The 57,671-nt window shown below is 70.5% G+C and carries 45 protein-coding genes and 1 pseudogene (1 of these 46 running past the window's edge); 30 read left to right on the top strand and 16 right to left on the bottom strand.

Annotated features, from left to right (window positions below):
* The 6 genes from CQ393_RS12375 to CQ393_RS12350 form a co-directional block, all read left to right on the top strand.
* A protein-coding gene (locus CQ393_RS12375; RefSeq protein WP_153191860.1) for a VWA domain-containing protein crosses the window boundary here: on the top strand, positions 1–1,226 show its 3' portion. It extends 547 nt beyond the left edge of the window; the window shows 1,226 of its 1,773 coding nt (coding positions 548–1,773); its start codon lies beyond the left edge, outside the window; it ends in the stop codon at positions 1,224–1,226.
* Positions 1,227–1,243: 17 nt separating this feature from the next.
* On the top strand, positions 1,244–2,923 hold the full coding sequence (locus tag CQ393_RS12370) for a BatD family protein (protein WP_153191859.1): 1,680 nt from the start codon (positions 1,244–1,246) through the stop codon (positions 2,921–2,923).
* A gap of 523 nt (positions 2,924–3,446) precedes the next feature.
* Positions 3,447–4,769, top strand: a complete 1,323-nt coding sequence (locus tag CQ393_RS12365; protein ID WP_153191858.1) for a dicarboxylate/amino acid:cation symporter — start codon at positions 3,447–3,449, stop codon at positions 4,767–4,769.
* Positions 4,770–4,941: 172 nt separating this feature from the next.
* Entirely contained in the window at positions 4,942–6,948 is a 2,007-nt protein-coding gene (gene tkt / locus CQ393_RS12360; RefSeq protein WP_153191857.1) for a transketolase, read from the top strand.
* 494 nt (positions 6,949–7,442) lie between these two features.
* The gene (locus tag CQ393_RS12355; RefSeq protein ID WP_153191856.1) at positions 7,443–7,823 is read left to right on the top strand and encodes a VOC family protein; all 381 of its coding nucleotides are present in this window, start codon (positions 7,443–7,445) and stop codon (positions 7,821–7,823) included.
* A gap of 20 nt (positions 7,824–7,843) precedes the next feature.
* Positions 7,844–8,212, top strand: coding sequence for a VOC family protein (locus CQ393_RS12350; protein WP_343199952.1), 369 nt, complete (start codon positions 7,844–7,846; stop codon positions 8,210–8,212).
* Positions 8,213–8,231: 19 nt separating this feature from the next.
* On the opposite strand, the gene CQ393_RS12345 is transcribed toward CQ393_RS12350, so the two are convergent.
* Positions 8,232–10,187, bottom strand: coding sequence for an acetyl-CoA hydrolase/transferase C-terminal domain-containing protein (locus CQ393_RS12345; RefSeq protein WP_153191908.1), 1,956 nt, complete (start codon positions 10,185–10,187; stop codon positions 8,232–8,234).
* 119 nt (positions 10,188–10,306) lie between these two features.
* Between CQ393_RS12345 and CQ393_RS12340 the strand changes: the two genes are divergently transcribed.
* Genes CQ393_RS12340 through CQ393_RS12330 form a run of 3 tightly spaced genes read left to right on the top strand, consistent with a single transcriptional unit; the run spans position 10,307 to position 12,440 of the window.
* Positions 10,307–10,681 (top strand): BlaI/MecI/CopY family transcriptional regulator, encoded by a 375-nt coding sequence (locus CQ393_RS12340; RefSeq protein ID WP_153191854.1) that lies wholly within the window; start codon positions 10,307–10,309, stop codon positions 10,679–10,681.
* A gap of 13 nt (positions 10,682–10,694) precedes the next feature.
* On the top strand, positions 10,695–12,005 hold the full coding sequence (locus CQ393_RS12335; protein WP_194269666.1) for a TonB family protein: 1,311 nt from the start codon (positions 10,695–10,697) through the stop codon (positions 12,003–12,005).
* Between the two features lie 51 nt (positions 12,006–12,056).
* Positions 12,057–12,440 carry a hypothetical protein gene (locus CQ393_RS12330; RefSeq protein ID WP_153191852.1) on the top strand — a complete coding sequence of 128 codons (384 nt, stop codon included), beginning with the start codon at positions 12,057–12,059 and terminating at the stop codon, positions 12,438–12,440.
* 28 nt (positions 12,441–12,468) lie between these two features.
* On the opposite strand, the gene CQ393_RS12325 is transcribed toward CQ393_RS12330, so the two are convergent.
* Together CQ393_RS12325 and CQ393_RS12320 are read right to left on the bottom strand one after the other, a co-directional pair.
* Positions 12,469–13,293, bottom strand: a complete 825-nt coding sequence (locus CQ393_RS12325; protein WP_153191851.1) for a S1/P1 nuclease — start codon at positions 13,291–13,293, stop codon at positions 12,469–12,471.
* 143 nt (positions 13,294–13,436) lie between these two features.
* Positions 13,437–14,081 carry an OmpW family outer membrane protein gene (locus CQ393_RS12320; RefSeq protein WP_153191850.1) on the bottom strand — a complete coding sequence of 215 codons (645 nt, stop codon included), beginning with the start codon at positions 14,079–14,081 and terminating at the stop codon, positions 13,437–13,439.
* Positions 14,082–14,324: 243 nt separating this feature from the next.
* Between CQ393_RS12320 and gap the strand changes: the two genes are divergently transcribed.
* From gap to CQ393_RS12305, 3 genes are all read left to right on the top strand, one after another.
* Positions 14,325–15,326, top strand: a complete 1,002-nt coding sequence (gap, locus tag CQ393_RS12315; RefSeq protein WP_153191849.1) for a type I glyceraldehyde-3-phosphate dehydrogenase — start codon at positions 14,325–14,327, stop codon at positions 15,324–15,326.
* 303 nt (positions 15,327–15,629) lie between these two features.
* Complete coding sequence (locus CQ393_RS12310) at positions 15,630–18,347, top strand: DUF2339 domain-containing protein (protein ID WP_153191848.1); 2,718 nt, start codon at positions 15,630–15,632, stop codon at positions 18,345–18,347.
* On the top strand, positions 18,344–19,729 hold the full coding sequence (locus CQ393_RS12305; protein ID WP_153191847.1) for a DUF3999 domain-containing protein: 1,386 nt from the start codon (positions 18,344–18,346) through the stop codon (positions 19,727–19,729). Before CQ393_RS12310 ends, CQ393_RS12305 begins: the two co-directional genes overlap by 4 nt.
* 71 nt (positions 19,730–19,800) lie before the next feature.
* Here the strand turns inward: CQ393_RS12305 and CQ393_RS12300 are convergent, their stop codons facing one another.
* Entirely contained in the window at positions 19,801–20,400 is a 600-nt protein-coding gene (locus tag CQ393_RS12300) for a GNAT family N-acetyltransferase (protein WP_194269665.1), read from the bottom strand.
* 82 nt (positions 20,401–20,482) lie between these two features.
* Between CQ393_RS12300 and CQ393_RS12295 the strand changes: the two genes are divergently transcribed.
* From CQ393_RS12295 to CQ393_RS12275, 5 genes and pseudogenes are all read left to right on the top strand, one after another.
* Positions 20,483–21,661, top strand: a complete 1,179-nt coding sequence (locus CQ393_RS12295; RefSeq protein WP_153191845.1) for a phosphoglycerate kinase — start codon at positions 20,483–20,485, stop codon at positions 21,659–21,661.
* A complete protein-coding gene (locus tag CQ393_RS12290) occupies positions 21,658–22,302 on the top strand; it encodes an HAD hydrolase-like protein (RefSeq protein WP_343199951.1) in 645 nt (214 codons plus the stop codon). Before CQ393_RS12295 ends, CQ393_RS12290 begins: the two co-directional genes overlap by 4 nt.
* 233 nt (positions 22,303–22,535) lie before the next feature.
* Positions 22,536–22,682: pseudogene (locus CQ393_RS12285) on the top strand (HAD family hydrolase); the annotation flags it as partial.
* Positions 22,683–23,148: 466 nt separating this feature from the next.
* Entirely contained in the window at positions 23,149–24,615 is a 1,467-nt protein-coding gene (pyk, locus tag CQ393_RS12280) for a pyruvate kinase (RefSeq protein WP_153191844.1), read from the top strand.
* A 164-nt stretch (positions 24,616–24,779) separates the two neighbouring features.
* Entirely contained in the window at positions 24,780–25,784 is a 1,005-nt protein-coding gene (locus tag CQ393_RS12275) for a class I fructose-bisphosphate aldolase (RefSeq protein ID WP_153191843.1), read from the top strand.
* 332 nt (positions 25,785–26,116) lie between these two features.
* Here CQ393_RS12275 and CQ393_RS12270 read toward each other — a convergent pair whose 3' ends face one another.
* From CQ393_RS12270 to cysG, 3 genes are all read right to left on the bottom strand, one after another.
* Positions 26,117–26,698: an O-acetyl-ADP-ribose deacetylase gene (locus tag CQ393_RS12270; protein WP_153191842.1), complete on the bottom strand. Its 582-nt coding sequence runs from the start codon at positions 26,696–26,698 to the stop codon at positions 26,117–26,119.
* A 257-nt stretch (positions 26,699–26,955) separates the two neighbouring features.
* The gene (cysK, locus tag CQ393_RS12265) at positions 26,956–27,915 is read right to left on the bottom strand and encodes a cysteine synthase A (RefSeq protein ID WP_153191841.1); all 960 of its coding nucleotides are present in this window, start codon (positions 27,913–27,915) and stop codon (positions 26,956–26,958) included.
* Positions 27,916–27,936: 21 nt separating this feature from the next.
* Positions 27,937–29,400 (bottom strand): siroheme synthase CysG, encoded by a 1,464-nt coding sequence (gene cysG, locus CQ393_RS12260; RefSeq protein WP_153191840.1) that lies wholly within the window; start codon positions 29,398–29,400, stop codon positions 27,937–27,939.
* 160 nt (positions 29,401–29,560) lie between these two features.
* Here cysG and CQ393_RS12255 point away from each other — a divergent pair, with 160 nt between their 5' ends.
* The 4 genes from CQ393_RS12255 to CQ393_RS12240 all read left to right on the top strand — a co-directional run bounded on the left by CQ393_RS12255 (position 29,561) and on the right by CQ393_RS12240 (position 33,820).
* Entirely contained in the window at positions 29,561–30,544 is a 984-nt protein-coding gene (locus CQ393_RS12255; RefSeq protein ID WP_153191839.1) for a LysR family transcriptional regulator, read from the top strand.
* Between the two features lie 184 nt (positions 30,545–30,728).
* Positions 30,729–31,166 (top strand): DUF2946 family protein, encoded by a 438-nt coding sequence (locus CQ393_RS12250; protein ID WP_343199950.1) that lies wholly within the window; start codon positions 30,729–30,731, stop codon positions 31,164–31,166.
* Positions 31,167–31,236: 70 nt separating this feature from the next.
* Positions 31,237–33,297 (top strand): TonB-dependent copper receptor, encoded by a 2,061-nt coding sequence (locus tag CQ393_RS12245; protein WP_153191838.1) that lies wholly within the window; start codon positions 31,237–31,239, stop codon positions 33,295–33,297.
* A 76-nt stretch (positions 33,298–33,373) separates the two neighbouring features.
* Positions 33,374–33,820, top strand: a complete 447-nt coding sequence (locus tag CQ393_RS12240; protein ID WP_153191837.1) for a BLUF domain-containing protein — start codon at positions 33,374–33,376, stop codon at positions 33,818–33,820.
* A 224-nt stretch (positions 33,821–34,044) separates the two neighbouring features.
* Here CQ393_RS12240 and CQ393_RS12235 read toward each other — a convergent pair whose 3' ends face one another.
* From CQ393_RS12235 to CQ393_RS12225, 3 genes are all read right to left on the bottom strand, one after another.
* The gene (locus tag CQ393_RS12235) at positions 34,045–34,779 is read right to left on the bottom strand and encodes a phosphoadenylyl-sulfate reductase (protein WP_153191836.1); all 735 of its coding nucleotides are present in this window, start codon (positions 34,777–34,779) and stop codon (positions 34,045–34,047) included.
* Entirely contained in the window at positions 34,776–36,482 is a 1,707-nt protein-coding gene (gene cysI, locus CQ393_RS12230; protein ID WP_153191835.1) for an assimilatory sulfite reductase (NADPH) hemoprotein subunit, read from the bottom strand. Before cysI ends, CQ393_RS12235 begins: the two co-directional genes overlap by 4 nt.
* 94 nt (positions 36,483–36,576) lie before the next feature.
* A complete protein-coding gene (locus tag CQ393_RS12225) occupies positions 36,577–38,421 on the bottom strand; it encodes an assimilatory sulfite reductase (NADPH) flavoprotein subunit (protein ID WP_153191834.1) in 1,845 nt (614 codons plus the stop codon).
* 177 nt (positions 38,422–38,598) lie between these two features.
* On the opposite strand from CQ393_RS12225, the gene cysD reads away from it, so the two are divergent.
* From cysD to CQ393_RS12185, 8 genes are all read left to right on the top strand, one after another.
* Positions 38,599–39,537 (top strand): sulfate adenylyltransferase subunit CysD, encoded by a 939-nt coding sequence (gene cysD, locus CQ393_RS12220; RefSeq protein WP_343199956.1) that lies wholly within the window; start codon positions 38,599–38,601, stop codon positions 39,535–39,537.
* Positions 39,537–41,417, top strand: coding sequence for a sulfate adenylyltransferase subunit CysN (gene cysN, locus CQ393_RS12215; RefSeq protein ID WP_153191832.1), 1,881 nt, complete (start codon positions 39,537–39,539; stop codon positions 41,415–41,417). Before cysD ends, cysN begins: the two co-directional genes overlap by 1 nt.
* Positions 41,418–41,907: 490 nt before the next feature.
* Entirely contained in the window at positions 41,908–42,984 is a 1,077-nt protein-coding gene (locus CQ393_RS12210) for an efflux RND transporter periplasmic adaptor subunit (protein WP_153191831.1), read from the top strand.
* On the top strand, positions 42,981–46,106 hold the full coding sequence (locus CQ393_RS12205) for an efflux RND transporter permease subunit (protein ID WP_153191830.1): 3,126 nt from the start codon (positions 42,981–42,983) through the stop codon (positions 46,104–46,106). The genes CQ393_RS12210 and CQ393_RS12205 overlap by 4 nt, the downstream gene beginning before the upstream one ends.
* Positions 46,099–46,635 carry a GNAT family protein gene (locus tag CQ393_RS12200; protein ID WP_153191829.1) on the top strand — a complete coding sequence of 179 codons (537 nt, stop codon included), beginning with the start codon at positions 46,099–46,101 and terminating at the stop codon, positions 46,633–46,635. The genes CQ393_RS12205 and CQ393_RS12200 overlap by 8 nt, the downstream gene beginning before the upstream one ends.
* 88 nt (positions 46,636–46,723) lie before the next feature.
* On the top strand, positions 46,724–48,223 hold the full coding sequence (locus CQ393_RS12195; protein WP_343199949.1) for an alanine/glycine:cation symporter family protein: 1,500 nt from the start codon (positions 46,724–46,726) through the stop codon (positions 48,221–48,223).
* A 72-nt stretch (positions 48,224–48,295) separates the two neighbouring features.
* Positions 48,296–49,078: a TrmH family RNA methyltransferase gene (locus CQ393_RS12190; RefSeq protein WP_153191904.1), complete on the top strand. Its 783-nt coding sequence runs from the start codon at positions 48,296–48,298 to the stop codon at positions 49,076–49,078.
* Between the two features lie 180 nt (positions 49,079–49,258).
* A complete protein-coding gene (locus CQ393_RS12185; RefSeq protein WP_153191828.1) occupies positions 49,259–49,453 on the top strand; it encodes a hypothetical protein in 195 nt (64 codons plus the stop codon).
* A 72-nt stretch (positions 49,454–49,525) separates the two neighbouring features.
* On the opposite strand, the gene CQ393_RS12180 is transcribed toward CQ393_RS12185, so the two are convergent.
* The 5 genes from CQ393_RS12180 to CQ393_RS12160 all read right to left on the bottom strand — a co-directional run bounded on the left by CQ393_RS12180 (position 49,526) and on the right by CQ393_RS12160 (position 55,192).
* The gene (locus tag CQ393_RS12180) at positions 49,526–51,166 is read right to left on the bottom strand and encodes an NAD+ synthase (protein ID WP_153191827.1); all 1,641 of its coding nucleotides are present in this window, start codon (positions 51,164–51,166) and stop codon (positions 49,526–49,528) included.
* 395 nt (positions 51,167–51,561) lie between these two features.
* Positions 51,562–52,977: a M28 family peptidase gene (locus CQ393_RS12175; protein WP_153191826.1), complete on the bottom strand. Its 1,416-nt coding sequence runs from the start codon at positions 52,975–52,977 to the stop codon at positions 51,562–51,564.
* Between the two features lie 350 nt (positions 52,978–53,327).
* Positions 53,328–53,741, bottom strand: a complete 414-nt coding sequence (mscL, locus tag CQ393_RS12170) for a large-conductance mechanosensitive channel protein MscL (protein WP_153191825.1) — start codon at positions 53,739–53,741, stop codon at positions 53,328–53,330.
* Positions 53,742–53,795: 54 nt separating this feature from the next.
* On the bottom strand, positions 53,796–54,503 hold the full coding sequence (locus CQ393_RS12165) for a fumarylacetoacetate hydrolase family protein (RefSeq protein WP_153191824.1): 708 nt from the start codon (positions 54,501–54,503) through the stop codon (positions 53,796–53,798).
* A gap of 407 nt (positions 54,504–54,910) precedes the next feature.
* The gene (locus CQ393_RS12160) at positions 54,911–55,192 is read right to left on the bottom strand and encodes a hypothetical protein (RefSeq protein ID WP_153191823.1); all 282 of its coding nucleotides are present in this window, start codon (positions 55,190–55,192) and stop codon (positions 54,911–54,913) included.
* Positions 55,193–55,360: 168 nt separating this feature from the next.
* Here CQ393_RS12160 and CQ393_RS12155 point away from each other — a divergent pair, with 168 nt between their 5' ends.
* Positions 55,361–55,705: a Rieske (2Fe-2S) protein gene (locus tag CQ393_RS12155; RefSeq protein ID WP_153191822.1), complete on the top strand. Its 345-nt coding sequence runs from the start codon at positions 55,361–55,363 to the stop codon at positions 55,703–55,705.
* A gap of 84 nt (positions 55,706–55,789) precedes the next feature.
* Here the strand turns inward: CQ393_RS12155 and CQ393_RS12150 are convergent, their stop codons facing one another.
* Positions 55,790–57,637, bottom strand: a complete 1,848-nt coding sequence (locus CQ393_RS12150; RefSeq protein WP_153191821.1) for an SLC13 family permease — start codon at positions 57,635–57,637, stop codon at positions 55,790–55,792.
* Positions 57,638–57,671: the final 34 nt, after the last annotated feature.

The following is a 57,671-nucleotide window of genomic DNA, read 5'->3' as shown; positions in this document are numbered from 1 at the left end:
CCGGCGACCTGCTGCACCAGGCCAGCGCGCGCGATGGCGTGATCCTGCTGCTCAGCGACCACGCCGACGCCGCGGCGAGCGCCCAGGCCATGCGCCTGCGCGCGGCCGGCTACCGCGTATCGGCGCTGGGACTGGGCACGCCGGTCGGCGCCGCCTACCGCGACCGCGAAGGGCAGATCGGCCAGGCGCGGCTGGACGAAGGCACGCTGCGCGCGCTGGCCGTCGCCGGCGGCGGCCGCTACGCGCGGCTGTCGGCCACCGATGCGGACCTGCACGCGCTGGGCGTACTGCAACCGCAGGCGGCCGACGGCGATCGTCCCGGCCGCGGCGTCGACAGGACCTGGCAGGACGAGGGCTACTGGCTGCTACCGCCGCTGCTGCTGGTCGCGCTGCTGGCATTCCGGCGGTGCCGGCAGGCATTGGCGGCCGTCGTGCTGTGCCTGTGGCTGCCGCTGGCGGTGCCGGCGCATGCGGCGGAAAGCGGCGGCTGGTGGCAACGCGCCGACCAGCGCGACCACCAGCGCATGGCTGAAGGCGTCGAGGCCTACCGCAAGGGCGACTTCGCCGGCGCGCAGCGCCGCTTCGAGGGCATCGACAACGAACAGGGCTGGTACAACCTGGGCAACGCGCTGGCGCGGCAGGGCCGCTACGACGAGGCGATCGATGCCTACGACCGCGCCTTGAAGCAGCGGCCGGACATGGCCGACGCGAAGGCCAACCGCGCCGCGGTCGACGCCGCGCGCAAGCGCCGGCCGCCGCCCGGGCAGCAGAGCGGCGGGCAGCAGAACAAGCCCGATGCGCAGCAGCGGAAGGATTCGCCCGGCGAACAGCCGCAAGGCAAGCCGCAGGACGGATCGCAGCAGGATCGGTCGCAGCAGCGGCAGCCGCCGTCGCAGGACCGGCAGCAGAACGCGCCGCCGCAGCAGGACAAGGGCCAGCCGTCGCCGGACGCGCAGCGCAAGGCGCCGGAAGCGGAAGATGCCCAAGGCCAGCAGCAGGCCGACCAGGCCCAGCGCGATCGCATGGCCGAGGCGATGCGCCGGCAGCAGCAGGCCGATGGCGACGACCCCGGAAAGCACGCGGCGCAGGCGGCGATGAGCCCGCAGGAGCGCGAGCGGCGGCAGGCGGTCGAGGCGTGGATGCAGCGCGTGCCCGACGAGCCGGGCGATCTGTTGAAGGCGAAATTCCAGCTCGAATACGAGCGGCGCAGGCGGGAAGGGCGATGAAGCGGCGAAGCGTTCTCATGATGGCGTGGGTGTTCGTGTTGCTGGCCTGCGCCGCCGGCGTGCAGGCGCAGACCCGCGCATGGCTGGACCGCGACCATGTCGGCGAAGGCGAGGTGGTCACCCTCACCATCGAGACCGACCAGGCCGGCGCGGTGCCGGACTACGCGCCGCTGCAGGCCGATTTCGCGCTCGGCGGGCGCACCAGCGGCCGGCAGACGCGCATGGCCAACGGGCGGGTCAGCAATGCCGCGCTGTTCGGCGTGGTGCTCACCCCGCGCCGCAGCGGCGTGCTGACCGTGCCGGCTTTGCAGGTGGGCGCCGCGCGCACCGCGCCCCTGCCGCTGACGGTCGAGGCCGCGCCGGTGGCCGGCCGCGCCGGCGACGCGGTGGCGTTCGTGGAAACCGAGGTGGACGACCCGCAGCCCTACGTGCAGCAGAGCGTGGGCGTGGTGGTGCGGCTGTACTTCGCCACCCAGCTGGCATCCGGCGAACTGGACCTGGCCACGCCGGCGTCGACGTCGCTGCAGCGCGTGGGCGAGGATCGTTCCTCGGTGCGCGAGGTCGGCGGCCGCCGCTACAACGTGGTCGAACGGCGCTTCCTGCTGATCCCCGAGCGCAGCGGCCCGCTGCGGCTGGAGGGCGCGCGTTTCAGCGGCCGCGGCGTCGGCGGCCTGTTCGACGATTTCCTCGGCCGCGGCAATGGCGCGCTCAGCGCACGCGCGCCGGACCAGACCCTGCAGGTGCGCGCGGTGCCCGATGCCGCGCCGCAGCCATGGCTGCCGCTGAAGGACCTGCGCCTGCGCTATACCGCCGCGCCGCAGGCCGCGCGGGTCGGCGAGGCGGTGACCATCGAGGTGGAGGCCACCGCCGTCGGCGCGACGCGCGCGCAGTTCCCGGAACTGCCGGTGCCCTCACTCGGCGATGCCGCCCAGGTATTCGCCGAACCGCCCCAGTACGACGAAACCTTCGACGGCGGCGGCCCGCAGCTGAAGCTGACGCGCCGCTACTCCGTCGTGCCGCAGCAGCCGGGCACGCTGGCGGTGCCCGGCGTGCGCATGCGCTGGTGGGACGTGCGCGCGGCCGAGGCCAGGACCGCCGCGCTGCCCGACCTGAGCCTGCCGGTGGCGCCGGGCCGCGCCGGCGCGGTGCCGCCGCCGCAGGTGCCCGACGCGGTCGCCGCGCCCGCGCCGGTGGCGGCGACGGCGGATGGTGCCCTCGCGCTGCCGGACGCGCGCGGTATGCCGGTCCGCCTGTGGCCGCTGCTGGCTGCCGGGTTCGCGCTGCTGTGGCTGGCGACGCTGGTCTGGGCGCTGACCCGGCGTCGCGCGTCGCGCCGCGTCGCGGCAACGGCCGAACACGAGGCGCAACCGCGTGCGGCCGCCGCGGCCACGCACTCGCTGGTCGATCTGCGCAGGGCACTGGACACCGGCGATCTCGACGACGTCGAACAGGCGCTGCGCGGCATGGCCCGCCCTCCGGTCGCCGACTTGGACGAGCTGGCCGCGCGGCTGGACAGCGCGGCCCAGCGCCAGGCGCTGGACACGCTGCGGCGCGCGCGCTGGGCCGGCGGCAGCGGCACAGAGGCGCGGGCCGCGCTTCGGGCCGCATTCGGCGGCGGGCCGACGTGGCGCACCGACGCGGCGGCGCCGGCGGCGCCGTTGCCGCCGCTCTATCCTGAACGCTCGAAATCCAGCTGAGCGGTAATCCGCGGAGGCCCTGCGTCGGCCGTAGGTGCCGGGCTCGCCCGGCACGGGCTTCACCGGGAAGGCCACCTGCGGGGCAAGCCCCGCATCCACGGGATGAAGGTCGCGGGAACGGGCAGGTGCTGAGCGATATTCCCGGAGGCCGGCCAACGGCCTCGTAGGTGCCGGACTTGCCCGGCACAGGCGTCACCGGGAAGGCTTCATGCGGGACAAGCCCGGCATCTACGGAAAGCGAAGGTTGCGGCAGCGTGCTCGTAGGTGCCGGGCTCGCCCGGCATGGGCTTCACCGGAAAGGCGTCATGCGAGGCAAGCCCCGCATCTACGGAAAGCGAGGGTTGCGGCAGCGTGCTCGTAGGTGCCGGGCTTGCCCGGCACGGGCTTCACCGGAAAGGCTTCATGCGGGGCAAGCCCCGCGGCTATGGGAACGCGATGGCCTGGGCATTGGCCCTTATGGCAGGGGTGGGTGGTGTGCAGCTTTTGTTAAGCTACGCGACCTTTCGCCCGCGAGTACCGCCGCATGTCCCACGCCCACGCGCCCCGGAAGCCCTCCATGCCCCTGCACATCAAGGTGCTGCTCGGGTTCATGCTGGGCACCATCGTGGGCCTGGTCGCACACGCCACCGCAGCGGACGCGGCCTGGGTGACGACCACCATCGACTACGTGACCCAGCCGTTCGGGCAGATCTTCCTCAACCTGCTGTTCATGCTGGTGGTGCCGCTGATGTTCTCGGCGCTGGTGCTGGGCGTGGCCGAGCTGGGCGACATCGCCTCGCTGGGCCGCCTGGGCTGGAAGACGCTGAACTACACCGCGGTGGTGACCGCGCTGGCGGTCGGCATCGGCCTGCTCTGCGTCAACCTGCTGCAGCCGGGCACGCACATGGACCCGGCCCTGGTCGACCAGGCGATGAGCAACGCCAAGACCGGCGAGATCATCAGCAAGGGCAACGAACTGCGGCTGATGGACCTGCTGGTCAACATCGTGCCGCACAACATCGTCAATGCGATGGGCGACGACAGCAAGAAGCTGGGCATCGTGTTCTTCGCGCTGATGATCGGCATCGGCCTGGTGATGAAGCCGACCGCCGGCACCACCGCGTTCAAGAACGCCGTGCAGGGCCTGTTCGAGGTGTGCATGCACCTGATCGGCATGTTCATCAAGCTGGCGCCGTTCGCGGTGGCCGCCTTCATGTTCAACCTGACCGCGCGGCTGGGCTGGGACGTGATCCAGAGCCTGCTGTGGTTCGTCGTCACCGTGATGCTGGCGCTGGCCATCCACGGTTTCGTGGTGCTGCCGCTGTGGGTGCGCCTGCTGGGCGGCATGCCGGTGCGCACCTTCTTCCGCGGTACCCAGGAAGCCACGCTGACCGCCTTCGCCACCGCGTCCTCGTCGGCCACCCTGCCGGTGACCCTGCGCGTGGCCGAGGAGAACCTGAAGCTGCCGCGCAAGGTCTCGCGCTTCGTGCTGACCGTCGGCGCCTCGGCCAACCACCACGGCACCGCGCTGTTCGAAGGCATCACCGTGCTGTTCCTGGCGCAGGTCTACGGCCTGCACCTGGGCTTGCCGCAGCAGCTGATGGTGCTGCTGCTGTGCATCCTCGGCGGCATCGGCACCGCCGGCATCCCGTCCGGCTCGCTGCCGGTGATCGCGATGATCTGCGGCATCATCGGCATCCGGCCCGAGGGCATCGGCATCATCCTCGGCGTCAACACCTTCCTGGACATGTGCCGCACCTCGCTCAACGTCACCGGCGACCTGGCCACCGCGGTGGTGGTTTCCCACCGCAGCGGCGTGGCCGACGACGAGGTGCCGGAAGTGGCGGACAACGCCGGCCATCATTGAGCCGGCCGCAGGGTCGGGACGTAGACGAAGGCCGCCCACCGGGCGGCCTTCGCCGTTCCGGAAGCAGGCCGCGCTTGCCTCTGCCGCAGGCGGACATGGCCTGACCTGCCCGGTGCTCTGTGGGACAATAGGCCGCCCGCAGCTCCGCGGGAGCCTCCCGACCCGACGAACCATGACGCAGCCCACCCGCCGCCAGTTGGCGAACGCCATCCGTTTCCTCGCCGCCGATGCGGTACAAGCCGCCAACTCCGGTCATCCGGGCATGCCGATGGGCATGGCCGACATCGCCGAGGTGCTCTGGAACGACTACCTCCGCCACAACCCGAACAACCCGAAGTGGTTCAACCGCGACCGCTTCGTGCTGTCCAACGGCCACGGCTCGATGCTGCAGTACGCGCTGCTGCACCTGAGCGGCTACGACCTGCCGATCGAACAGCTGAAGCTGTTCCGCCAGCTGGGCAGCCACACCGCCGGCCACCCGGAGCGCCATGAAACCCCGGGCGTGGAGACCACCACCGGTCCGCTCGGCCAGGGCCTGGCCAACGCCGTGGGCTTCGCGCTGGCCGAGAAGCTGCTGGCGCAGCGCTACAACCGCCCGGAATTCGAAGTCGTCGACCACCGCACCTGGGTGTTCATGGGCGATGGCTGCCTGATGGAAGGCATCTCGCACGAAGCCGCCTCGCTGGCCGGCACCTGGGGCCTGGGCAAGCTGGTGTGCTTCTGGGACGACAACAACATCTCCATCGACGGCGAAGTGGAAGGCTGGTTCACCGACGACACCCCGGCGCGCTTCGAGGCCTACGGCTGGAACGTGGTGCGCGGCGTCGACGGCCACGACCCGGACAGCATCAAGGCGGCCATCGACGCGGCGCTGTCGCAGTTCGACAGGCCGACCCTGATCTGCTGCAAGACCACCATCGGGTTCGGTTCGCCGAACAAGGCCGGCCAGGAATCCAGCCATGGCGCGCCGCTGGGCAAGGACGAGCTGGAAGCCACCCGCAAGGCGCTGGGCTGGGACTACGGCCCGTTCGAGATCCCCGAAGAGATCTATGCCGGCTGGCGCGCCGGCGGTACCGGCACCCTGCGCCAGGCCGAGTGGGAGCAGCTGTTCGACAAGTACGCCGCGCAGTTCCCGGCCGAAGCCGCCGAACTGACCCGCCGTTCGCATGGCGAGCTGCCGGCCGACTTCGTCGCCCAGGCCGATGCCTACATCGCCCAGGTGCAGGCCGAGGCGCCGAACATCGCCTCGCGCAAGGCCTCGCAGAACGCGATCCAGGCCTTCGCGCCGCTGCTGCCGGAAATCATCGGCGGCTCGGCCGACCTGGCCGGTTCCAACCTGACGCTGTGGAAGGGCGCGCACACCGTGGTCGGCGACGACGCGCAGGCCAACTACGTGCACTACGGCGTGCGCGAGTTCGGCATGAGCGCGATCGCCAACGGCCTGGCCCTGCACGGCGGCTTCCTGCCGTTCGACGCGACCTTCCTGGTGTTCAGCGACTACGCCCGCAACGCGCTGCGCATGAGCGCGCTGATCCCGGCGCACGTCATCCACGTGTTCACCCACGACTCCATCGGCCTGGGCGAGGACGGCCCGACCCACCAGCCGGTCGAGCACGTCGCCTCGTTGCGCTACATCCCCAACAACGACGTGTGGCGCCCCTGCGACGCCGCCGAGTCGGCGGTGAGCTGGAAGGCCGCGATCCTGCGCAAGGACAACCCGAGCTGCCTGATCTTCAGCCGCCAGAACCTGGCCCCGCAGCAGCGCAGCGCCGAGCAGGTCAAGCAGATCGAACGCGGCGGCTACGTGCTGGCCGACGCCGCCGGCACGCCGGACGTGATCCTGATCGGCACCGGCTCGGAAGTGGGCCTGGCCATGGCCGCCAAGGCCGAGCTGGACGCGGCCGGCATCAAGACCCGCGTGGTGTCGATGCCGTCCACCAACGTGTTCGACCGCCAGGACGCGGCCTACCGCGAATCCGTGCTGCCGCGCGCCATCCGCGCGCGCGTGGCGGTGGAAGCCGGCGTCACCGGTTTCTGGCGCCAGTACGTGGGCCTGGACGGCGCCGTGGTCGGCCTGGACACCTTCGGCGCGTCGGCCCCGGCCGACAAGCTGTACCAGCACTTCGGCATCACCACCGAAGCGGTGGTCGCCGCCGCGAAGGCGCAGCTGGCGAACTGATGCGCGGCAGCGTATCGGCGTGAGAAAAGGCCGGGATTTCCCGGCCTTTTCTTTGGCTCTCCTCCGGCGGGAGCGCCCCGCTCTTCGTAGGAGCGACTTCAGTCGCGAAGGGGCTTTCCCGGCGACGCCTCTTCGCGACTGAAGTCGCTCCTACGACCAAGTCATCCAGCGTTGGCGGGGCGTCGGCCGGACAACCTCCCGTCTGCGCGCTGGCCCCGATTCCATCAGCATGCGAGCATCGGCCGCAGGCCTCCCGTTCTTGGGCCCTCCTCCGGCGGGAGCGCCTCCCGCTCTTCGTAGGAGCGACTTCAGTCGCGAAAGGGCTTTCCCGGCGATGCCCCTTCGCGACTGAAGTCGCTCCTACGGCCAGGTTCTCCGGCGTTGGCGAGGCACCGGCCGGAGAACCTCCCGTCTGCACGCTGGCCCCGACTCCATCCGCATGCGAGCATCGGCCGCAGGCCTCCCGTCGCGGGCGGCACATCCGGAGAAGCCACATGAAGCGCGTGACCGGTATCGGCGGCATCTTCTTCAAGGCGCAGGACCCGGCGGCGCTGGCGGCCTGGTACCGCGATCATCTCGGGCTCGACGTCGCCGGCTGGAACGGCGCGGTGTTCTCGTGGGGTGGCGAGGGCAGCTCACCGGGCATGACGATCTGGAGCCCGTTCGCCGCCGACACGACCTACATGGCGCCAAGCACTTCCTCGTTCATGGTCAACTTCCGCGTCGCCGACCTGGAGGCGCTGCTGCCGGTGCTGCATGCCGAAGGCTGCGACGTCGTCGACAGGACCGAGACCTCCGAACAGGGAAAATTCGGCTGGGTCATCGACCCGGAAGGCAACAAGGTCGAGCTCTGGGAGCCGCCGGCCGGGCAATGACACACACCGTGGAGCAACCAGTGAAAGTGAACCGTATCGTCGCCAACATCCGCACGGACGACCCGGCCGCCGCCGACGCGTTCTATCACGCCGTCCTCGGGCTGGAACTGGCCATGGACCATGGCTGGATACGCACCTACGCGGCCGATTCGCGCATGGCCACGCAGCTGAGCTTCGCCAGCGAAGGCGGAGCGGGGACGCCAGTGCCCGATCTTTCGGTGGAGGTCGACGATCTGGACGAAGCGCTGCGTCGCGTCCGCAACGCCGGCATCGCCATCGAATACGGGCCCGCGCGCGAACCCTGGGGCGTGCGCCGGTTCTTCGTGCGCGACCCGTTCGGCAAGCTGGTGAACATCCTGCAGCACGATCCGGCCGCCGCGGACGGCTGAGCGCCGCGCGCGGCGAGGTTCAGGCGCGCGCCGTACGCGCCAGCGCCAGGCGCAGCAGGCGGGCATCGAGCCGTTCGCCCAGCCCGGCCGGGTGCGCCAGCCCCATGCGCTGCAGGTACATGGCGTCGTTGTCGCCGGCGCGCTGGCGCAGGGCGGCGAGCACGGTGCGCAGCTTGCCGCCGACGCTGCCGGTGTTGGCCTTCAACCAGGTCAGGGCGCGCAGCAGGTCCTGCTCGACCGGGGTGAAATCGCTGCCCAGCGGATAGTCGGGCAGGGTGCCGTCGCGACGGAACGGCGCCAGCGCGGCGGCAAGCGCGTCGGCGCGGTTGCGCTGCCAGTGCGCCGGCGCGGCGAAGTCGCGCGCCAGCTTCTTCGCCGCCTTCGCCTGTTCCAGCAGCGGCGCCTGGAAGGCGGCGTCGGCGATGCCGGCCATGGCGATGACGCACTGCTCGTCGGTCCTGCCGCGCAGGTCGGCGATGCCGTATTCGTCGATGAAGACGTCGCGCAGGTGGCGCGCGATGGTGGTGTGGCCGTAGTTCCAGCGCACGTTGGACTGCGCGCCGTCGCCGCTCTCGCGCACGGCGCGGAACATCAGCACGCTGCGCGCGTCCGCCAGCGCGTGCGCCATCGCCACGAAGTTGTACTGGCCACCGACGCCGGACACCACGCGCCCATCCTCCAGCGCGTCGGATACCGCCGCGCCGAGCGCGGTGGCCATCATGCAGGAATTGAAGAAGCGCGCATCGCGGCGCTGCAGCCGCTGCAGGGTCTCGTCGCCGCCGTAGAGCTGGTTGATCTCGCTGATGCGGCGCATGCCGATGGCGCGGCATTCGTCCTCGGGTAGGTGCCGCAGCCAGTCGTAGAACTCCGGCGAGCCGAGATAGAACGCGCCATGCAGGTATTCGCCTTCCTCGGCCAGCCGCGCGTGGTCGGCGGTATAGGCGTTGCCGCCGGCCAGGCGCTGCATCAGCGCCAGGTCGTCGTGCACCTTGCGCCGGATCACGCCGCTCTGCACCAGCCTGCGGAAGCCCTCGTTGAGCATCTCGCTGCAGCCGTACAGGCCGGTTTCGAACGGCCCCAGCCCGCCGATCTCGCGCACCAGCGGATGATCTTCCAGCGTGGGATCGAGCGCGCGCAGCACCTGGCGGTAACGGGCGTTGTCGGTATGGCGCAGCACCAGCGCATGGCTGAGCGCGTCGGCCAGCGCGCCGATGCCGATCTGCAGGGTGCCGCCGTCGCGTACCAGTGCGCTGGCGTACAGGCCGATGGCGTAGTCGGCATCGCTCACCGGTTGCCGCGGCAGGCCGAACAGTTTCGGATACGGACCGGGCGGGTCGACCACCAGGTCGAAGAACGCCGCGTCCACCGTGGCGGTGCCGCCCAGCCACGGCAGCTCCGGGTCGATCTCGGCGATCAGCAGCGGGCGCGGCAGGCCGCGCGCGGCGATGGCATCGAGCGTGTCCTGGGTGATGTCGTTGTTGCACGACAGCGACAGCCGCGTGGTGCCTGCGCGGCGCGCCACCTTCTGCACGATGGCGTGCGGCGCGCGCTGCGCCACCGCGTCGGCGGCCTGGGTGTAGTTGAGGCTGGTATAGGCGCGCTGCGCCTGCGAGGAGCCCAGCAGCGCGCCGGACTGCATGTAGAACTCCTCCACCTGCACGTGCGCGGGCAGGGCGTCGCGCGCGACCGCCCGCGCATAGGCCAGGCGCGGGAAATCCGCGCCGAAATGGCGTTCGACGAACGGGCGCAGGAAGCGCGCTTCCAGGCCGTCGCCACCGGCCTGCGGCGGATCGAGCGAAAGCGCGGTGTAGAGCTGCAGCGGGCGCGAGGGATCGTTCTCGATGCGGGCGTAGAGCGCGTTGAGCAGGCGGTGCGGCTTGCCCAGCGCCAGCGGCGCGCCGATGCGCAGCGGCCCCTCGACGTGGGCCAGCAGCCACGCCGCGGCGGCATCGGGATCGGTCACATGGTGGGGCATGGCGGGGGCGTCGTTGCGGGGAGACGGCATTACAGCATCCGGGCGATGAATTCCCGGTCGGGGCGCTTGACAGACATTTCGTTTACTCGTGTAATCGATAAAAATTACGGGCGTAAACGATGATCCGGATCAGCGAAGCCGAGGCGGTGGTGATGGAGATCCTGTGGGAGGCGCATCCGCTCGCCGCCGACGAGGTGATGGCGCGCCTGGCCGGCCGCAACGACTGGGCCGAGGCCACGGTCAAGACCCTGCTCAACCGCCTGCTCAACAAGGGTGCGATCAGCGCCGCGAAGGACGGGCGCCGTTACCTGTACGCGCCGCGGGTGCAGCGTGATGCGTGGCTGCTGGAGGAGAGCAGCAGCCTGCTCGAACGCCTGTTCGACGGTCGCGTCGCGCCGCTGGTGGCGCATTTCAGCCAGCACCGCAGGCTGAGCCGCGACGACGTGGCCGAACTGCGCAGGCTGCTGGAGGAGCTCGACGATGACCAGCCCTGACGTCATGCAGGCCTTGCTGGAAACCGCGCTGGCCAGCGGCGTGGCGATGGCCGTGGTGCTGGCCCTGCGCGGTACGGTGCGGCACCGTCTCGGCGCCAGCGCGGCCTATCTGTTGTGGCTGGCGGTGCCGGTGGCGCTGGTCGCGGTACTGCTGCCGGCGCCACGCAGCGCGGTGCTGCCGATGACGGCCATCGGCGCGACGATGCCGGCGGCCAACGCCGCGCTGGCGCCGGACATGGCGACACTGCCGTGGGCCTTGCTGCTGGGCGGCGCCTGGCTGGCGGGAGCGTTGCTGACGATGGCATGGCTGCTGCGGCAGCAGCGCCGTTTCGTCCGTGGACTGGGAATGCTGCGGCGTCGCGACGACGGGTCATGGCAGGCGCGCGCCGCCGCCGGGCTGCCGGCCGTCGTCGGCCTGTGGCGGCCGCGCATCGTGCTGCCGGTGGATTTCGAACAGCGCTATACCGCGCCGGAGCGCCGGCTCGTGCTGCTGCACGAACAGGTGCACCTGCGCCGCGGCGACACCGTCGTCAACGCGCTGCTGGCGGCGATGCAGTGCCTGTACTGGTTCAACCCGCTGCTGCCGCTGGCGGTGCGCCGCTGCCGCGAGGACCAGGAATTGTCCTGCGACGAACGCGTCGTCGCCCGCAGCGCCGGCGCACGCCGCAGTTACGGCGACGCCATGCTCAAGACCGGGCTGGCGCTGTCGCCGTTGCCGGTGGGTTGTCACTGGCAAAACCATCATCCGTTGAAGGCGCGCATCGCCATGTTGAAGCGTCCCGTGCCCGGAAAGAAGCAGTGGTTCGCGATCGTGCTGCTGTGCGCGGGCCTGTCGACCGGGCTTGGCTATGCGGCATGGGCGGCGCAACCGGCCGTCGACGCCGGATCGCCGGCCATTGAGGGGCCAGCAGCGCTCAGGACGGTGGCTGCGGAGTATCCCGACGGAGCCGACGGCATCAACGGCGCGGTTACCGTGACGGTGGAGATAGATGTGGATGGCCGCGTGACTGGCGCGACTGTGCAGTCGTCAGAGCCCAAGGGTGTGTTCGACGCCGCAGCCCTGGATGCGGTCAGGCAGTACCGCTATGCGCCGACTTACCGCAACGGGCATCGGGTAGCGGCACGCGCCAGCGAGGCGTTCTATTGGGATGCCTTCATGAAATCGACCGCCGCCCCGGAAGGATGGGCCGACCGCGGCGAATACGAGTGGTTCGCCATAGACACCAGCAGGTCGCGCATCTCGCCTCAGGGAACGTGCCAGGTGAGTTTGCCGGGGACAGAAGCGGGCGTGGTGATCTGCGGGAAATCACGTCCGCCCGAGTAGCGCTGCCGGAGCGTCATCCGGTGTTCAATCGACGCAAGCCAAGGAGAAGCCATGACAGTTGTATCGAATGCATGGAAGTTCGCCGTACTGTTCGGCGGGAGCATGACCGTTCTGCCGGCCACGGCCACCGAGCCACCACCGGATGCTGTCGCCACTCTCGAGGCCAAGGTGCTCGAGTGCCATGCCGACTACGTGAAACGGCTGATCGGGGATCGCTATGCGATGGGGCTCGATTTCCCCGGCTTCACCGCCAGCGAAGTGGCGCATGCGGCGCAGGCCAGTTGCAAGGCTCCCATGGATGCCTATGCCAAGCATGTCCTCGGCAGCAGCCTGGGGCTGCATGATGAGCGCGGGCGGGCGATGGTCGAGCAGCTGCGCCGTTATGCCTTTGGCTACACCATCGACAGAATGATCCAGGCCAGGCAACAGGGGTGAAACCCGTGCCGGAGGGGGGCTGTTCCCGTCAGGGATGGTCCAGCAGTTCGTTCAACAGCGCCGCCAGCCGTTCGCCCGCCAGGCGCAGCTGTGCTTCGGCCACCGGCCGCCAGGTGTCGGCGTAGGCTTGGCCGACCTTGCGGTTGGCCGGATAGACGCCCTCGCGTGTGGCGATGCGGCAGCTCTGCTCGGCCCACAGCGACGCATCGCGTTGCAGCTGCGGAGCGGCGACGCCCGCGGGAGCGGGCAGGGCCTGCAGGCGCTGCAGGTACTGGTCGTCGTCCAGCTGCAGGGCGTAGAACATGCCGCTGTCCCACAGCGAGTGCAGGTTGGTGCCGCGCTCGTTGAACTGCAGCTGGTAGGTGTTGCCGCCCTTGTCGTGGCCGTAGCCGGCGTGCATGGGCTGGTGCATGTCGCCGGCCAGGTGCACGACGAACTTGAGCGCCTGCAGGCGATCGGCATCGGAAAGGCTGCGGTCGGCCAGGCGCGCGCTCTGCACCTTCAGCGCTTCGATCACGCAGTCGCCGTCGCGGCAGTGCTTCGGCGGGTCGTAGATGCAGCCGTCCTCGGCCATGTTGACGTAATGCCAGCCGGCCGAGCGCTTGCCCAGGTCCGGATCCTCGGCGCGCAGCTGGTCGGCCCAGGGCGCGATGCTGGCCAGGGTGGCGCCGGGCTCGGCGGCGAGCAGGCGCGCCACTTCCGCTTTCGCCGCGGGGTCCAGGTGCGTTTCGGCGATGCGTGCGACCAGACGATGGCCCTGCGCGCCCCAGGCGGAGGCCGGTGCCGGAAGCAGGGCGGTCACGGCCAGGGCGAGGCCAGAAAGGAGGACGGGAACACGGGTGGAGAATTTCATTGCCGCATTCTAGCGGCGGCATCGCCCGGACCATGTGCCGAAAGTGGCGGGCCTGCCCACGATCCGCCGCGCTTGGCTCGCGGCGGGCCATGAACAGGCCCTGGGAACATCCTTGCCCCCGCGGTACCGGGGGCAAGGCTGGATCAGAACGTGCGGACGTAGGCCACGCCGTACACCAGCGGGTCGATGTTGGCGGTGCCGAGCTTGTGGCCGTTCACCTTGACCTTGGTGTCGATGTCGGCCCAGCGCAGGTCCACGCGCAGCGCGTCCTTGTCGGTCAGCGCGAAGTCCAGGCCGGCGTGCGCGGCCAGGCCCCACGAGTCTTCCAGCTTGAGCTTGGTGCCCGTCAGCGCGCCCTTGCTGTCGGTGCTGAAGAACTTGGTGTAGTTCACGCCCAGGCCGACGAACGGGGTGACCTTGCTGCTGTTGGCGAAGTGGTACTGCAGCGAGACCACCGGCGGCAGCTGCTTGGTGCGGCCCACCGTGCCCACGCCGTCGATGCTGACGTCGTGCTGGAACGGCAGCGCGGCCAGCACTTCCACGCCCACCTTGTCGGCGACGAAGTACTCGAAGGTCACGGTCGGACGCACGCTGCTGTCCACCCTGGTCGGCAGTGCGCCCAGCCCCAGGGCCGAGCCATCGAGATCGCCGGCGCTGGACTTCGGATCGACGTTGTGCACGCCGACGCCCAGGGTCCAGTCGCCCTTGGACTGCGCCATGGCGGGGGAGGCGGCCAGGGCCAGGGTGGCGGCGAGGCTGGACAGCAGCAGGGCGGGGGTCTTGCGCATGGTGCGTTTCCATTGCTTGGTGAGGTTGGCGCCAGTCTCCGCCGCACGCCCGGGGCACGCCTTGATCCGGATCAAACCGGTGGCCGCGCTCAGAATGCGTTCATGGTTTTGCCTATGGACGGCAGCGCTTTGGTCATATGCGCCGCGCAGGGGGCGCAGGCCAGCCGCACAAGCCCGGCTGCTACAATGCCGGTCCCTTTCCACCCCCGCCGCAGCGGTCTGCGGCCGCAGGAGTTCGTGAACATGGCAATCAAGGTCGGCATCAACGGTTTCGGTCGCATCGGGCGCAACGTGCTGCGTTCGGCGGTGTTGAACTTCGGCAACGACATCGAGATCGTGGCCATCAACGATCTGCTCGAGCCGGACTACCTGGCCTACATGCTCAAGTACGACTCCGTGCACGGCCGCTTCAAGGCCGACGTGAAGGTCGAGGGCAACGACCTGCTGGTCAACGGCAGGAAGATCCGCCTGACCCAGGAGCGCGACCCGGCCAACCTGAAGTGGGACGAGGTGGGCGTGGACGTGGTGATCGAATCCACCGGCCTGTTCCTGACCAAGGAAACCGCGCAGAAGCACATCGATGCCGGCGCGAAGAAGGTGATCATGTCGGCGCCGTCCAAGGACGACACGCCGATGTTCGTGTTCGGCGTGAACTGCAAGACCTACGCCGGCCAGACGATCATCTCCAACGCCTCGTGCACCACCAACTGCCTGGCGCCGCTGGCCAAGGTGATCAACGACAAGTGGGGCATCAAGCGCGGCCTGATGACCACCGTGCACGCGGCCACCGCCACCCAGAAGACCGTCGACGGCCCGTCCAACAAGGACTGGCGCGGCGGCCGCGGCATCCTGGAGAACATCATCCCGTCCTCCACCGGCGCGGCCAAGGCCGTCGGCGTGGTGATCCCGGAACTCAACAAGAAGCTCACCGGCATGAGCTTCCGCGTGCCGACCTCGGACGTGTCGGTGGTCGACCTGACCGTCGAGCTGGAAAAGCCGGCCACCTACGCCGAGATCTGCGCCGAGGTGAAGGCGCAGAGCGAAGGCGCGCTGAAGGGCGTGCTGGGCTACACCGAGGACAAGGTGGTGGCCACCGATTTCCGCGGCGAGACCCACACCTCGGTGTTCGACGCCGAAGCCGGCATCGCGCTGGACTCCACCTTCGTCAAGCTGGTCAGCTGGTACGACAACGAGTGGGGCTATTCCAACAAGTGCCTGGAAATGGTGCGCGTGGTCGCGGCCTGACCGGTCCGTCGCGGTTGAATGGAGAAGGGCGCCGGACAGGCGCCCTTCTTTTTCGTCCCGCCACCCTGCGGCCGGGCAGGGCGCACTCGTAGGAGCGCACTTCAGTGCGCGATGGGGTCTTCCCGGCAAAGCCCCATCGCGCACTGAAGTGCGCTCCTACGTGGTGAAGAGGCCATGTGGCGGGCCGTGCCCTCCTGCCCGTACGCCACGGACCGGCCATGCCGCATCTTGCGTTTCGGCGAAGCGCGGATAAGGTGGTGCCGCACCTCCCGGTGACAAGGACGAGGAATGGATGGCGCGTTGATGTTCTTTGGGATGCTGGCTGTCGTGGTGGTGCTGGCGGTGCCGGTGCTGCTGGTCATGGCGCTGGTGTCGGTGTCCTCGCTCAAGCGGCGCGTCGCCGCGCTCGAGGCGTCGCTGGCGTCCGCGCCGGCTGGCGAAGCGGCCCCGTCCCCGGCCGCGGAATGGGGCAACGCCTGGCAGGAACCGTCGCCGCAGGCGGGAGCGTTCGCGCCTTCCGCACCTGAGCCAGAGCCCGAACCCGAACCCGAACCCACGAGGCAGGCGGCCGAGCCGCTTCGGCCCGTGGAAGCACCGCCGTTGCCGCCTCTGCCGGAACCCCTGGCGCCGCCGCCGGCACGCCCCATCCCGGCTTCCGCGCCACGGCCCGAAGCATGGGCGCCGGCAGAGCCCGGTTTCGTCGAGCGCGGCATCGCGCGCGTCAAGCAGTGGTTCACCACCGGCAACGTGCCGGTCAAGGTCGGCATGCTGGTGCTGCTGGCCGGCGTGGCGGCGCTGCTCAAGTACGGCAGCGATGCCGGCTGGTTCAGTTTCCCGCCCGCGTTCCGCCTGGCCGGCATCAGCCTTGCCGCATTGGCCGGACTGGTGTTCGCATGGCGCAAGCGCGAGAGCCACCGTACCTTCGCGCTGGCCTTGCAGGGCGGTGCGATAGGCGTACTGCTGCTGGTGGTGTTCGCCGCGTTCAAGAACCACGGCCTGATCGACGCGCTGCCAGCGTTCGCGATCAGCGTGGTGCTGATCGGCGGGCTGTGCGTGATGGCGGTGCTGCAGGAGTCGCGCACGCTGGCCATCCTCGGCGTGCTGGCCGGGTTCATGGCGCCGGTCTGGCTGTCCGACGGCAGCGGCAACCATGTCGGCCTGTTCTCGTATTACGCGCTGCTCAATGCCGGCATCTTCGCCATCGCCTGGGTGCGGCCGTGGCGCATCCTCAACCTGCTCGGCTTCGCCTTCACCTGGGGCATCGGCACGATCTGGGGCGTGCTGGACTACGCGCCGGCCAAGTTCGCCAGCACCGAGCCGTTCCTGCTGCTGTTCTTCGCGTTCTACCTGCTGCTGCCGCTGCTGTACGCGCGCCGGGCGGCAACGCCGGGCGGCGCGCGCATCGACGGCTGCCTGCTGTTCGGCACGCCGCTGGTGGCGTTCTCGCTGCAGGCCGGCCTGCTGCAGGGCGAGCGCATGCCGCTGGCGCTGTGCGCGCTGGGCGTGGCCGTGCTCTACGCGGTGCTGGCGCGCGCGCTGCTGGGCCGCGAGCGGCTGCGCCTGCTGGCGCAGGGCTACGCGATCCTCGCGGTGGGATTCGCCACGCTGGCGGTGCCGCTGGCGTTGTCGGCCAAGGCCACCGCCTCGGTATTCGCGCTGGAAGGCGCCGGCCTGGTCTGGCTGGGCCTGGTGCAGCAGCGCCGGCTGGCGCGCTGGACCGGCATCGGCCTGCAGCTGGCGGCCGCGTTCGCGCTGGCGGTGGGCATCGACGGCGCCCATGCCGTCCGCGATGGCGTGGAGTTCGCCGTCGCCAACGCCACCTTCATGGGCGCGCTACTGATCGCGCTGGCCGCCTTCACCACCGCGTGGCTGTACCGCGGCGCCGGCAATACGCCGGTGGCGGTGATCGCCTACGCCTGGAGCCTGGCCTGGTGGATGGGCAACGTCGGCACCGAGATCGCGCGTTTCGTGGAGCCGCGCAGCATCCTGCATGGAATGCTGCTGCTGCTGGGCGTCACCGGCTGGATCGCGGCCGAGGTGCACCGGCGCCGGCCGGCCCTGGCGCTGTCGCTGACCACCCTGGGCTGCTTCGTGCTGGCATTCCCGCTGGCCTTCCTGCAGCTCGGGGCGTATGGCCAGCCGTTCGCCGGCCACGGCGCCTGGGCCTGGCCGCTGTTCGCGGCGTTGGGCGTGCGCAGCCTGCTTTGCCTGCGTGCGGCGGGCGATGCCATCGCCGGCGCCGCGCAGTTCGCCTGGTGGCTGCTGTGGCCGACGGTGCTGTCGCTGCTGTCCTGGCATCTGGGCAAGCGCTTCGAACTGGCCGGCGGTTGGGTCGGCATGCTGCTGGCGCTGCCGTGGCTGCTGCTGGCGGCGCTGTCGCTCCGCCGCTGGCACTGGCTGGCGCAGCCGCTGGGCGCGGCGTTCGACCGCTACCGGCCGGTCCTGCAGGCGGCGACCTTCGCGGTGCTGGGCCTGTGGTGGCTGGTATCGCTGGCCAGCGACGGCGCCTCGTTGCCGCTGCCGTGGATCGCGCTGCTCAACCCGCTGGACCTGGCGCAGCTGGCCGTGCTGGTGCTGGCGGCGATGCGGCTGTGGTCGGTCGATGCGCGCTCGCGCCTGGCCGGGCTGCGCCTGGGCCTGCTGCCGCTGGCGGCGCTGGTGCTGGTCAGCACGATCACCCTGCGCGCCGTGCACCATTGGGGCGGCATCGACTGGAACGGCCGGCTGATTGACACCAGCCTGGCGCAGACCAGCCTGACCGTGGTGTGGAGCCTGCTCGGCGTGGTCGGCTGGGTGAGCGGCTCGCGGCGCGGGCAATGGGGGCTGTGGCTGGCCGGGGCGATCCTGATGGCCGTGGTGCTGGCCAAGCTGCTGCTGATCGACCGCGGCAACCTGGGCGACCTGCTGGGCATCGGCGCCTTCATCGCCTATGGGCTGCTGTGCACGCTGGTCGGCTGGCTGGCGCCGGCACCGCCGCGCAAGAGCGGCGACGAGACGCAACACGAGGAAGCTTCCGCATGATCAGACGCTTGTGGTGGATGGCGCTGCTACCGCTGACGGCGCACGCCGCCGACGATTTCGCCAGGCAATGGCCGCTGCAGCCGGCCGGCAAGGCCGGCGCCTACCGTGTCGCCCTGGACGCCGGGGTCTACCGCGCCGCGTACTGGCGCGACCTGCGCGACGTGCAGGTGATCGACGCCGACGGCAGGCCCATGGCCAGCGCGGTGCAGGCCGCGGCCACGCCGATCGCCGGACCGGCGCGCCAGGTGGCGCTGGACTGGTTCGCCTTGCCCGCCAGCGCCGCCAGCGCCGCCACGACGGCGGGCGGGGACCTGAGCGTGGTGGTGCAGCGCGATGCCGGCGGCAACGTGGTGTCGGTGCGCAATACGCTGGGCGCCGCCGGCGCGGCCAAGGGCGATCCGTCGTGGCTGGTGGACCTGGGCCGGCAGGCCGGGCAGGTGCAGGCGCTGCGCGTGGAATGGGAAGGCGAGCCGACGGCGGTGGACCTGGGCTATCGCCTGGAAGGCAGCGACGACCTGCGCCGCTGGCAGGTGCTCGACCCGGAGGTGCGGCTGGTGCGCCTGCACAACCAGGGGCGGCAGCTGAGCAGCGATCGCGTCGCCGTCTCCACGTCGCTGCGTTACCTGCGGCTGGTGCCGCTGCAGCGCGAAGGCGCGCCGCCGCTGCGCGCGCTGCGGGGCGAACTGGCCGGCGATGCGGCCGCGAACGACTGGCAGTGGATCGAGCTGGCCGCTTCCGCGCCCGACGCCACCGCGCCGGCCCGTTTCCGTTACCGGATGCAGGGGCGTTTCCCGGTGCAGCGCGTGGACGTGGCGATGCCGCCCAACACCGCGGTGTCGTGGAATGTTTCCAGCCGCGACGACGACCGCAAGGTGGCCGACGCGGAGCAGGCCTGGCAGGTGCGCGCCAGCGGCTGGAACACCTGGACGCTGCAGGAAGGCGAGCGCAGGCAGGCGTCGGCGCCGCTGGAGCTCGGGCAGGAAACCGGCGACCGCGACTGGCAGCTGCAGGCCGAACCGGCGGTGGCCGGCACGCCGGCGCCGGCCTTGAAGCTGGGCTACCGGCCGGGCAGCGTGGTGTTCCTCGCCCAGGGCCGCGCGCCGTACCTGCTGGTGGCCGGCAATGCGCGCGCCGGCGTGCGCGAGAGCAACCTGGAGCCGATGCTGGCCGCCCTGCGCGCCCGCAACGGCGCGCAGTGGCAGCCGGCGGTCGCCAGCCTTGGCGAGGGCGCGGTACGCGCCGGCGACAAGGCCTATGCGCCGGCGGCGCCGGTGCGCGACTGGAAGAACCTGGTGCTGTGGGCCGTGCTGGTGGCCGGCGCGCTGGCGGTGGCCGGTTTCGCGATGAGCCTGCTGCGCGGCAACCGCCCCGCGAACGATTGAAGCAGATGCTGTCCCGTAGGAGCGACTTCAGTCGCGAAAGGCCTGCCCGCTGATCCGTCCGCACGCGGGATTCAGCCAAGGAAAGCCCCATCGCGCACTGAAGTGCGCTCCTGCGCGCGGTCGGTGAAGTCCCGGCGCAGCAGGCCGTACAGCGCAGTGTCGCCGGGTTCGCCGTTGACGTGCCAGCGTTCGCGCAGCACGCCCTCGCGGACGAAGCCCAGCTTTTCGACCAGCCGGCACGAGGCCTGGTTGCGCGGGTCGATGTCGGCTTCGATCCGGCGCAGTCCCATGTCCTCGAACAGGTGGCGCAGGATCATGCGCAACGCCTCGCTGGCCAGCCCGCGGCCCTGCCAGTGCGGATGCAGGCTGTAGCCGATCTCGGCGCGGCCCTGCTCCAGGTGCATCGCGAACACCGCGCTGGTGCCGATCAGCCGGTCGCTGCGCGTATCGGCGATGGCCCAGACGAACATGTCCAGCTCGCGGCGCTGGCGCTGGATGTCGGCCACCTTGCGTTCGGCCTGCGCCGGCTCGGTCCAGGCCGGGTAGCTCCAGTAGCGCATCACCTGCGGGTCGCTGTGGATGGCGAACAGGGCCGGCGCGTCGTCCCCGCGCACTTCGCGCAGGCGCAGCCGGGGGCTGGACAGCTCGGGTTGCGGCAGGCGGGGCGGCATGCGGTGCACCTCGGGTTTGCCCCGCTTGCGGGGGCGGGCGAGAATCGCGGTTTCCCCACCACCTTCGCGGAGCCGAGCTGCCATGTCCATCGTTCGCATGACCGACCTTGATCTTTCCGGCAAGCGTGTCCTGATCCGGCAAGACCTCAACGTGCCGATCGACGACAACGGCAGGATCACCTCCGAACAGCGCATCACCGCCTCGCTGCCGACGCTGAAGCTGGCGTTGGAAAAGGGCGCCGCCGTGCTGGTGACCTCGCACCTGGGCCGTCCGAAGGAAGGCCAGTGGAGCCAGGCCGATTCGCTGGCGCCGGTGGCCGCGCGCCTGTCCGAGCTGCTGGGCGTGGACGTGCCGCTGGTGCGCGACTGGGTGGATGGCGTCGAGGTCGCGCCGGGCAGCATCGTGCTGCTGGAAAACTGCCGCATGAACGTCGGCGAGGGCAAGGACGACGAGGCCCTGTCGAAGAAGTACGCCGCGCTGTGCGACGTGTTCGTGATGGATGCCTTCGGCACCGCGCACCGCGCGCAGGCCTCGACCCACGGCGTGATCCGTTTCGCTCCGGTCGCCGCCGGCGGTCCGCTGCTGATGGCCGAGCTGGACGCGCTGGACAAGGCGCTGGCCAATCCCGCGCGGCCGCTGCTGGCCATCGTCGCCGGCTCCAAGGTCTCGACCAAGCTGGAACTGCTCTCCAGCCTGGTCGGCAAGGTGGACCAGCTGATCGTCGGCGGCGGCATCGCCAACACCTTCATCGCCGCCGAAGGCCACGGCGTGGGCAAGTCGCTGGTCGAGAACGACCTGCTGGAAACCGCCCGCAACATCGATGCCGCCGCCAGGGCGCGCGGCGCCGAGATCCCGCTGCCGGTCGACGTGGTGGTGGCGCCTGCCTTTGCCGCTGCCGCCCCGGCCACAGTCAAGGCGGTCGATGCAGTGGGCGCCGACGACATGATCTTGGACATCGGCCCGAAGACCGCCGCGCAGTACGCCGGACTGATCGCCAGGGCCGGCACCGTGGTGTGGAACGGTCCGGTCGGCGTGTTCGAGTTCGACGCCTTCGGCAAGGGCACCGAAGCGCTGGCCCGCGCCATCGCCGCATCCAGCGCGTTCTCCATCGCCGGCGGCGGCGACACCCTGGCGGCCGTGGACAAGTACGGCATCGCCAAGGAAGTGAGCTACATCTCCACCGGCGGCGGTGCGTTCCTGGAATTCCTGGAGGGCAAGACCCTGCCGGCGGTGGCGGCGCTGGAGGCCCGCGGCGCGTGAGCCGCGATGTGCTGTTCTTCGATCTCGACGGCACGCTGATCGATTCGGCCGTCGGCATCACCCGCTGCGTGGCGTACGCGCTGGAGAAGATGGAGCAGCCGGTGCCCGGCGATGCCGAACTGCGCAAGTGGATCGGCCCCGCGCTGCGCACCAGCTTCGCCCCGGTGTTCGGCGACGCGCAGCGCGTCGAGCAGGCGGTGGAGCTGTACCGCGAACGTTTCGACCTGCACGGCTGGCTGGAGCACGAGGTCTACGCCGGCATCGGCGAGGTGGTGCGGGGCCTGCATGGCGCCGGCCATCGCCTGGCCGTGGTCACCGCCAAGAACGAGCCGCATGCACGGCGCATCGTCGAGCACCTGCCGTTCGGCGGCTGCTTCGAGGACGTGATCGGCGCGACCGAGGACGGCGCGCGCAGCCACAAGCCGCAACTGATCGCCGAAGCGTTGCAGCGCCTGTCGCTGGCGTCCGCGCAGTGCTGGATGGTCGGCGACCGGCGCATGGACATCGAAGGCGCGCGCCACCACGGCATGCGCAATGTCGGCGTGCTGTGGGGCTTCGGCGGCCGCGAGGAACTGACCGCGGCCGGCGCCGGCGCGCTGGCCTCCACCCCGGCGGAACTGGGACGGCTGCTCTCGCCGTAGGGTCGACGGGCCCCACCCGGGCCTTGCTGGCGTTGCCCACGTGGTCGTCCGGGCAACGCCGCTCTTTCGCATGGACATCGAAGGCGCGCGCGAGGAACTGACCGCGGCTGGCGCCGGCGCGCTGGCCTCCACCCCGGCGGAACTGGGACGGCTGCTCTCGCCGTAGGTCGACGGGCCCCACCCGGGGCCTTGCTGGCGTTGTCCGCGTGGTCGTCCGGGCAACGCCGCTGTTTCGCATGGACATCGAAGGCGCGTGCCACCACGGCATGCGCGATGTCGGCGTGCTGTGGGGCTTCGGCGGCCGCGAGGAACTGACCGCGGCCGGCGCCGGCGCGCTGGCCTCCACCCCGGCGGAACTGGGGCGGCTGCTCTCGCCGTAGGACGCGGGCGGCGCGCCGCGGTGGCTCCACCGCGGGAAGTGCCTGGCTGGGCGATGCTCGGTGCTACGCCCCATCGCGCCAGCCGCGGTTTCTGCAGCACGGGCAATGCCCCGCGCTATGGCTCCGTCGGGAAATCTTCACGGCGGCACAGGCGGGCCTGCGCCGCGGCCCGACGCCGTGGCTGTCGTCGAGGGAAATCCTCACCGGCATGCCCGCGGTGCGGGCCAAGCCGGTGCGATGTCCCGGCTGGCTCCGGCCTGTCCCGCGAAGGCATGCCGGTGCCGTTGCCCTGTCCATGCGTCGCGGCGCCGCAGGACAGCGCCGTGCACCATCGCGGCGCTGTCCGGACACGCTGTCCGTCCTGTCTGCCGGACAGCGTCGAAAGTGTCTTCTGAAATCGTATGCGACATCGTTGTCATGCGCTGGATATGCTAATTTCGGCGGCCTTTCCGGGAGTTTTCGCACCATGATCGAACGCCAGCGCCGCACCAAGATCCTCGCCACCCTCGGACCGGCCACCGATGCGCCGGGCGTGCTCGACGATCTGTTCCGCGCGGGTGTCAACGTGGTGCGGCTGAACTTCTCCCATGGCGATCCGTCCGGCCAGGCCAAGCGCGCCGCCGAAGTGCGCGCCGCCGCCAACCGCGTCGGCGTCGAGGTGGGCATCCTGGCCGACCTGCCGGGCCCGAAGATCCGCATCGAGCGCTTCGCCGAGGGCAAGGTGCAGCTCAAGGCCGGCGACCGCTTCGACCTGATCGCCAAGGCCGATGCGGCGCCCGGCGATGCCACCCAGGTGGGCGTGAGCTACCTCGGCCTGCCGCAGGACGTGGGCCCGGGTGATGTCCTGCTGCTCGATGATGGCCTGATGCAACTGCAGGTGGTCGAGGTGCAGGGCGAGCGCATCGTCAACACCGTGCTCAACGACGGCGTGCTGTCCGACCGCAAGGGCCTGAACAAGCAGGGCGGCGGCCTGTCGCTGGGCGCGCTGACCGAGCGCGACAAGGAACTGATCGGCATCGTGGCGAAGATCGGCGTGGATTTCATCGCCGTCTCGTTCTGCCGCAATGCGCAGGACATGAACGACGCGCGCGCCATCGCCCGCCAGCACGGCTGCGATGCGGCGCTGGTGTCCAAGATCGAGCGCACCGAGGCGATCGAGAACCTGGAGGAGATCGTCGAGGCCAGCGACGTGGTGATGGTCGCGCGCGGCGACCTCGGCGTGGAGATCGGCGATGCCGAACTGCCGGGCCTGCAGAAGAAGATCATCAAGGCCGCGCTGGCGCAGAACAAGGTGGTGATCACCGCCACGCAGATGCTGCAGTCCATGGTCGAAAGCCCGATCCCGACCCGCGCCGAGGTGCTGGACGTGGCCAACTCGGTCATCGACGGCACCGACGCGGTGATGCTGTCGGCCGAAACCGCGGCCGGCGCCTACCCGATCAAGGCGGTCGAGGCGATGGCGCGCATCTGCCTCGGCGCCGAGCGCCAGTTCCAGATCGATACCGATTTCAACGCCTCGCCGCGCAACCTGGAGCGCGCCGACCAGGCCATCGCCATGGCGACGATGTTCCTTTCCCAGCACGTGGGCGTGCGCGCGATCGTGGCGATGACCGAATCCGGCGGCACCGCGCGCTACCTGTCGCGTTTCCGCGCCAAGGCGCCGGTGTTCGCGGTGACCCGCCACGACGGCGCGCGCCGGCAGATGGCGCTGATGCGCGACGTGTTCCCGATCAACTTCGACAGCCGCGGCTTCACCCCGCGCGAGGCCGCGCGCGGCAGCATCCGCCTGCTGGTCGAGGCCGGCCTGCTGCAGGCCGGCGACCGCGTGGTGTTCACCAGCGGCGAGCACATGGAAACCCACGGCGCCACCAACACCCTGCGCCTGCTCGAAGTCGGCAACGACGGCCGCGCCAGCGGACTGGGCGAACTCTGACGAACACGCACGCACGGGCCATCGCGATGGCCCGTGCGTGACCGCAGCGGACAGGCTTTGTCCCGCGGCATGCACTGGAACCGGTTCCAGGCCGTCCTCACGGACGGCCCACGAGTGGCGCGGGCTATAATCCGGGTTTTCCCGCACCCCGTCACAGGAACTTCATGAGCATCGAACTGCTGGCTGAAACCGCACAGGCCATGGTCGCCCCGGGCAAGGGCATCATCGCCATCGACGAATCCACCGGCACGATCGCCAAGCGCTTCGCCAGCGTCGGCATCGAGAACACCGAAGAGAACCGCCGCGCCTACCGCGAGCTGCTGCTGACTACGCCCAAGCTCAACGAGCACATCTCCGGCGCGATCCTGTACGACGAAACCATCCGCCAGTCGACCAGGGACGGCGTGCCGTTCGCCAAGTACATGGCCGACCACGGCATGATCCCGGGCATCAAGGTCGACAAGGGTGCGCATCCGCTGGCCGGCTGCCCCGACGAGCTGGTCACCGAAGGCCTGGACGGCCTGCGCGAGCGCCTGCAGGAGTACTACAGGCTCGGCGCGCGCTTCGCCAAGTGGCGTGCGGTCATCAACATCGGCGAGAGCATCCCGTCGGGCACCTGCATCGAATCCAACGCCCACGCGCTGGCCCGTTACGCCGCGCTGTGCCAGGAATGCGGCCTGGTGCCGATGGTCGAGCCGGAAGTGATCATGGACGGCGACCACGACATCGAAACCTGCTACGAAGTCACCGAGGCGACCCTGCGTTCGCTGTTCGACGCGCTGTACCAGCAGAACGTGCTGCTGGAAGGCACCATCCTGAAGGCCTCGATGGTCATCTCCGGCAAGGACTGCGACGAGCAGGCCGACGTCGAGGAAGTGGCCGAAGCCACGGTGATGTGCCTGAAGTCGGTGGTGCCGGCGATCCTGCCGGGCGTGGTGTTCCTGTCCGGCGGCCAGAGCGACGAGCAGTCCACCGCGCACCTGAACGCGATGAACCAGCTCGACAAGCTGCCGTGGCCGCTGAGCTTCTCCTACGGCCGCGCCATGCAGCAGGCCGCGCTGAAGCTGTGGGCCAAGGACATGAAGGGCAACTACGACGCCGCGCAGAAGACCGTGTACGAGCGCGCCAAGGAGAATGGCCTGGCCGCGCTGGGCAAGTGGGAAGGCTGATCGCCGCCCGCCCGCGATGAACCTGGAAACGCCGGCCTCGTGCCGGCGTTTCCATTTGCGGGGACGATGGCGCCCGCTCCCGGCGTGCCTGCTCCGCATGCGGCGCGAGTTCGAACATTGCTCGCTTGGCCGATGACGTGGCGAAGCGGACAGGCGCGTTGCATTTCCTACGTAGGTGCAGTCGCGATGCGTGCAACCCAAGTGGCACCCGATGCCGGCTGGACAGCAGGCGATTCCGTTGCAGGTCCATGTCTGCCGGCGCATACCGGCCAACGGCCTGCATCCACGGCCATGCGCAGGCGCGCAACCGGCGGCGCGCGGCGCAGCGCCGGCTAGCGCGCGAACGACGGCAGCGGATCGTCCATGGCCGGGAACGCCGGGCTTGCCTGCCCCGCCGCGGCCAGCGCCTGCTGGTAGGCCTTGTAGGTGGCGGTGTTGTAGGCCACCAGGACGATGCGCACCGGCCGCGCATGGCTTTTCTGCCAGGTGACGGTCTCGGTGACGGCGATGGCGGCGGCCTGGTGCATCGGGTAGCCGTAGACGCCGCAGCTGATGGCCGGGAAGGCGATCGACTCCAGCCGCATCTGCTCGGCCAGCCGCAGCGACTGCCAGTAGCAGTTGGCCAGCAGCGCGGCCTCGTCGCGCTGGCCGCCGTGCCAGACCGGGCCGACGGTATGGAAGACGTGGCGCGCCGGCAACGCGTGGCCGGCGGTGGCGCGGACCTCGCCGGTCGGGCAGCGCACGCCCGGGCGCAGTTCCGGCAGGCGCTCGCATTCGGCCAGTAGCCCCGGCCCGGCCGCGCGGTGGATGGCGCCGTCCACGCCGCCGCCGCCGAGCAGGCTCTCGTTGGCCGCGTTGACGATGGCGTCCACGTCGAGGGTGGTGATGTCGCCCTGCCAGATGTCGATGTTCATGTCCGCGATCTTCCCTTGCCGTATATGAGCGAAACGTGACGGATGCACGGCTTGCGTCCGCTCGCGGCAAAGTCTGAGGAGGGGGCGTCTCGGCGGCTGCGACACGCGGCCGGACAGCACGAAGGCCGCGCGGGGCGGCCTTCGTGCCGGGGGAGGAGCAGGGGATGCGAAGCAGACGCAGGGGAGGCAATGGCGGCGGTCCGCGGCGACGGCCGGGGCGTCCCCCGGTCGCGGTGCCGCAGGTCCGGTACCCCGGTTTACGGCAGGCCGGCCAGCCAGTCGTCGTCGCTGCCTTCGTTGATGTCGGCGAACAGCGGGGTGGAGAAGTAGCGCTCGCCGGTGTCCGGCAGCATCGCCAGGATCACCGAGCCGGCCGGGGCCTTGGCGGCCAGGTCCAGCGCGGTGGCGGCGGTGGCGCCGGAGGAGATGCCGACGAAGATGCCTTCCTCGGCGGCCAGCCGGCGCGAGGTCTCGATCGCGCGTTCGTCCTGCACCGAGTACAGCTCGTCGTAGATGTCGCGGTTGAGCACTTCCGGCACGAAGTCCGGGGTCCAGCCCTGGATCTTGTGGGGCTTCCACTCATCGCCCTTGAGCAGCGAGGCGCCGGCCGGTTCGGTGGCGACGATGCGGGTGTCCGGGCGCGCCAGCTTCAGCACTTCGCCGACCCCGGTCAGGGTGCCGCCGGTGCCCCAGCCGCTGACGAAATAGTCCAGGCGCCTGCCGGCGAAGTCGCGCAGGATCTCGGCGGCGGTGGTGTTGCGGTGGTAGGCCGGGTTGGCCGGGTTGGCGAACTGGCTGGCCAGGAACCAGCCGTGTTTGGCGGCCAGTTCCTTGGCCTTCTCGACCATGCCGGTGCCGCGCGCCGCGGCCGGGGTCAGGATCACCTTGGCGCCATAGGCGCGCATGGCCTTGCGGCGTTCGACCGAGAAGGTCTCGGTCATCACCGCGACGAACTTGTAACCGCGCGCGGCGGCGACCATGGCCAGGGCGACGCCGGTGTTGCCGGAAGTGGCCTCGACGATGGTGTCGCCGGGCTTGAGCACGCCGCGCTTCTCGGCGTCGAGCACGATCGCCAGCGCCAGGCGGTCCTTGACCGAGCCGCCGGGGTTGAACGACTCGACCTTGACGTAGACGTCCACGCCGGCCGGCGCCAGGCGGTTGAGCTTGACCACCGGGGTGTTGCCGACGGTATCGAGGATGTTGCTGTAGATGGCCATGGAGATCTCCTGGGAAGGGAATCAGGCGGCGTCGGCCAGTGTGGGCGGCGGCGTCTTTGCGGAAGGTGAGGAGGGGAGTGGGGCGGCCGGCAGGGGCGCCTGGCCGAACCAGTGCAGTTCGTCGGCCAGCGCGGCGACGTCGCCGAGGATCAGCAGCGCCGGCGACTGCACGGCGTGCCGCCCGGCGGCATCGGCCAGGTGCCGCAGCGTGCCGCTGACCACGCGCTGGTCGGCGCGCGAGCCGTTCTCGACCAGCGCGAACGGGGTGGCGGCGGGCAGGCCGGCATCGAGCAGGCGCGCCTGGATCTGCGCCAGCGCGGCCACGCCCATGTAGAACACCAGCGTCTGCCGCGGCGCGGCCAGCGCCGGCCAGTCCAGCGTGTCGAGCGAATCGCGGCAGTGCGCGGTGACCAGGCGCAGCTGCTGGGCATGGTCGCGATGGGTGAGCGGGATGCCGGCGTGCGCGGCGCAGGCCAGCGCCGCGGTGATGCCGGGCACCACCTCGTAGGGAATGCCATGCGCGCGCAGGAACTGCAGCTCCTCGCCGCCGCGGCCGAACACGAAGGCGTCGCCGCCCTTGAGCCGCACCACGCGGCGGCCGGCGCGGGCGTGTTCCAGCATCAGCGCGTGGATGTGCTCCTGGCGGGTGCTGTGGCCGCGCGCCGACTTGCCGACCTCGATGCGCTCGGCATCGCGGCGGGCCAGCTGCAGCACCTCGGCGCTGACCAGGCGGTCGTGGAGGATCACGTCGGCCTGGTTCAGGGCGCGCAGCGCGGCCAGCGTGAGCAGGCCGGGGTCGCCGGAACCGGCGCCGACCAGCACCACCGAGCCGGCGGCGGCCGCTGGTTCGCCGGCCAGGGCCTGTTCCAGGGCGGCCTCGGCCTCGGCCGGCCGGCGCCGGCGCAGCAGCTCCAGCACCGGGCCGTCGAGCAGGCGGTCGAAGAAGCGGCGGCGCGCGCCGGTGTCGGGGAAACGCGCGCGGATGGCCGGGCGACGGCGGCCGGCCAGTTCGGTCAGCTGACCCCAGGCGCCGTCGAACAGTTCTTCCAGGCGGCGGCGGACATGGCGCGCCACCATCGGCGCGGCGCCGCCGCTGGAAACGGCGATCTGCAGCGGGCCGCGTTCGACCACAGCCGGCACGTGGAAGCGCGACAGCTGCGCGTCGTCCACCACGTTCACGAACAAGCGCTGCGCCTCGGCGGCGGTCGCCACCGCGCGGTTGACCACCGGCTCGTCGGTGGCGGCGATCACCAGCCATACGTCCTCGGCCAGCCAGCCCGTGTCGAACAGGCCCGGCAGCCAGTCGATGCGGCCGGCCCCGGCCAGCTCCCGCAGCGCCGGCGACAGCTGCGGCGCGCCGACCCGGGGGCGGGCGCCGGCGTGCAGCAGCGCCTCGACCTTGCGCCCGGCCACCGCGCCGCCGCCGACCACCAATACGGCACGGCCGTTCAGATCGGCGAACAGGGGGAACAGGGGAGCGTCCAAGGCGGTGGGAAGGCGGTGGCGGAAGGGATGCTGACCGTAGCCCCGGCCCCGGAGGCCCGGAAATGACTTGCGCCGCCTGTCAGATTACTTTCGGTTATAAGTGAGCCGGGCAATCTGACCTACAGTCGTCCGTCCCCGCCGAGCCGCCTTCCGACCTCCAATGACCCTGACCCAACTACGCTATCTGGTGGCCATTGCCGATGCCGAGCTCAACATCACGCTGGCGGCCACGCGCGTGCACGCTACCCAGCCGGGCCTGTCCAAGCAGCTCAAGCAGTTGGAGGACGAACTGGGCTTCCTGCTGTTCGTGCGCAAGGGGCGCAGCCTGGAGTCGGTGACGCCGGCCGGCGAGGAGGTGATCTCCCGCGCCCGCCTGGTGCTGGCCGAGGCCAACAACATCCGCACCTACGCGGCCAACCAGCGCCGCGAGAGCCACGGCCAGCTGATCCTGACCACCACCCACACCCAGGCGCGCTTCGTTCTGCCGCCGGCGGTGGCGCGGATCAAGCTGGCCTATCCGCAGGTCAGCGTGCACCTGCAGCAGGCGGCCGAGAGCGACGCGCTGGACCTACTCAGCCAGGGCGACGCCGACATCGCCATCGTCAGCACCGCCGGCGGCGCACCCAGCACCGGCATCGCGGTGCCGCTGTACCGCTGGCGGCGGCTGGTGCTGGTGCCCAAGGGCCACGCGCTGGACCGCGCCGGCAAGGTGCCGGACATGGCCGCGCTGGCCGCGCACCCGCTGATCAGCTACGAATCCTCGACCCGGCCCAGTTCCTCGCTGCGCCGCGCCTTCGCCACGCAGGGGCTGGAGCCGGATCTGGCGCTGACCGCGCTCGACGCCGACCTGATCAAGACCTACGTGCGTACCGGCCTGGGCGTGGGCCTGCTGGCGGAAATGGCGGTCAGCGCCGGCGACAGCGACCTGCGCGCCTGGCCGGCGCCGGCGGCGGTCGCCGAGTGCACCGCCTGGGCGGTGCTGCCGCGCGACCGCGTGCTGCGCGACTACGCGCTGGAACTGGTGCACGTGCTGGCGCCGCAGATCGACAAGCGCGACCTGCGCCGCGTGCTCGACGGCAACCAGGAAGCCGACTGGCCGAGGCCGCCGAGTTGGGAAGAACTGACCCAGACCATCACCAGCTGAGGCGCGGACGCGCACGGTAGGAGCGCACTTCAGTGCGCGATGGAGCATTCCCGGTAGAGCCCCTCGCGCACTGAAGTGCGCTCCTACAGTGCGCTCCTACAGTGCGCGCCCATCGATTTCCCCTTCCTGCCCTGCGGCACTCCGTCGCACCTGAAAGACCGCGGCGGCGCCTTAAAATCGGGGCGTGAACCGATCCCCGCTCCTGCACCGCTGGATGTTGCTGCTCGCGCTGGCGGCCACGCTGCTGATGGCGCTGGCGCCGGTGGTCAGCCGCTGGATGCAGGCCGGGCAGGGTACGCACGCGTCGATGGCGCATGCGATGCCCGCCATGGCGATGCCGGGCGACATGCCGGCCGGGCACCACGCGATGGACGCGCATGCCGGGCATGGGATTGCCGACAGCGCCACAGGCAAGGCGCCCCCGGCCGATCCCCACGCCGCCCATGGCGAGGCCTGCGACTACTGCACCATGGCCTCGCGGCTGCTGCCGTGGCTGGCGGTGCTGCTGGTGCTGGCGCCGCTGCTGTACCGCATCGCGCCGCAGTCGCCGCGCGCCACCGTATTCACCGCCGGCCTGCGCTGGCCGGCACACCCGGCGCGCGGGCCGCCGCTGTTCTCCTGACGACACTCCCCCTTCTTCCCGCCGCCCGCTGCCCTCCGGCAGTACGCGGCATGTCGTACCGGAGAACCTCATGTATCCCGTTTCCCGTATGCCGGGCGTCCCGGCGTGCCTGGCCGCCTGCGTCTGCCTGGCGCTGTTTCCCCACCCCGCGCACGCCGACGAACCCGACTCGATCAAGACGCTCGACACCCTGGTCGTCACCAGTGCCGCGCCGTCCTCGCCGCTGAACTGGGTCACCGATCCGCGCCTGCCGCGGCAGCCGGTGCCGGCCAGCGATGGCGCCGACTACCTCAAGACCGTGCCGGGCTTTTCCGCCATCCGCAACGGCGGCACCAACGGCGACCCGGTGCTGCGCGGCATGTCCGGTTCGCGGCTGAACATCCTCAGCAACGACGGCAGCCTGATCGGCGCCTGCCCGTCGCGCATGGACAACCCGCTGTCCTACATCGCGCCGGAAACCTACGACCGGCTCACCGTCATCAAGGGCCCGCAGAGCGTGCGCTGGGGCGCCGGCGCCTCGGCCGGCACGGTGCGCTTCGAGCGCGACATGCCGCGCTTCGACGCGCCGGGCATGCAGCTGCAGGCCAGCGCGCTGGGCGGCTCCAGCAACCGCAACGACCAGATGCTCGACGCCAGCGTCGGCAGCAAGCCGGGCTACGTACGGGTGAACGGCAACCGCTCCGAGTCCGACGATTACCGCGACGGCAACGGCGACGTGGTGCCCTCGCGCTGGCGCAAGTGGAACGCCGACGCCGCCATCGGCTGGACCCCCGACGCCGACACCGTGCTCGAACTCAACGCCGGCACCGGCGACGCGCTGGCCCGCTACGCCGGCCGCGGCATGGACGGCGCGGCGTTCAGGCGCAGCAGCTACGGCCTGCGTTTCGAGCGCGGCAACCTGCCCGGCGCGTGGGACAAGCTGCAGGCCAACCTGTACTACAACGAAGCCGACCACGTGATGGACAACTACACGCTGCGCACGCCCAACCCGCACGGCAGCATGCCGATGCCGATGGCGTCGAACGTGGAGCGGCGCACCAGCGGCGGCCGCCTCGCTTCGGAATGGCGCTGGCAGGACGTGGCCGTCGTCGCCGGCATCGACGCGCAGGACAGCCGCCACCGCAAGCGCAACGGCATGGGCCGCGGCACCTTCCGGCAGATGCCGTGGACCCGCGACGCCGAGCTGCGCAACCAGGGCGCGTTCGCCGAGCTGACCTTCGGCGAGGACACGCCGCGGCGCTGGGTGAGCGGCCTGCGCGTGGACAAGGCGCAGGCGAAGGACCTGCGCCGGACCGCCGGGATGATGGCCATGCCCAACCCCACCGCCGGCCTGACGCGGGAGGAAACGCTGGGCAGCGGCTTCCTGCGCTACGAGCGCGACCACGGCAAGGCCTGGACCTGGTATGCCGGGCTTGGCCACAGCGAGCGCATGCCCGACTACTGGGAGCTGTTCTCGGCCGACGCCGGCCCGGCTGGCGCCGCCAACGCCTTCGCCGGGGTGAAGCCGGAGAAGACCACCCAGCTCGATCTCGGCCTGCAGTTCCACGGCCGCGCGCTGGACGCCTGGGTATCGGCCTATGCCGGGCGCCTGCAGGACTACATCCTGTTCGCCTACCGCAGCGGCGGCATGATGGGCAGCAGCACCCGCGCGGGCAACGTGGATGCGCGCATCGCCGGCGCCGAGGCCGGGCTGGAATGGCGCCCGGTGCAGGGCTGGAAGCTGGGCAGCACGCTGGCCTATGCCTGGGGCGAGAACCGCGACGAGCAGCGCCCGCTGCCGCAGATCCCGCCGCTGGAAGGGCGCTTCACCGCGTCCTGGGAGCACGCGCGCTGGTCCACCGGCGCGCTGCTGCGGGTGGTGGGCCGGCAGAACCGGGTCGCGCAGGATGAAGGCAACGTGGTCGCGCGCGACCTCGGCCCGACCGCGGGTTTCGCCACGCTCTCGCTCAATGCCGCCTACCGCATCAACGACGGCCTGCACGCCAGCGCCGGCGTGGACAACCTGTTCGACCGCGCCTACGCCGAGCACCTGAACCTGGCCGGCAGCGCCGACTTCGGCTTCCCCGCCGACCCGGTGCGGATCAACGAACCGGGCCGCACGTTCTGGCTGAAGCTGGACTACCGCTACTGACGCCGCTGCCCCCGCCGCCGGGCAACCGGCGGCGGGGCGCCTGTGGCATGCTCGCGCGTCCAGATGGAGCAAGCAGATGACGCAGCACGCCGTGGCCTACCTCAGCACCGCCGTCGCCGGCCTTACGCCGGCCGACCTCGACCGCCTGCTGGTCGACGCCCGCGCGCACAACCGCATGGAAGGCGTCACCGGCGTCCTGCTCCATGATGGCCGCCGCTTCTTCCAGTATTTCGAGGGGCCGGAGGCGGGCGTGGCCCGCATCTACGAGCGCATCCGCGCCTCGCGCATGCACGTGGCACTGGAGGAACTGCAGCACGGTCCGGTGGAGCGGCTGTATTTCAGCCAGTGGCACATGGGCTGCAGCCGTGCCGAGGGCAGCGTGTTGCAGGCATTGAGCAGCCGCCAGTGGCGGCAGGAGGCGCGCTACCTGCGCGAGGACGTGGCGGACGCCGGCGAAGCGCCGGGCCTGCACGAACTGCTCGCCTTCTGGGAACGGCAGCAGGCGCAGGAAACGGCAGGCTGACCGGCGCGCAGGATCGGGGCGGCGGTTCGCCACGTCCGCTCCGTCTGCGTCGAGGCTTCAACGCCGTGCGCCGGCGTAAGGGCGCTGCCGGGACGGGGAAGAGATGCTCCGGCCGTTGCCCACATCCTAGATTCCGCGCCGTGCCGGGGCATCGGATGGAGCCCGCTCCGCCGCGCTCTGCCCGCATCCGCCCGTTGCCGGGCATGCCCCGCATTCCGGCCGACCTAGATCTCTTCGTGCAGCCCGCACTCGCGCTTGAGGCCGAAGAAGCGGGTGTCCTCCTCGCGCATGCCCGGCTCCCAGCGGCGGGTGGTGTGGTAGTCGCCGATCGAGACGTAGCCCTGCTCCCACAGCGGGTGGTAGGGCAGCTCGTGTTGCTTGAGGTATTGCCAGACGTCGCGGTCGTTCCAGTCGGCGATCGGGTTGACCTTCCAGCGCTGGCCGCGCTTCTGCAACACGGGGGTATTGGCGCGGCTGGCCGATTGGTTGCGGCGCAGGCCGGTGAACCAGGTGCCGGCCTGCAGTTCGTCCAGCGCGCGGTTCATCGGTTCGACCTTGCGCAGGTTGTTGTACTGCTCGATGCCGACCAGCCCCTGTTCCCACAACCGGCCGTGGCGCGCCTCCATCCATGCGCGGCTGACCAGCGGGCGGTACACCTTCAGGTTCAGGCCGAGCCGCTCGGTGAGTTCGTCGGCGAAGCGGTAGGTTTCCGGGAACAGGTAGCCGGTGTCGATCAGGATCACCGGGATGTCCGGCTGCTGGCGGCTGAGCAGGTGCAGGGTCACCGCCGACTGCGCGCCGAAGCTGGAGGACAGCACGTGCGTGCCCGGCGTGTGCTGCAGCGCCCAGCGCACGCGCGCGGCCGCATCCATCGCCTCGAGCCGCGTATTGAGCGTGGCCAGATCCTCGGTCGGTGCGATGTGTCCGTCGTTGAGGGAAGACAGGGGCAGGGCGCTCATGCGTGCAGTTCCACGGCAATCTGGCGGTGGGTTGGGTAGGGCGGCAGGTCGATCAGGCCGCTGCGGTGCAGGAAGTCGCCGAAGCGTTCGTCCGCGTCGCGTCCGGTGGCGTAGCGGGCCAGCAGCGGTTCCAGCGCTTCGAGGATCTGCGCTTCGGTGACGTTGTCGCGGTACAGCGTGTTCAGGCGCTGGCCGCGGTGGTCGCCGCCGAGGAACAGGTTGTAGCGGCCCGGCGCCTTGCCGACCAGGGCGATCTCGGCCAGGTACGGGCGCGAGCAGCCATTGGGGCAGCCGGACACGCGCAGCAGGATCGGCGCCTCGCGCAGGCCATGCCGGGCGAGCAGCGGTTCCAGCGCGGCCAGGAAGCCGGGCAGGTAGCGCTCGGCCTCGGCCATCGCCAGCGCGCAGGTGGGCAGCGCCACGCAGGCCACCGCGCTGCGTGCGGTGGCGGTGGGCGCGTTGTTCTCCAGGTCCAGCGCGTGCTGCGCGACCAGCGCGTCGATGCGCGCGCGCTGCGCCGCCGGCACGCCGGCGACGATCACGTTCTGGTTGGCGGTCATGCGGAACTCGCCCTGGTGCAACTTGGCGATCTCACGCATGCCGGTCAGCAGCGGGCGCCCGGGCGTGTCGGCGATGCGGCCGCACGGCAGGGACAGGGTGAGGTGCCACAGGCCGTCCTCGCCCTCGACCCAGCCGAAGCGGTCGCCGTTGTGCTCGAACAGGAACGGCCGCGCGGGCTGCAGCCGGAAGCCCGCGCGCTCCTCCATCATCGCCACGATCCTGTCCGAGCCGTGGTCGTCGATGGTGTACTTGAAACGCGCATGCTTGCGTTCCTCGCGGTCGCCCAGGTCGCGCTGCACGGTGATGGCGGCCTCGGCGATGGCGAACACCTGCTCCGGCGCGACGAAGCCGATCACGTTGCCCACGCGCGGGTAGTGCGCGGCGATGCCGTGGCTGGCGCCCATGCCGCCGCCGATGGCCACGTTGAAGCCGGCGAGCTCGCCGGCGTCGTCGACGATGGCGATCAGGCCCAGGTCGTTGGCGAACACGTCCACGTCGTTGTACGGCGGCACCGCCACGGCGATCTTGAACTTGCGCGGCAGGTAGGCATCGCCATAGACGGGCTCGTGCTCGACGCCGCTCTCGGCCACCTTCTCCTCGTCCAGCCAGATCTCGTAATAGGCGCGGGTGGCCGGCCTGAAGCGCAGCGACAGCTGCTGCGCCCAGTCGTGCACCTGTGCGTGCAGCGCCGACTGCAGCGGGTTGCTGGCGCCGAGCACGTTGCGGTTGACGTCGCCGCAGGCCGAGACGGTGTCCATCGCGGCGGAATTTATCGCCTGCATGGTCGCCTTCAGCTCGCGCTTGATCACGCCGTGGAACTGGAAGGTCTGGCGCGTGGTCACGCGCAGCGAGTGGTTGGCCCAGGTGGTGGCGATCTGGTCGAGCTTGAGCCACTGCTGCGGGGTGAACACGCCGCCCGGCGCGCGGATGCGGATCATGAACTGGTGCGCTGGTTCGAGCTTCTGCCGGCGGCGCTCGTCGCGCAGGTCGCGGTCGTCCTGCTGGTAGCTGCCGTGGAACTTGATGGTGCGCTGGTCCTCGAAGCTCAGCGAGCCGGTGGTGGGGTCCAGCAGGCCCTGACTGATGGTGCCGCGCAGGCGCCGGCTTTCGAGTTTGATCTTTTCGACGGAAGGGTGGCTCATGGTCAATCCAATGGCTGTGTTGCGTAGGAGCGACTTCAGTCGCGATGAAGCTTTCCCGGTAAAGCCCGATCGCGACTGAAGTCGCTCCTACGGGTCAGTAGACGTCGCGGGCGTAGCGGCCTTCGCGCTGCAGCGTGGACAGGTAGTCGGCCGCGGCGTCGGCATCGCCGCCGTTGTGCGCGGCGACGACGTCCAGCAGCGCGGCGTGCACGTCCTTGCCCATGCCGATGGCGCCGCACACGTACAGGTGGGCGCCGCCCTGCAGCCAGTCGTACAGATCGCGGCCCTGTTCGCGCAGGCGGTCCTGTACGTAGATTTTGTCGGCCTGGTCGCGGGAGAAGGCCAGGTCGAGGCGATGCAGTTCCTTCTTCTGCAGGGCGTCCTGCCACTCGACCTGGTAGAGGAAATCGCTGTTGAAATGGCGCGCGCCGAAGAACAGCCAGTTGCGGCCGGCGGCGCCGGTCTCGGCGCGTTCCTGCACGAAACCGCGGAACGGCGCCACGCCGGTGCCCGGGCCGATCATGACGATGTCGCGGCTGGCATCGGCGGGGACGCGGAAGCGTTCGTTCGGCTCGACGAACACCGGCACCTGCGCGCCTTCCTCCAGCGCTGCGAGGAAGGCGCTGGCGGCGCCGACATGGCCGCGGCCATGGGCGTCGTAGGCCAGTTCGTCCACGGTCAGGTGGACCTCGTCGCCGACCCGCTTGCGGCTGGAGGCGATCGAGTACAGACGGTGCGCGACCGGACGCAGCGCGGCGACCAGCGCGGCGGCGTCCCATTCGGCCGGCCAGCGGTGCAGCACATCGACCAGCTGGTGATCGCTGAAAACGGCGGCCAGTTCGCTGGCGCGCGCCGGCTCCAGCAGGCTGGCCAGGTCGGCGTTGCCGCTGCGTTCGGCCACCGTCGCCAGCAGCGGGCGCGAGATGCGGGTCAGTTCGCGGTGTTCGCCCAGCCACTGCGCCAGCGGACGGGTGTGGCCGTCGTGGCTGACGCCGGCGTCGCCGTCCAGTCCGGTGGCGGCGAGGACGGCGTCGACCAGCTGCGGCGGATTGCGGTGGACGATGCCCAGCGCGTCGCCCGGTTCGTAGTGCAGGCCGCTGCCTTCCAGCGCCAGCTCGACGTGGTGCACGCGCTTGTCGATGCGCCCGTACTGGCCATAGGCCGGGCCCTTGAAGTCGCGGCCGCTGACCAGCTGCCGCGCCAGCAGTTCGGCATGGAACGGATGCTGGGCGCTGTGCGCCGCGCTCTGGCCGTGGCGCAGCGGGGTGACGTTGCTGGCCGGCGGCGCGGCGCTTTCGCCCAGGGTCTGGCGCGCATCGGCCAGGGCGCGGGTGCGCCACGGCGCGGCGACGGTGTCGATGTCCAGGTCGGCTTCGCCCAGCGGCTGCAGGCGGCGTGCGCCGAGTTCGGCCAGGCGCGCGTCCAGCCTGCGGCCGATGCCGCAGAAGTCGGCGTAGCTGGAATCGCCCAGGCCGAGCACGGCGTACCTGAGTTCGGGCAGCTTGGGTGCGCGCTTGCCGGCGATGAACTCGACCAGGCCGATGGCGTCGTCCGGCGGATCGCCTTCGCCCTGGGTGCTGATGACGATGTAGAGCAGGCGCTCGCCGGCCAGTTCGCGGGTGGGGTAGGCGTCGGCGCGGACCAGCCGCACCGCCAACCCGGCCGCTTCGGCCTCGCCGGCCAGCTGCTCGGCGGCGCGGCGCGCGTTGCCGGTCTGGCTGCCGTAGACGATGGTCAGCCGGCCTGCGGCCTGCGCCGCGGGCTGGCCGCCGGGAATCACCGCCAGCGACGGCGGCGGATGGCCCTGGGCCAGGCCGGCGGCGAAACCGGACAGCCACCACAGGCTGTTGCCGTCCAGGCCGTCCACCAGGCGCGTCAGCAGGACCCTGCGGTCGTCGGGCAGGGGGCTGGGAGGCACGGTGGCAGCGGCGGCGGTCATGTCCTGTCCGGTCTGGGATTGGGTGACCGATGCTAGGGAGGCGCCCGGCGCGGGGGAAAGGATGGGCGGTTATCGGTTCATGCCCTGCGTTTATTTCTGCGCGGGGCGGGCGGGCCGCACACTCGCTGCCCTGCCGGGGACTCCGCCGGCCCGCACTGTTACCCTTCCCCCGTTCCTATACGTGCAGCTCCCGAATCCTCCGCAATGACCGTTACCGCTCCTTTGTCACACCTCGACCGGCTGGAAGCCGAAAGCATCCACATCCTGCGCGAGGTCGCGGCCGGCTTCTCCAACCCGGTGCTGCTGTATTCGGTCGGCAAGGACAGCTCGGTGCTGCTGCACCTGCTGCTCAAGGCGTTCGCGCCCGGGGTGCCGCCGATCCCGCTGCTGCACGTGGATACGCGCTGGAAATTCCGCGAGATGATCGCCTTCCGCGACCGCCGCGTCGCCGAGACCGGCGTGGACCTGCGCGTGCACATCAATCCCGACGGCATTGCCCGCGACATCGGTCCGGTGAGCCACGGTGCGTCCGTGCACACCGACGTGATGAAGACCCAGGGCCTGAAGCAGGCGCTGGACAAGTGGAAGTTCGACGCGGCCATCGGCGGCGCGCGCCGCGACGAGGAGAAGTCGCGGGCCAAGGAGCGCGTGTTCTCGTTCCGCAACGACCGCCACCGCTGGGACCCCAAGAACCAGCGCCCGGAGCTGTGGAACCTGTACAACGCGCGCATCCACGCCGGCGAGAGCGTGCGCGTGTTCCCGCTGTCCAACTGGACCGAGCTGGACATCTGGCTCTACATCTACCGCGAGAAGATCCCGGTGGTGCCGCTGTACTTCGCCGCCGAGCGGCCCGTGGTCGAGCGCGACGGCAGCCTGATCATGGTCGACGACGAACGCCTGCCGCTGCAGCCGGGCGAGGTGCCGCAGCTGCGCAAGGTGCGTTTCCGCACGCTGGGCTGCTATCCGCTGACCGGCGCCATCGAATCGGAAGCCGACTCGCTGGAGAAGATCATCGCCGAGATGCTGGTGTCCACCAGTTCCGAGCGGCAGGGCCGGCTGATCGACCACGACCAGTCCGCCTCGATGGAGAAGAAGAAGCTGGAGGGCTATTTCTGATGAACGCGGTCGCCACGTCTTCCGATATCTCCACCTACCTGCAGCAGCACGAATCCAAGCCGCTGCTGCGCTTCATCACCTGCGGCAGCGTCGACGACGGCAAGAGCACCCTGATCGGGCGCCTGCTGTACGAGAGCAAGCGCCTGTTCGACGACCAGCTGGCCGCGCTGGAGGCCGACAGCCGCCGCCACGGCACCCAGGGCGAGCGCATCGACTATGCGCTGCTGCTGGACGGCCTGGCCGCCGAGCGCGAGCAGGGCATCACCATCGACGTGGCCTACCGCTACTTCGACACCGACCGCCGCAAGTACATCGTCGCCGACTGCCCGGGCCACGAGCAGTACACCCGCAACATGGCCACCGGCGCCTCCACCGCCGACCTGGCGGTGGTACTGGTGGACGCGCGCAAGGGCCTGTTGCAGCAGACCCGCCGCCACAGCTACATCATTTCGCTGCTGGGCATCGGCCAGGTGGTGCTGGCGGTCAACAAGATGGACCTGGTCGATTACGACCGGGACGTGTTCGAGCGCATCGCCGGCGAATACCGCGCGCTGGCCGCGCAGCTGGGCATCGCCAACGTGCAGGCCATCCCCCTGTCGGCGCTGGAAGGGCAGAACCTGTCCGCGCGCTCGGCGCTGATGCCGTGGTACGCCGGTCCCAGCCTGCTCGAGCACCTGGACACGGTGGCGATCACCGGGCACGACGCCGACAGCGGCCTGCGCCTGCCGGTGCAGTGGGTCAACCGGCCCAACCAGGATTTCCGCGGCTTCGCCGGCACCGTCGCCGCCGGCCGCGTGTCCGCCGGCGACGCGGTGGTGGTGCTGCCCTCGGCGCGCCGTTCCACCGTGCGCGAGGTGCTGGGGCCGGACGGTCCTCTGGATGCCGCCACGGCCGGGCAGGCGGTGACCCTGACCCTGGCCGACGAGATCGACGTCAGCCGCGGCGACGTCATCGCCGCGGCCGGCGACCCGCCCGAGGTGGCCGACCAGTTCGCCGCGCACGTGCTGTGGATGGACGATGCCGCGCTGCTGCCCGGCCGCCCGTACTGGCTGCAGATCGGCAGCCGCACCGTGGCCGCCAGCGTCAGCGAGATCAAGCACCGCATCGACGTGAATACGCAGGACAAGCTGGCGGCCAAGCGCCTGGAGCTGAACGAGGTCGGCTACTGCAACCTGTCACTGGACGAACCCATCGCCTTCGAGCCCTATGCCCGCAACCGCGCGCTGGGCGGCTTCATCCTGATCGACCGCCAGAGCAACGCCACCGTCGCCGCCGGCACCCTGGATTTCGCCCTGCGCCGTGCCGGCAACGTGCACTGGCAGCACCTGGACGTGGACAAGGCCGCGCGCGCGCGCATCAAGGGGCAGACGCCCAAGGTGCTGTGGTTCACCGGCCTGTCCGGCGCGGGCAAGTCCACCATCGCCAACCAGGTGGAAAAGCGCCTGCATGCGCGCGGCTGCCACACCTTCCTGCTCGACGGCGACAACGTCCGCCATGGCCTGAACCGCGACCTGGGCTTCACCGACGAGGACCGGGTGGAGAACATCCGCCGCGTGGCCGAGGTGGCGAAGCTGATGACCGATGCCGGCCTGATCGTGCTGGTCAGCTTCATCTCGCCGTTCCGCGCCGAACGGCAGATGGCGCGCGAGCGTTTTGCCGAGGGCGAATTCATCGAGATCTTCGTCGACGTGCCGCTGGACGTGGCCGAGTCGCGCGACGTGAAGGGCCTGTACCGCAAGGCGCGGGCCGGGCAGATCCCCAACTTCACCGGTATCGACTCGCCCTACGAGGCCCCGGAAGCGCCGGAACTGCACCTGTACGCGGACGGCGAGGCGCTGGACGCGATGGCCGACCAGGTGGTGCGGTTGGCGCTGCGCTGAGATCTCAGCCTCGCTCCCTTGCGGCGGGACCGCACCGCCTGCGCGCCATGGCGCGCGGGCGGATGGACTCCACGCCGCTGGCATGGGAAGGGGCGCTGAGTGGGAGCTGGGGTGCGGGTACGGGCGAGCAGCAGGGATCTGCCGGTGGCCGTGATGATGAACCCGCCGCCACGCCCGCAGCCCAGGCAACCCTCCAGATAACGCGGGCTGTTCATCATGATGCGTGGCGGCGCGCCCGTCGTTGCGATGGTGGCGTGCTCCGCCGCGGTGCCCCTCATCCGCCCCTTCGGGGCACCTTCTCCCGATGGGAGAAGGGAATGGGTGCCGACCGGGCCAGCTCCGTCGCCACCTGGCCGCCGCCACCCTTCCGCCATAACGGCAGGTAATGGCGGCCGCACGTTTGTTTGCACCGCCGCCCCACCCAATGGCACATCCGGACCGTCATCTGCGCCGGCTAGACTGCCCGATCGTGTATCTGACGGGATTGCGTATGTTGGGGCGTTTTTCCGCCACCTTCGCCGGTGGCGCTGTCTTGGTACTGGCCCTGGCCGCCTGCGGGCGCGGGACCGGCGAGGCGCCGCGCGCGCAGGGCGGCGCGGTACCGGTCACCACCCAGGTGGTCGCGCATTCGGCCTGGAACGACACCCTGCAGGCCATCGGCACCGCCAAGGCGCGCGAGTCGGTGACCGTCACCGCCAAGGTCAGCGAGATCATCGACGCGGTGCATTTCCGCAGCGGCCAGGAAGTGGCCGCCGGCGCGCCGCTGGTGACCCTGCGCATCGACGCCCAGCAGGCCGCGCTGGCCCAGGCCCAGGCCACCTTCGACGAGGCCGACCGCCTGTACCGCCGCCAGAGCGAGCTGGCCACCCAGCAGCTGGTCGCCAGCTCCACCCTCGATACCCAGAAATCGATCCGCGACGCGGCCGAAGCGCGGGTGCGACAGATGCGCGCGGACGTGAGCGACCGCCAGGTGCGGGCGCCGTTCGCCGGCGTGCTCGGCATCCGCCAGGTCAGCCCCGGCGCGCTGGTCACCCCGACCACGGTCATCGCCACGCTGGACGACATCTCGCGCATGCACGTCGACTTCCAGGTGCCGGAGGCCGAGCTGGCCTCGCTCAAGCCCGGCGACAAGGTCAGCGGCAGCAGCATCGCCTGGCCGGGGCGCAGCTTCGACGGCGAGGTCAGCACGGTGGATGCGCGCGTGGATCCGGGCAGCCGTGCGGTCACTGTGCGCGCCGATTTCCCCAATCCCGACCGCGCCCTGCGCCCGGGCATGCTGCTGGACGTGCGCGTATTCCGCCCCGAGCGGCAGGCGCTGGTGGTCCCGGAGATCGCGGTGGTGCAGGTCGGGCGCGATTCCTACGTGTTCCGGGTCAAGGACGACGCCACGGTCGAGCGCGTCGACGTGAAGACCGGCACCCGTCGCTCCGGCGTGGTCGAGATCGTCGAGGGGCTTGAGGCCGGCCAGCGCATCGTCGTCGACGGCACCGGCAAGCTGCGCCCGGGCCTGCGCATCGACGATGCCAAGGCCGCCGCATCGGCCGCCGCCGAGGCCACCGCCGAATGAAGCTGTCGGACCTGTCGATCAAGCGGCCGGTACTGGCCGTGGTGATGAGCCTGCTGCTGGTGGTGCTGGGGGTGATGTCCTTCAACCGCCTGACCCTGCGCGAGCTGCCCGCGATCGACCCGCCCATCGTCTCGGTGTCGGTGGACTACACCGGCGCCTCGGCGGCGGTGATCGAGAGCCGCATCACCCAGGTGCTGGAAGACGCGCTGGCCGGCATCGAGGGCATCGACACCATCAATGCGCGCAGCACCAACGGCCGCGCCTCGGTGAGCATCGAGTTCACCGCCAACCGCGACATCGAGGCCGCCGCCAACGACGTGCGCGACGCGGTCAGCCGCGTCGCCGACCGCATGCCCGAAGAAGCGCGCCCGCCGGAGATCGCCAAGGTCGAGAGCGACGCCGACCCGATCATCTGGTTCAACATGAGCTCCTCGGCGATGGACACGCTGGAGCTGAGCGACTACGCCGAACGCTACGTGGTCGACCGCTTCTCCAGCATTGACGGCGTGGCCCAGGTGCGCATCGGCGGCCGCCAGCGCTACGCCATGCGCATCTGGCTGGACCGCGACCAGCTGGCCGCGCGCGGCCTGACCGTGGGCGAGGTGGAAACCGCGCTGCGCAACGAGAACGTGGAGCTGCCGGCCGGGCGCATCGAATCGACCGACCGCGACTTCACCCTGCGCGTGGAGCGCAGCTACGTCGCGCCGGCCGATTTCGCCAGCATCCCGCTGGGCAAGGGCAGCGACGGCTACGTGGTGCGGCTGGGCGACGTGGCCAGGGTCGAGCTGGCTTCGGCCGAGCGCCGCGCCTACTACCGCAGCAACGGCGAGCCCGGCATCGGCATGGGCATCGTCAAGACCTCCACCGCCAACGCGCTGGACGTGGCCCGCGCCACCCGCGCCGAGGCCGAGCGCATCGCCAAGACCCTGCCGGCCGGCACCCACATCTTCGTCGCCTTCGACAACACCACCTTCATCGAGGCGGCAGTGGAGCGCGTGTACGCCACGCTCGTGGAGGCGATGATCCTGGTGCTGGTGGTGATCTGGCTGTTCCTGGGCAGCCTGCGCGCGGCGCTGATCCCGGCGGTGACGGTGCCGGTATGCCTGGTGGCCGCGTTCATCGCGCTGTTCGCCTTCGGTTTCTCGATCAACCTGTTCACCCTGCTGGCGCTGGTGCTGTGCATCGGCCTGGTGGTGGACGACGCCATCGTGGTGGTGGAGAACGTGCAGCGCCGCATCGATCTGGGCGAGCCGCCGCTGGTCGCCGCGCGCCGCGGCACCACCCAGGTGGCGTTCGCGGTGATCGCCACCACCGCGGTGCTGGTGGCGGTGTTCCTGCCGGTCGGCTTCCTGGAGGGCAACACCGGCCGCCTGTTCCGCGAGCTGGCGGTGGCGCTGGCCGCGGCGGTGGCGCTGTCGGCCTTCGTCGCGCTGACGCTCACGCCGATGATGGCCTCCAAGCTGCTCAGGCCGCACAGCGAGCGCAGGCCCAGCCGCATCAACCGCTTCATCGATCGCCAGCTGGCGCGCGTGGCGGCGGCCTACGGCCGCGTGCTGGACCGCCACGTGCAGCGCAGCTGGGTGTTCGGGCTGGTGATGCTGGCCGCGCTGGGCGCCAGCTGGGGCCTGTTCCGGCTGCTGCCCTCCGAACTGGCGCCGGCCGAGGACCGCGGCTCGTTCCAGATCATGATCGATGGCCCGGAGGGCGCCGGCTTCGACTACACCGTCGGCCAGGTGCAGCAGGTCGAGCGCATCGTCGACCGCTTCGTCGGCCCGGAGGAACCGATCGTGCGCGCCAACCCGCGCGTGCCCGGCGGCTGGGGCAACAGCGAGGAAATGCATACCGGCCGCATCAGCGTGTTCCTGCAGCCGTGGCGGCAGCGCCACGAGGCCACCGCCGACGTCGCCAACGAACTGCAGAAGGAGCTGGACGGCCTGAGCGGGGTGCGCGTGCGCACCCAGGTCGGCGGCGGCCTGGTGCGCAGTTTCGGCCAGCCGTTCCAGGTGGTGCTGGGCGGGCCGGAGTATGCCGAGATCGCGCAGTGGCGCGACCGCCTGCTGGCGCGCATGGCCGACTACCCGGGCCTGGTCGGCGCCGATTCGGACTACAAGGAAACCCGGCCGCAGATGCGGGTCAACATCGACCGCCAGCGCGCCGCCGACCTGGGCGTGAGCGTGACCGACATCGGCCGCGCGCTGGAAACGATGATGGGCTCGCGCCGCGTCACCACCTTCGTCGACAACGGCGAGGAATACGACGTGCTGGTGCAGGCCGGCCGCGAGGGCCGCGCCTCGCCGGCCGACCTGGCCGCGATCCAGGTGCGCGCGCGTTCGGGCGAGCTGGTGCCGCTGTCCAACCTGGTCAGCCTGAGCGAAGTGGCCGAGGCCGGCACCCTGAACCGCTTCAACCGGCTGCGCTCGATCACCCTCAGCGCCAGCGTCGCTCCCGGCCACACCCTGGGCGAGACCATCGCCTGGGTGCAGCAGGTGGCGCGCGAGGAACTGCCCGAGTACGCGCAGATCGACTGGAAGGGCGAGTCGCGCGAGTACCAGAGCGCCGGCAGCGCGGTGCTGCTGACCTTCGCCATGGCCCTGCTGGTGGTCTACCTGGTGCTGGCCGCGCAGTTCGAGAGCTTCATCCACCCGCTGGTGATCATGCTCACCGTGCCGCTGGGCGTGCTCGGCGCCTTCGTCGGCCTGTACATCAGCGGCGGCACGCTCAACCTGTTCAGCCAGATCGGCATCGTCATGCTGGTCGGCCTGGCGGCCAAGAACGGCATCCTGATCGTGGAGTTCGCCAACCAGCTGCGCGACGAGGGCCACAACGTGCACCAGGCCATCGTCGAGGCGGCGACGGTGCGCCTGCGCCCGATCCTGATGACTTCCATCGCCACCGTGGTCGGCGCGGTGCCGCTGGTGCTGGCCGGCGGCCCGGGTTCGGCCAGCCGCGGCACCATCGGCATCGTGGTGATCTTCGGCGTTGCCGTGTCCACCTTCCTGTCGCTGTTCGTGGTGCCGGCGTTCTACGCGCTGCTGGCGCCGTACACGCAGTCGCCGGAGACGGTGGCCAACGAACTGGCGAAGCAGGAGCGGGAGACGCCGTCGGTGGGCGGGCATGCGTGAGCCGCCCGCCGCCGGCGCAGTGCGGTTGCGCCCCTGGCGTCGCGACGACCTGGAATCGCTGCTGCGGCATGCCGACGACGCGGACGTCTCGCGCGGACTGAGCACGCGCTTCCCGTATCCCTATACCCGCGCCGACGGCGAGGCGTTCCTGTCCGGGCAGGTGCTGGACCTGTCCGGGCCGGTGTTCGCCCTGGAGATCGGCGGCCAGGCCTGCGGCGGCATCGGCGTGCAGCAGGGCAGCGGCGAGCGCCGCCACGCCGCCACGCTGGGCTACTGGCTGGGACGACGCCACTGGGGACAGGGCATCATGACCGCGGTCGTGGCCGCCTTCGCCCCCTGGGCGATGGACGAACTGGGCCTGTACCGGCTGGCGGCGCAGGTCATGACCGGCAACCCCGCCTCGGCGCGGGTGCTGCTCAACAACGGTTTCACCGAGGAAGGCCTGGAACGCCAGGCCGTGCTCAAGGACGGCGTACTGCACGACCTGCGCTGCTTCGCCCGCCTGCGGGCGTGGCCGCCGGCGTCGTGACGGGCCTGCACAGGGCCGCGCAATCGTGGAAGAATCGCCGGTTCCTGAAGCCGGCACCCGCCTACCTTCAGCCATCCGGGGAGATCGTGTGGAAGCCATCGTCGAATTCATCAACAGCATCATCTGGAGCAACGCACTGATCTTCATGTGCCTGGGCGCGGCGCTGTGGTTCAGCCTGCGCACCCGCTTCATGCAGGTACGCGGCTTTGCCGAGATGTGCCGGCTCACCATCGCCGGCGAGAAATCCGACGCCGGCGTGTCCTCGTTCCAGGCGCTGGCGGTCTCCATGGCCGGGCGCATGGGCATCGGCAACATCGCCGGCGTGGCCACCGCCATCGCCTACGGCGGCCCCGGCGCCATCTTCTGGATGTGGGTGATGGGCTTCCTCGGCGCGGCCACCTCCTACGTCGAGTGCACCCTGGCGCAGATCTACAAGACCAAGGACGCCGAAGGCCGCTACCGCGGCGGCCCGGCCTATTACATCGAAAAGGCGATGGGCCTGAAGTGGTACGCCGTCGCCTTCGCCGTGGCCACGATCATCGCCGCCGGCTTCCTGATGCCGGGCGTGCAGGCCAACGCCATCGCCGACAGCGCGACCAACGTGCTGTGCGGTACCGACGGTTGCACGGCGCTCGGTGGTGCCTCCATGTTCAAGCTGTGGGTCGGCATTGCCGTGGCGCTGCTGCTGGCCGTGATCATCTTCGGCGGCATCAAGCGCATCGCCACCTTCGCCGAGGTGGTGGTGCCGTTCATGGCGCTGGCCTTCATCCTGATGGCGGTCACGGTGATGGTGCTCAACGCCGACAAGGTGCCGAAGATGTTCTCCGACATCTTCTCCAGCGCCTTCGGCGCGCATGCCGCGTTCGGCGCGATCATCGGCCAGGCCATCGCCTGGGGCGTCAAGCGCGGTGTGTACGCCAACGAGGCCGGCCAGGGCACCGGCCCGCACGCCGCCGCCGCGGCCGAGGTCTCGCACCCGGCCAAGCAGGGCTACGTGCAGGCTTTCGCGATCTACTTCGACACCATGCTGGTATGCACCTCCACCGCGTTCCTGGTGCTGTCCACCGGCATGTACAACACCTTCCGGGTGGTCAAGGACGGCGGCAAGGAAACGCTGGAGGCCATCGTTACCGGCGTGCCGGGCCTGCAGCCCTCCGACGGCGCGCAGTACACCCAGGCGGCGGTGGAATCGGTGCTGCCGGGCTGGGGCGCCGGTTTCGTGGCGCTGGCACTGTTCTTCTTCGCCTTCACCACCATCATGGCCTACTACTACATGGCCGAGACCAACCTGACCTACATCGCCGGCACCCGTCGCACCCACCCGCTGGCGACCCTGCTGCTGCGCCTGGGCATCATCGCCATGGTGATCTTCGGCGCCTTCCACAACGCCAAGATGGCCTGGGCGCTGGGCGACATCGGCGTCGGCCTGATGGCCTGGCTCAACGTCATCGCCATCCTGATCCTGCAGAAGCCGGCCATGCTGGCGCTGACCGACTACGAGCGGCAGAAGAAGCTGGGCGTGGACCCGGTCTTCGATCCCGATGCGCTGGGCATCAAGAACGCCGATTTCTGGCGTGGCAACAAGTAAGCGAGTACCCACCCGGTGAACAGCCCCTGGAACAACCGCCGTCCCTCCGCGCGCCCGCCGCGCGCCACGCCGCTGGCGCCCGCCGGCGGCCGCGGCGACGGCGCAGGCCCGGTGCGCGGCAACGACGAACTGCGCCTGTACGGCGTCAACGCGGTGCTGGCGATGCACGCGCGGCGCCCGCAGGCGCTGCGCAAGCTGTACCTGGCCGAGGCGCTGATCCCACGGCTGCAGCCGCTGCTCAAGTGGTGCGTGGCCAACCGCGTCGGCTACCGCGTGGTGGGTGAGGGCGACCTCAACAAGCTCGCCGCCACCACCCACCACGAAGGCGTGGTGGCCGACGTGCTGCGCGACGAACCGCAGCCGCTGGCCGCCTGGCTGGCGGGGCTCGGCGACGGCCCGGCGCTGGCGTTGTGGCTGGACGGCGTCGGCAACCCGCACAACTTCGGCGCGATCCTGCGCTCGGCCGCGCATTTCGGCGCGGCCGGCATCCTGCTGCCGGCCGAATCGACCTTGAGCCTGTCCGGCGCCGCGGCCCGCGTGGCCGAGGGCGGCGCCGAGGCGGTGCCGCTGGTGCGCCTGCCTGCATTGCCGCAGGCGCTGTCGCAGCTGCGCGATGCCGGTTTCGCGCTGACCGCGACCTTGGTGGAAGGCGGCCAGGACCTGTTCGCCGCGCCGCTGCCGGCGCGCATGGTCTACGTGATGGGCGCCGAGGGCGAGGGCATGGACCGCAGCCTGGTCCAGCACTGCGACCTGCGCCTGTCCATTCCCGGCACCGGCGCGGTGGAGAGCCTGAACGTGGCCGCCGCCACCGCGGTGTTCCTGGCGGGCTGGCGCAGCCGGCAGGCGGGGGATTGAGGCACGATCGCGGTCTGGATCCGATGCCGGTCCGCCGGCACCTGCAGGACGGCGTTGCTGCCAGGGAGAAGGACCTGCTCGGGTCCGCCGGCATCCTTCACGGTTCCGGCACACGGTACGAGGCGCGCGGGTATGCGCGGCCGGGTCGGGCAGGTCCCGGCTCCCTTCCAAGGAGGAAACATGCACCTGAAGACCTTCGCTTTCGCGGCCCCTTATTTCTCGCTGTCCTGGAAGATCAACGCGGCCGAGGTCGAGTCGACCATCAACGACTGGCTGGGCCGCAACCCCGGCATCGAGGTCGTTGTCGTCACGCATGATCCGGTGGCCAGCTTCTGGTATCCGCCGCAGCTTTTCGTCTCGATCTATTACCGCTAGGGCGATCGCAGGCAGCGCCGCATGGGCATGGCATCCGGCAATGCCATGCCGCGCGGGTCCGCTCCCGGGCCGTTACCCGCGATAGCCGTTGCTGATCGGATACCGCCGCTCGCGGCCGAAGGCGCGGCGCGAGACCTTCGGGCCGGGCGCGGCCTGGTGCCGCTTCCACTCGCTGATGCGCACCAGCCGCAGCACGCGATCGACCACCTCCGGCGCATAGCCGGCGGCGACGATGTCCTCGCGCGACTGCTCCTGGTCGATGTAGCGGTAGAGGATGCCGTCGAGCACGTCGTAGGCCGGCAGCGAATCCTGGTCGGTCTGGTTCTCGCGCAGTTCGGCTGAAGGCGCGCGCGCGATCACCGCCGGCGGGATCACCGGCGCGCCACCCACCGTGTTGCGCCACTTGGACAGGCCGTAGACCTCGGTCTTGTACAGGTCCTTCAGCGGCGCATAGCCGCCGCACATGTCGCCGTAGATGGTGGCGTAGCCGACCGCGTACTCGCTCTTGTTGCCGGTGGTCAGCAGCAGGCCGCCGAACTTGTTGGCCAGCGCCATCAGGATCACGCCGCGGCTGCGCGACTGCAGGTTCTCCTCGGTCACGTCGGCGGCCTGGCCCTCGAACAGCGCCGACAGCGACTGCATCAGCCCCTGGAAGGCCGGTTCGATCGGCACCGTCTCCAGCTTCACGCCGAGCGCGCGGCACTGCTCGGCGGCCAGGTCGTTGGACAGGCCGGCGGTGTAGCGCGAGGGCAGGGCGACGGCGGTGACGTTGTCCGCGCCCAGCGCATCGACCGCCAGCGCCAGCACCAGCGCCGAATCGATGCCGCCGGACAGGCCCAGCCACACCTTGCCGAAACCGTTCTTGCGGCAGTAGTCCTGGATGCCGCGGGTCACCGCGCGCCAAGCCAGCGCGTCCATGCTCTCGTCGCCGTCGTCGATCCAGCGCAGCGGCGTGAACGCGCGCGCGTCGGCGTCGTACTCGGCCACCAGCATTTCCTCGGCGAAGGCCAGCGCCGCCGGGTGCACCGTGCCGTCGCCGTCGGCGACCACCGAGGCGCCGTCGAACACCAGCGCGTCCTGGCCGCCGACGAGGTTGACGTAGGCGATGGCGGCGCCGCTGTCGCGGCTGCGCTCGGCCATCAGCGCGTCGCGCTGGGCGTGCTTGCCGCGCTCGTAGGGCGAGGCGTTGGCGACCAGCACCAGTTCGGCGCCCTCGGCCACGGTGGCGGCCAGCGGCTCGGGGAACCACAGGTCCTCGCAGACCAGCAGCCCCAGCGTCACCCCGCCGACCTCGAACACGCAGTTGCCACCGTCCGGGTCGGTGTCGAAGTAGCGCCGCTCGTCGAACACCGCGTAGTTGGGCAGCTCGCGCTTGCGGTAGGTGGCGGCGACCGCGCCGTCGCGCAGCACGCTGGCGGCGTTGTACACCACCGCGCCGGTGCTCTGCGGCCAGCCGACCACGGCGACGATACCCTGCACCTGCGCGGCGATCCGCGCGATCGCCTGTTCGCAGTCGCGCAGGAAGGATGGCCGCAGCAGCAGGTCTTCCGGCGGGTAGCCGCTGACCGCCAGTTCCGGGAACAGCACCACGTCGGCGCCGTATTCGTCGCGGGCGATCTGCACCAGCTCGACGATGCGCGCGCTGTTGCCGGCCACGTCGCCGACCGGGAAGTCGTACTGCGCCAGGGCGATGCGGAGGGATCGGGACGTCATGAGGAAGGCTGCCATGCGGTGCGTTGGCGGCCATTATCCCAGACCCGGGTGAGCAGGAAAGAAAAGCGGCTTTCGTAGGAGCGGCTTCAGCCGCGATGGGGCTTTACCGGGGAAAGCCTCTTCGCGGCTGAAGCCGCTCCTACGGCGGAGGCGCGCATGGCTGCAGGTGACTGTTCCGGCGGCGGTGATTGCACGAGGAGACCGCGCACTACCCTTGCCCGCTTGCGTAGGAGCGACTTCAGTCGCGATGGGGCATCACTGGTAGAGCCCTTTCGCGGCTGAAGCCGCTCCTACGGTGAGGGGCGATTCCTGTGGGCAACGACAGCCTCCGGCGGCGCATCCGCATGGGAGCGCCTTCCATCACGGTCGCCTCGCGCCTCCATCGCGCTCCCCGCTCACTCCTTCGGCGGCACCACGTCCTTGGCTTCGCTGCCGAAGCTGCCGTCCGATTCGGCGGCCAGGTAGGCGAACACGGTATAGGCGGCCACGTTCTGCGCCAGCGCCTTTGGGTCGATCTTGTCCAGCGTGTCGTCGGCGGTGTGGTGCAGGTCGAAGTAATCGGTCCCGTCCTGCGCCAGCCACGCCCAGGCGCCGCCCTTGGCCGCCAGCGGGCCCACGTCCGGGCCGGGGCCGCCTTCGTCCGGGCGGTATTCGATGCCCAGCGGCGCCAGGACCTGCGCGATCTGCGCGGTGGCCTCGCGCGAGCCGGCGGGATTGCCCGAGCCGGTGTTGAACGCGTAGATGCGGCCGGCGCCGAAGTCGCTTTCCGCGGCGATGTGCTGCAGCGGGATTTCCCTGGCCTTGACCCGCGCGGCGGCGTAGGCGAAGCCGCCATGCAGGCCCTGCTCCTCGTTGGCGAAGGCGATCACGCGGATGGTGCGCCGGGGCGCCTGCCTGAGCTGGCCGATCAGGTGGCCGGCGGCCATGGTGATGCCGATGCCGGCACCGTCGTCGATCGCGCCGGTGCCCAGGTCCCACGAATCGAGGTGGCCGCCGATCACCACCACTTCCTTCGGCAGGCTGCGGCCGGTGATCTCGCCGATGACGTTCTGCGAGGTGTAGCGGCCGTCCCAGCCGCAGTCCAGCGCCATGCGGATGCGGGTCGGGCCGCGCGCGACCAGCCGCGCCAGCTGGTCGGCATCCGGCACCGACAGCGCCGCCGACGGCACCGGGGCCAGGCCTTCGTCGAAACGGGTGATGCCGGTATGCGGCACGCGGTGCGAGTCGGTGCCGGCCGAACGCATGATGTAGCCGACCGCGCCCTTGCGGATCGCCTCGGACGGGCCGCGGCTGCGGATCGTGCCGCCGATGCCGTAGTCCTCGCCGCTGCGGCTGCGCGTCATCTGGTAGTCGATGAAGGCGATCTTGCCGGCCAGCGAACCGGCGGGCGCGGCCTTCAGCGCTTCGAGGCTGTCGAAGCGCACCACCTCGCCCTCGGCGCTGCCGCCGGGGCTGCCGCCCAGCGCGGTGATCGCCAGCGGCTGCGCATGCGCGCCCAGCACCTGCGCGTGCTCGCCGCGGCGCTCCCACTTGGGAAAGGTGACCGGCTCGGTCCATACCTTATCGAAGCCCAGCGCCTTGAACTTGGCCTTGGCCCATTCCACCGCGCGCGCGTCGGCTTCGCTGCCGCCCATGCGCGGGCCGATTTCGGTGGTCAGCGATTCGACCACCTTCCAGCCGGTGTCGTCGGCCAGCGCCTGTTCGCGCAGCTGCGCGGCCTGGGCCAATGCCTGCTCGGGGATGCGGGTAGGTGCGGCCTGCACGCTGCTGCAGGCGAGCGCGGCGGCGATGGCGAAGGCGAGACGGCGCATGGCGGGCTCCAGGAACGGGAAAGCCGCGAGCATACGCCAGCGGCTTTCGGGGGAACCGTGCTGGAGGTCACCGGCTTTGCCGTTCTCCCTTCTCCCTCCGATCACCCAGCTGCGCGGCGGAGCCGTCCGAAGGGCGAGGCACAGGGAGGTGCCGGATGCAGGTGGCGCGAAGCACCGGACGAGGGTGTGGGCGAAGCCTCGTGCCATCGAACATCGCGAGGCTCCGCGCAACCTTCACCCCAACCCTTCGCGCCGCGCCCCGGCCCACGCCAGCGGCGTGGTGCCCAACCGCACGCGCGCCGGTGGCGCGCATGCTGTGCGGCATCGCGCCGAAGGGAGTGGGGTTTGCATCACTTCTTCAGGTTGTCGCGGATCTCGCGCAGCAGCAGCACTTCCTCGCTCGGCTCGGCCGGGGCGGCGGGCGCTTCTTCCTTCTTGCGCGACAGGCGGTTGACCACCTTGACCAGCATGAAGATGGCGAAGGCGACGATGACGAACTGCACCACCGTGTTGATGAAATCGCCATAGCCGATCACCACGGCCGGGATCTCGGTGCCGTCGGCGGCCACCCGGGCCGGCGCCAGCGTCCAGGCCAGCTTGGAGAAATCGACATTGCCGATCAGCCAGCCGATCGGCGGCATGATCACCTTGTCCACCAGCGAGGTGACGATCTTGCCGAACGCGCCGCCGATCACGACACCGACCGCCAGGTCGATGACGTTGCCGCGCATCGCGAATTCCCTGAACTCACTGATCATTCCCATGGGTCTCTCCTGTATGCATGAAGGGGAAGCTGGCACAGACTACCCGGGTGCATGTCATCCGGCGATCATGCCGTCGCAGCGGGCGATGCCATCCAGCCGCGCGCTGAAGCGGTCGCCGGGCCGCAGCGCGGCCACGCCGGCCGGCGTGCCCATGAACACCAGGTCGCCGGCGCGCAGCGCGTAGAGCCTGGACAGTTCGTGCAGGATTTCCGGCACGTTCCAGATCATGTTGTCCAGCGTGGAGCGCTGCCGCGTCTGCCCGTTGATCTCCAGCGACAGTTCCAGCGGCGCCAGCTCGCCCACCTGCGCGGCGGGCACCAGTTCGCTGACCGGCGCGGAATGGTCGAAGCCCTTGGCGATGTCCCACGGCCCGCCCTTGGCCTTGGCCGCGGCCTGCAGGTCGCGGCGGGTCAGGTCCAGGCCGACGCCATAGGCCAGCACCAGCGGCATCGCCTGTTCGACCGGCAGCACCCCGGCCGGGGCGTCCTTGCCGAGCGCGACCACCAGCTCGACCTCGTGGTGCAGGTCGGCGGTGGCGGACGGGTAGGGAACTGGAGCGCCGCCGGTGACGATGGCATCGGCTGGTTTCATGAAGAACATGGGCTGGCCGCGCTCGGCCGCCGAGGCCGGCGCGTTGGCGCCCATCTCGCGCGCATGGTCGGCGAAATTGCGGCCAACGCAGTAGATGCGGCGCACGGGGAAGGTGCCGCCGCCGGCCACCGGGATGCGGGGAACGGGCGGTGCGGGAATCAGGTCGGTCATGGTTCGTCCGGAAAACGGGGGCAGGCGCCATGATGCCGGACGCCGCCGGCGACCCGGTAGTGCCCGCGACGCGTCATCGCTTTCGCGCTGCCGCCCCACGGTTGGCGTTGCAAACCTGGGCCTCGTCTGTCATCACCCGAAACCTTGGCGCTTCGCGGCCGTCCCCTGACCCATGGGCTTTCCTCCAGGCACAGAAGTAGTGCCGGCCGCTGGCCGGAAGACGCGTCATCGCTTTCGTACTGCTGCCCCAGGGGCAGCGTTGCAAATCATGAGTCCCGTCTGTCATCACCCACGTCCCTGGCGCTTCGTGGCCGAACCTGACCCAGGAGCCCTATGCCAGACACATGCTGGAGGGTACCGGCCAACGGCCGGGTGCCACGAGGACGACGGTTGCCCGGAGGTGGGCGTCAGTGGGCGTGCGGCAGCGCCGGCTTGCGCACCACGCGGTACTCGCCGTCCATCACGTTGCCGGCGGTCTTGCCCGCGGCACGCGCCTTGCGTGCGGCCAGCAGCTTCCAGGTCAAGCCGACGAGGATCATCGCCGCGCCGACGAACACGCCGGCCACGACCAGCACCGCGAGGATCGCAAGGCCCACCAGGCCCAGCGCGATCCGCAGCAACGGGTTGCGCGGCTTGCGCGGCGCGAACAGGTTGCGCAGGTTGGCGAACTGGAAATAACGGATCTGCATGTCGGCGGTATGACGGTTTGGCTGGCGGCAGTATCGGGGGCGATGCCGCCCGATGAGTGAATTTGTCGTTAAATTCGGTCGCGTGTTCATGCAGGACCGCTGCGCGGCAGGCGCTGCGGGCGTGCGACAATCGGCCCACTCCGTCGTCATCACGGCCCCGCGATGTCCATGTCCGTGTCTTCCGCCGTCGAGCTGGCCCGGCTCGACGCCTTGCCCGACCAGGGTTTCCACCTGGTGGAGGCGGTGATCGAGGGTGACGCCGAACCGGTGATCCTCTACCGCGACGGCGCCCAGGTCCGCGCCTGGCTCAATGTCTGCCCGCACGCCGGCCGCAGCCTGGACTGGGCGCCGGGGCAGTTCCTCAAGAGCCGCGAGGGCCATCTGGTCTGCGCGGTGCATGGCGCCGCGTTCGAGCTGCAGGGCGGTACCTGCGTGTCCGGGCCCTGCAAGGGCGATGCGCTGCGCGTGGTGCCGGTGCGCGTGGAAGACGGCAGGGTGCTGCTCGCTGCATGATGGGTAGGAGCGCACCTTGGTGCGCGATGAGGCTTTCCCGGTAGAGTCCCATCGCGCACCAAGGTGCGCTCCTACAGGAGCAGGTCAGAACATGATGTTGATCATCACCACCACGACCACGGTGTAGATCAGCGACAGCGGGCCGCCGACGCGCCACATGTCGCGCGGGGTGTACTTGGCCGGGCCCATCACCATCGAGATCACCGGGTTGGACGCGGTCATCAGGTTGTTGGACGCCGACAGCGCCACGATCAGCGCGAACGCGGTGGGGTTGCCGCCGGCGGCCAGCGCCAGGTTGACCGCGATCGGCACGGTGACGATGGTCGCGCCGACGTGGCTGATCACCAGCGAGAAGGCCGTGGTCAATATCGCCAGTGCCAGTTCCAGCAACCAGATCGGGATGCCGGCCGGCAGCTTGTCGATGGTGTGGCCGGCGACCCAGGCCGCCGCGCCGCTGGAATCCATCGCCCAGCCCAGCGGGATCAGGCCGGCCATCATGAAGATGGTCTTCCAGTTGATCGAAGCGTAGGCCTCGTCCATGCGCAGCACGCCGGTGAGCAGCATGCCGGCCACGCCGGTGAGCAGGGTCAGCGCCACCGGCAGGTGCGAGGTCAGCGCGATGATGATGGTGACGGCGAAGATCGCCATGGCGATCTTGAACTTGTGCGGGCGCTGCTCGCCCTTCGGGTAGTCGGTGACCACCACGAAATCGCGGCTCTCCGCGGCGGCGGCCAGGTCCTGCCAGATGCTGTGGAACACCAGCATGTCGCCGGCGCGCAGCGCCACGTTGCGCACGTCCTCGCGGATCACCTGCTTGTCGCGGTTGATCGCCAGCAGGCTGATGCCGCGTTCCTTGCGCAGGCGCAGCTGGCCGGCGGTCTTGCCGATCAGCCTGGAGGTCGGCGGGATCACCGCCTCGGAAATGCCGGCGCGGCTGGGGTTGAACAGGTCGCCGAGGTTGCGCAGGCGCGAGGACATGCGCAGGAACTGGTTCTGCGCGAAATCGGCTACCTGCTGGCGCGGGCCCATCGCGCCGATCACGCTGCCGACCCAGATGCGCAGGTCCGCCGGCGGTGCCAGGCGGGTGTCGTTGCCGGTCTTCAGCGCCAGCAGCAGCGGCGCGTCGAACAGGCTTTCCACGTCGCTCACGGCCATGCCGACCAGCGGGCTCTCGGCCGTCACCGTCAGTTCGAACACCTCGCCCTCGATGCCGTAGGCCTTGGCGAAGTAGCTCTCGGTGCGCGCAGGGGTCTGGCCGTCATCGGGCTGGCCTTCCCCGCCGGTGAGCTTGCGGTCGCCGTAAAAGCGGAAATACAGCAGCGAGGCCACCAGCAGCGCCACGCCGATCGGCAGCGGCGCGAACATGCGCAGCGGCTCTATGGTGGCCGTGCCCGAGGGCAGGTTGTTGTTGGCCGAGATCAGCAGGTCGTTGAGCAGGATCAGCGGCGAGTTGCCGACCATGGTCAGGCCGCCGCCCATCACGATGGCCGCAGTGATCGGCAGCAGCAGCCGCTTGAGCGTCAGCCCGGTGTGCGAGGCCAGCCGCGAGGCTACCGGCAGGTACAGCGCCATCACCGACGGGTTCTGCATGAAGGAGGAGTTGAAGCCGGCGGTGGCGCTGGTCAGCAGCAGCAGGCGCTGCTCCAGCCCGTGCGAGCGCCGCAGCAGCCAGCCGGCCAGCCGGTTCAGCGCGCCGGTGCGGTCCAGCCCGGCGCCGAGGATGGTGGTGGCGATGATGCTCATCACCGCGTTGCCGGAGAAGCCGCCGAAGATCTCCTCCGGCGCGATGAGGCCGGTCACGCCCAGCACCACCATCACCACCAGCGCCACCACGTCGGCGCGGATGCGGTCGAACAGGAACATCGCCATCGTGAAGCCGACCAGCCCGAGCACGAGCTTCATGTCGGTCGTCAGCGTGAGGGCGGTATCCATCAGGGCTGGGAGGCGGGAAGGGGGAGGCGGGAAG

The sequence above is a fragment of the Stenotrophomonas sp. MYb238 genome, assembly GCF_009496535.1.
In the GTDB taxonomy this organism is placed as follows: domain Bacteria; phylum Pseudomonadota; class Gammaproteobacteria; order Xanthomonadales; family Xanthomonadaceae; genus Stenotrophomonas.
The sequence above is the reverse complement of the archived record's forward strand: the minus strand, read 5'-3'. Positions and strand labels throughout refer to the sequence as shown.

Coding starts and splice junctions, on each gene's coding strand:
- CQ393_RS12270 (WP_153191842.1), bottom strand. CDS start 26,698: ATGAACATCGACATCTGGCAGGGCGACATCACCACCCTCGACGTGGAC.
- pyk (WP_153191844.1), top strand. CDS start 23,149: ATGATCGAACGCCAGCGCCGCACCAAGATCCTCGCCACCCTCGGACCG.
- CQ393_RS12180 (WP_153191827.1), bottom strand. CDS start 51,166: ATGACGTCCCGATCCCTCCGCATCGCCCTGGCGCAGTACGACTTCCCG.
- CQ393_RS12235 (WP_153191836.1), bottom strand. CDS start 34,779: ATGAGCGCCCTGCCCCTGTCTTCCCTCAACGACGGACACATCGCACCG.
- CQ393_RS12365 (WP_153191858.1), top strand. CDS start 3,447: ATGTCCCACGCCCACGCGCCCCGGAAGCCCTCCATGCCCCTGCACATC.
- CQ393_RS12150 (WP_153191821.1), bottom strand. CDS start 57,637: ATGGATACCGCCCTCACGCTGACGACCGACATGAAGCTCGTGCTCGGG.
- CQ393_RS12295 (WP_153191845.1), top strand. CDS start 20,483: ATGTCCATCGTTCGCATGACCGACCTTGATCTTTCCGGCAAGCGTGTC.
- CQ393_RS12310 (WP_153191848.1), top strand. CDS start 15,630: ATGTTCTTTGGGATGCTGGCTGTCGTGGTGGTGCTGGCGGTGCCGGTG.
- CQ393_RS12245 (WP_153191838.1), top strand. CDS start 31,237: ATGTATCCCGTTTCCCGTATGCCGGGCGTCCCGGCGTGCCTGGCCGCC.
- CQ393_RS12355 (WP_153191856.1), top strand. CDS start 7,443: ATGAAGCGCGTGACCGGTATCGGCGGCATCTTCTTCAAGGCGCAGGAC.
- CQ393_RS12370 (WP_153191859.1), top strand. CDS start 1,244: ATGATGGCGTGGGTGTTCGTGTTGCTGGCCTGCGCCGCCGGCGTGCAG.
- CQ393_RS12160 (WP_153191823.1), bottom strand. CDS start 55,192: ATGCAGATCCGTTATTTCCAGTTCGCCAACCTGCGCAACCTGTTCGCG.
- CQ393_RS12165 (WP_153191824.1), bottom strand. CDS start 54,503: ATGACCGACCTGATTCCCGCACCGCCCGTTCCCCGCATCCCGGTGGCC.
- CQ393_RS12330 (WP_153191852.1), top strand. CDS start 12,057: ATGACAGTTGTATCGAATGCATGGAAGTTCGCCGTACTGTTCGGCGGG.
- gap (WP_153191849.1), top strand. CDS start 14,325: ATGGCAATCAAGGTCGGCATCAACGGTTTCGGTCGCATCGGGCGCAAC.
- CQ393_RS12255 (WP_153191839.1), top strand. CDS start 29,561: ATGACCCTGACCCAACTACGCTATCTGGTGGCCATTGCCGATGCCGAG.
- CQ393_RS12325 (WP_153191851.1), bottom strand. CDS start 13,293: ATGAAATTCTCCACCCGTGTTCCCGTCCTCCTTTCTGGCCTCGCCCTG.
- CQ393_RS12155 (WP_153191822.1), top strand. CDS start 55,361: ATGTCCGTGTCTTCCGCCGTCGAGCTGGCCCGGCTCGACGCCTTGCCC.
- CQ393_RS12205 (WP_153191830.1), top strand. CDS start 42,981: ATGAAGCTGTCGGACCTGTCGATCAAGCGGCCGGTACTGGCCGTGGTG.
- cysK (WP_153191841.1), bottom strand. CDS start 27,915: ATGGCCATCTACAGCAACATCCTCGATACCGTCGGCAACACCCCGGTG.
- CQ393_RS12305 (WP_153191847.1), top strand. CDS start 18,344: ATGATCAGACGCTTGTGGTGGATGGCGCTGCTACCGCTGACGGCGCAC.
- CQ393_RS12340 (WP_153191854.1), top strand. CDS start 10,307: ATGATCCGGATCAGCGAAGCCGAGGCGGTGGTGATGGAGATCCTGTGG.
- CQ393_RS12240 (WP_153191837.1), top strand. CDS start 33,374: ATGACGCAGCACGCCGTGGCCTACCTCAGCACCGCCGTCGCCGGCCTT.
- cysI (WP_153191835.1), bottom strand. CDS start 36,482: ATGAGCCACCCTTCCGTCGAAAAGATCAAACTCGAAAGCCGGCGCCTG.
- CQ393_RS12210 (WP_153191831.1), top strand. CDS start 41,908: ATGTTGGGGCGTTTTTCCGCCACCTTCGCCGGTGGCGCTGTCTTGGTA.
- CQ393_RS12225 (WP_153191834.1), bottom strand. CDS start 38,421: ATGACCGCCGCCGCTGCCACCGTGCCTCCCAGCCCCCTGCCCGACGAC.
- tkt (WP_153191857.1), top strand. CDS start 4,942: ATGACGCAGCCCACCCGCCGCCAGTTGGCGAACGCCATCCGTTTCCTC.
- CQ393_RS12320 (WP_153191850.1), bottom strand. CDS start 14,081: ATGCGCAAGACCCCCGCCCTGCTGCTGTCCAGCCTCGCCGCCACCCTG.
- CQ393_RS12200 (WP_153191829.1), top strand. CDS start 46,099: ATGCGTGAGCCGCCCGCCGCCGGCGCAGTGCGGTTGCGCCCCTGGCGT.
- CQ393_RS12345 (WP_153191908.1), bottom strand. CDS start 10,187: ATGCCCCACCATGTGACCGATCCCGATGCCGCCGCGGCGTGGCTGCTG.
- cysN (WP_153191832.1), top strand. CDS start 39,537: ATGAACGCGGTCGCCACGTCTTCCGATATCTCCACCTACCTGCAGCAG.
- CQ393_RS12185 (WP_153191828.1), top strand. CDS start 49,259: ATGCACCTGAAGACCTTCGCTTTCGCGGCCCCTTATTTCTCGCTGTCC.
- CQ393_RS12300 (WP_194269665.1), bottom strand. CDS start 20,400: ATGCCGCCCCGCCTGCCGCAACCCGAGCTGTCCAGCCCCCGGCTGCGC.
- CQ393_RS12175 (WP_153191826.1), bottom strand. CDS start 52,977: ATGCGCCGTCTCGCCTTCGCCATCGCCGCCGCGCTCGCCTGCAGCAGC.
- CQ393_RS12275 (WP_153191843.1), top strand. CDS start 24,780: ATGAGCATCGAACTGCTGGCTGAAACCGCACAGGCCATGGTCGCCCCG.
- mscL (WP_153191825.1), bottom strand. CDS start 53,741: ATGGGAATGATCAGTGAGTTCAGGGAATTCGCGATGCGCGGCAACGTC.